General features: G+C 64.0%; 56 protein-coding genes (1 of these 56 cut by a window edge). 28 read left to right on the top strand and 28 right to left on the bottom strand.

The genetic code is table 11. The features are described 5' to 3' along the window. The 12 genes from AAG793_RS05400 to AAG793_RS05345 form a co-directional block, all read left to right on the top strand. Positions 1–1888, top strand: the final stretch of a protein-coding gene (locus tag AAG793_RS05400; RefSeq protein ID WP_341905072.1) for a magnesium chelatase subunit H. 1901 nt of this gene lie to the left of the window's left edge; the window shows 1888 of its 3789 coding nt (coding positions 1902–3789); its start codon lies off the left edge, out of view; the stop codon is at positions 1886–1888. Next, positions 1888–2805 carry a ferredoxin:protochlorophyllide reductase (ATP-dependent) iron-sulfur ATP-binding protein gene (bchL, locus tag AAG793_RS05395; RefSeq protein ID WP_341905433.1) on the top strand — a complete coding sequence of 306 codons (918 nt, stop codon included), beginning with the start codon at positions 1888–1890 and terminating at the stop codon, positions 2803–2805. The genes AAG793_RS05400 and bchL overlap by 1 nt, the downstream gene beginning before the upstream one ends. Next, on the top strand, positions 2805–3518 hold the full coding sequence (gene bchM, locus AAG793_RS05390; protein ID WP_341905069.1) for a magnesium protoporphyrin IX methyltransferase: 714 nt from the start codon (positions 2805–2807) through the stop codon (positions 3516–3518). The genes bchL and bchM overlap by 1 nt, the downstream gene beginning before the upstream one ends. A 50-nt stretch (positions 3519–3568) precedes the next feature. Beyond that, positions 3569–4951 (top strand): BCD family MFS transporter, encoded by a 1383-nt coding sequence (locus AAG793_RS05385; protein WP_341905066.1) that lies wholly within the window; start codon positions 3569–3571, stop codon positions 4949–4951. A gap of 36 nt (positions 4952–4987) precedes the next feature. Next, a complete protein-coding gene (gene puhA, locus AAG793_RS05380; RefSeq protein WP_341905063.1) occupies positions 4988–5749 on the top strand; it encodes a photosynthetic reaction center subunit H in 762 nt (253 codons plus the stop codon). After that, positions 5746–6432 (top strand): photosynthetic complex putative assembly protein PuhB, encoded by a 687-nt coding sequence (gene puhB / locus AAG793_RS05375; RefSeq protein WP_341905061.1) that lies wholly within the window; start codon positions 5746–5748, stop codon positions 6430–6432. Before puhA ends, puhB begins: the two co-directional genes overlap by 4 nt. Positions 6433–6461: 29 nt before the next feature. Next, positions 6462–6956, top strand: a complete 495-nt coding sequence (gene puhC / locus AAG793_RS05370) for a photosynthetic complex assembly protein PuhC (protein WP_341905059.1) — start codon at positions 6462–6464, stop codon at positions 6954–6956. Further along, positions 6953–8074, top strand: coding sequence for a magnesium-protoporphyrin IX monomethyl ester (oxidative) cyclase (acsF, locus tag AAG793_RS05365; protein ID WP_341905056.1), 1122 nt, complete (start codon positions 6953–6955; stop codon positions 8072–8074). Before puhC ends, acsF begins: the two co-directional genes overlap by 4 nt. Before the next feature lie 56 nt (positions 8075–8130). Continuing rightward, positions 8131–8976: a putative photosynthetic complex assembly protein PuhE gene (gene puhE, locus AAG793_RS05360; RefSeq protein ID WP_341905053.1), complete on the top strand. Its 846-nt coding sequence runs from the start codon at positions 8131–8133 to the stop codon at positions 8974–8976. Then, positions 8973–10523, top strand: a complete 1551-nt coding sequence (locus tag AAG793_RS05355; protein ID WP_341905050.1) for a phytoene desaturase — start codon at positions 8973–8975, stop codon at positions 10521–10523. Before puhE ends, AAG793_RS05355 begins: the two co-directional genes overlap by 4 nt. A gap of 51 nt (positions 10524–10574) precedes the next feature. Then, a complete protein-coding gene (locus tag AAG793_RS05350) occupies positions 10575–11714 on the top strand; it encodes a phytoene/squalene synthase family protein (protein WP_341905048.1) in 1140 nt (379 codons plus the stop codon). 66 nt (positions 11715–11780) lie between these two features. Further along, positions 11781–12614: a formylglycine-generating enzyme family protein gene (locus AAG793_RS05345; protein ID WP_341905046.1), complete on the top strand. Its 834-nt coding sequence runs from the start codon at positions 11781–11783 to the stop codon at positions 12612–12614. Between the two features lie 10 nt (positions 12615–12624). On the opposite strand, the gene AAG793_RS05340 is transcribed toward AAG793_RS05345, so the two are convergent. From AAG793_RS05340 to pufL, 6 genes are all read right to left on the bottom strand, one after another. Further along, the gene (locus AAG793_RS05340; RefSeq protein WP_341905043.1) at positions 12625–13479 is read right to left on the bottom strand and encodes a carotenoid 1,2-hydratase; all 855 of its coding nucleotides are present in this window, start codon (positions 13477–13479) and stop codon (positions 12625–12627) included. Between the two features lie 47 nt (positions 13480–13526). Further along, positions 13527–15062 (bottom strand): 1-hydroxycarotenoid 3,4-desaturase CrtD, encoded by a 1536-nt coding sequence (gene crtD, locus AAG793_RS05335; protein ID WP_341905040.1) that lies wholly within the window; start codon positions 15060–15062, stop codon positions 13527–13529. Further along, entirely contained in the window at positions 15055–15795 is a 741-nt protein-coding gene (locus tag AAG793_RS05330) for a hypothetical protein (RefSeq protein WP_341905038.1), read from the bottom strand. The genes crtD and AAG793_RS05330 overlap by 8 nt, the downstream gene beginning before the upstream one ends. A gap of 66 nt (positions 15796–15861) precedes the next feature. Next, entirely contained in the window at positions 15862–16977 is a 1116-nt protein-coding gene (gene pufC / locus AAG793_RS05325) for a photosynthetic reaction center cytochrome PufC (RefSeq protein WP_341905036.1), read from the bottom strand. Continuing rightward, the gene (gene pufM, locus AAG793_RS05320; protein WP_341905033.1) at positions 16974–17954 is read right to left on the bottom strand and encodes a photosynthetic reaction center subunit M; all 981 of its coding nucleotides are present in this window, start codon (positions 17952–17954) and stop codon (positions 16974–16976) included. The genes pufC and pufM overlap by 4 nt, the downstream gene beginning before the upstream one ends. A 55-nt stretch (positions 17955–18009) precedes the next feature. Then, positions 18010–18834 carry a photosynthetic reaction center subunit L gene (gene pufL, locus AAG793_RS05315; RefSeq protein WP_341905029.1) on the bottom strand — a complete coding sequence of 275 codons (825 nt, stop codon included), beginning with the start codon at positions 18832–18834 and terminating at the stop codon, positions 18010–18012. Between pufL and AAG793_RS05310 the strand changes: the two genes are divergently transcribed. Beyond that, the gene (locus AAG793_RS05310; RefSeq protein ID WP_341905461.1) at positions 18833–19075 is read left to right on the top strand and encodes a hypothetical protein; all 243 of its coding nucleotides are present in this window, start codon (positions 18833–18835) and stop codon (positions 19073–19075) included. The genes pufL and AAG793_RS05310 overlap by 2 nt on opposite strands. Here the strand turns inward: AAG793_RS05310 and pufA are convergent. From pufA to AAG793_RS05265, 9 genes are all read right to left on the bottom strand, one after another. Then, the gene (gene pufA / locus AAG793_RS05305) at positions 18987–19187 is read right to left on the bottom strand and encodes a light-harvesting antenna LH1, alpha subunit (RefSeq protein ID WP_341905026.1); all 201 of its coding nucleotides are present in this window, start codon (positions 19185–19187) and stop codon (positions 18987–18989) included. The genes AAG793_RS05310 and pufA overlap by 89 nt on opposite strands. A gap of 270 nt (positions 19188–19457) precedes the next feature. Beyond that, entirely contained in the window at positions 19458–19601 is a 144-nt protein-coding gene (gene pufB, locus AAG793_RS05300) for a light-harvesting antenna LH1, beta subunit (protein ID WP_341905023.1), read from the bottom strand. Between the two features lie 154 nt (positions 19602–19755). Beyond that, positions 19756–21240 carry a chlorophyllide a reductase subunit Z gene (bchZ, locus tag AAG793_RS05295; protein WP_341905021.1) on the bottom strand — a complete coding sequence of 495 codons (1485 nt, stop codon included), beginning with the start codon at positions 21238–21240 and terminating at the stop codon, positions 19756–19758. Beyond that, the gene (gene bchY, locus AAG793_RS05290; RefSeq protein WP_341905018.1) at positions 21240–22784 is read right to left on the bottom strand and encodes a chlorophyllide a reductase subunit Y; all 1545 of its coding nucleotides are present in this window, start codon (positions 22782–22784) and stop codon (positions 21240–21242) included. The genes bchZ and bchY overlap by 1 nt, the downstream gene beginning before the upstream one ends. Positions 22785–22790: 6 nt before the next feature. Beyond that, positions 22791–23777, bottom strand: a complete 987-nt coding sequence (locus tag AAG793_RS05285; protein WP_341905015.1) for a chlorophyllide a reductase iron protein subunit X — start codon at positions 23775–23777, stop codon at positions 22791–22793. Positions 23778–23799: 22 nt separating this feature from the next. Then, positions 23800–24747 carry a chlorophyll synthesis pathway protein BchC gene (bchC, locus tag AAG793_RS05280; RefSeq protein ID WP_341905012.1) on the bottom strand — a complete coding sequence of 316 codons (948 nt, stop codon included), beginning with the start codon at positions 24745–24747 and terminating at the stop codon, positions 23800–23802. A gap of 94 nt (positions 24748–24841) precedes the next feature. Further along, positions 24842–26062, bottom strand: coding sequence for a methyltransferase (locus AAG793_RS05275; RefSeq protein ID WP_341905011.1), 1221 nt, complete (start codon positions 26060–26062; stop codon positions 24842–24844). A 61-nt stretch (positions 26063–26123) separates the two neighbouring features. Then, positions 26124–27026: a polyprenyl synthetase family protein gene (locus AAG793_RS05270; protein WP_341905008.1), complete on the bottom strand. Its 903-nt coding sequence runs from the start codon at positions 27024–27026 to the stop codon at positions 26124–26126. Positions 27027–27211: 185 nt separating this feature from the next. Then, positions 27212–28495 carry a Coenzyme F420 hydrogenase/dehydrogenase, beta subunit C-terminal domain gene (locus AAG793_RS05265; protein ID WP_341905005.1) on the bottom strand — a complete coding sequence of 428 codons (1284 nt, stop codon included), beginning with the start codon at positions 28493–28495 and terminating at the stop codon, positions 27212–27214. A 220-nt stretch (positions 28496–28715) separates the two neighbouring features. Here AAG793_RS05265 and ccmA point away from each other — a divergent pair, with 220 nt between their 5' ends. The 9 genes from ccmA to ccmI all read left to right on the top strand — a co-directional run bounded on the left by ccmA (position 28716) and on the right by ccmI (position 35944). Next, positions 28716–29339, top strand: coding sequence for a cytochrome c biogenesis heme-transporting ATPase CcmA (ccmA, locus tag AAG793_RS05260; RefSeq protein WP_341905002.1), 624 nt, complete (start codon positions 28716–28718; stop codon positions 29337–29339). A gap of 68 nt (positions 29340–29407) precedes the next feature. After that, on the top strand, positions 29408–30055 hold the full coding sequence (gene ccmB, locus AAG793_RS05255; protein WP_341905432.1) for a heme exporter protein CcmB: 648 nt from the start codon (positions 29408–29410) through the stop codon (positions 30053–30055). A 4-nt stretch (positions 30056–30059) separates the two neighbouring features. Further along, positions 30060–30845: a heme ABC transporter permease gene (locus AAG793_RS05250; RefSeq protein WP_341904998.1), complete on the top strand. Its 786-nt coding sequence runs from the start codon at positions 30060–30062 to the stop codon at positions 30843–30845. Continuing rightward, positions 30842–31039 (top strand): heme exporter protein CcmD, encoded by a 198-nt coding sequence (gene ccmD, locus AAG793_RS05245; protein WP_341904995.1) that lies wholly within the window; start codon positions 30842–30844, stop codon positions 31037–31039. The genes AAG793_RS05250 and ccmD overlap by 4 nt, the downstream gene beginning before the upstream one ends. Beyond that, positions 31036–31524 (top strand): cytochrome c maturation protein CcmE, encoded by a 489-nt coding sequence (gene ccmE / locus AAG793_RS05240; RefSeq protein WP_341904992.1) that lies wholly within the window; start codon positions 31036–31038, stop codon positions 31522–31524. The genes ccmD and ccmE overlap by 4 nt, the downstream gene beginning before the upstream one ends. Next, positions 31521–33515: a heme lyase CcmF/NrfE family subunit gene (locus tag AAG793_RS05235; protein WP_341904989.1), complete on the top strand. Its 1995-nt coding sequence runs from the start codon at positions 31521–31523 to the stop codon at positions 33513–33515. Before ccmE ends, AAG793_RS05235 begins: the two co-directional genes overlap by 4 nt. Positions 33516–33589: 74 nt before the next feature. After that, complete coding sequence (locus AAG793_RS05230; protein WP_341905430.1) at positions 33590–34108, top strand: DsbE family thiol:disulfide interchange protein; 519 nt, start codon at positions 33590–33592, stop codon at positions 34106–34108. 58 nt (positions 34109–34166) lie between these two features. Further along, positions 34167–34604: a cytochrome c-type biogenesis protein gene (locus AAG793_RS05225; RefSeq protein WP_341905429.1), complete on the top strand. Its 438-nt coding sequence runs from the start codon at positions 34167–34169 to the stop codon at positions 34602–34604. Further along, positions 34604–35944, top strand: a complete 1341-nt coding sequence (gene ccmI / locus AAG793_RS05220) for a c-type cytochrome biogenesis protein CcmI (RefSeq protein ID WP_341904986.1) — start codon at positions 34604–34606, stop codon at positions 35942–35944. The genes AAG793_RS05225 and ccmI overlap by 1 nt, the downstream gene beginning before the upstream one ends. 21 nt (positions 35945–35965) lie before the next feature. Here ccmI and bchO read toward each other — a convergent pair whose 3' ends face one another. The 4 genes from bchO to AAG793_RS05200 form a co-directional block, all read right to left on the bottom strand. Then, a complete protein-coding gene (gene bchO / locus AAG793_RS05215; protein ID WP_341904983.1) occupies positions 35966–36877 on the bottom strand; it encodes an alpha/beta fold hydrolase BchO in 912 nt (303 codons plus the stop codon). A gap of 4 nt (positions 36878–36881) precedes the next feature. After that, entirely contained in the window at positions 36882–38753 is a 1872-nt protein-coding gene (locus tag AAG793_RS05210; protein ID WP_341904982.1) for a magnesium chelatase subunit D, read from the bottom strand. Beyond that, complete coding sequence (gene bchI, locus AAG793_RS05205; protein ID WP_341904980.1) at positions 38750–39778, bottom strand: magnesium chelatase ATPase subunit I; 1029 nt, start codon at positions 39776–39778, stop codon at positions 38750–38752. The genes AAG793_RS05210 and bchI overlap by 4 nt, the downstream gene beginning before the upstream one ends. Before the next feature lie 111 nt (positions 39779–39889). After that, positions 39890–40048 (bottom strand): hypothetical protein, encoded by a 159-nt coding sequence (locus AAG793_RS05200; protein WP_341904977.1) that lies wholly within the window; start codon positions 40046–40048, stop codon positions 39890–39892. A gap of 209 nt (positions 40049–40257) precedes the next feature. On the opposite strand from AAG793_RS05200, the gene AAG793_RS05195 reads away from it, so the two are divergent. Beyond that, complete coding sequence (locus tag AAG793_RS05195; RefSeq protein WP_341904975.1) at positions 40258–41616, top strand: DUF3422 domain-containing protein; 1359 nt, start codon at positions 40258–40260, stop codon at positions 41614–41616. Between the two features lie 37 nt (positions 41617–41653). On the opposite strand, the gene AAG793_RS05190 is transcribed toward AAG793_RS05195, so the two are convergent. Next, positions 41654–42628, bottom strand: coding sequence for an NADPH:quinone oxidoreductase family protein (locus AAG793_RS05190; protein ID WP_341904971.1), 975 nt, complete (start codon positions 42626–42628; stop codon positions 41654–41656). Between the two features lie 116 nt (positions 42629–42744). On the opposite strand from AAG793_RS05190, the gene surE reads away from it, so the two are divergent. From surE to rlmD, 4 genes are all read left to right on the top strand, one after another. Next, positions 42745–43533 carry a 5'/3'-nucleotidase SurE gene (gene surE, locus AAG793_RS05185; RefSeq protein ID WP_341904968.1) on the top strand — a complete coding sequence of 263 codons (789 nt, stop codon included), beginning with the start codon at positions 42745–42747 and terminating at the stop codon, positions 43531–43533. A gap of 11 nt (positions 43534–43544) precedes the next feature. After that, a complete protein-coding gene (locus AAG793_RS05180) occupies positions 43545–44405 on the top strand; it encodes a protein-L-isoaspartate(D-aspartate) O-methyltransferase (RefSeq protein WP_341904966.1) in 861 nt (286 codons plus the stop codon). 112 nt (positions 44406–44517) lie between these two features. Next, a complete protein-coding gene (locus tag AAG793_RS05175) occupies positions 44518–45429 on the top strand; it encodes a peptidoglycan DD-metalloendopeptidase family protein (protein ID WP_341904964.1) in 912 nt (303 codons plus the stop codon). Positions 45430–45493: 64 nt separating this feature from the next. Then, positions 45494–46975 (top strand): 23S rRNA (uracil(1939)-C(5))-methyltransferase RlmD, encoded by a 1482-nt coding sequence (gene rlmD / locus AAG793_RS05170; RefSeq protein WP_341904962.1) that lies wholly within the window; start codon positions 45494–45496, stop codon positions 46973–46975. A gap of 85 nt (positions 46976–47060) precedes the next feature. Here rlmD and AAG793_RS05165 read toward each other — a convergent pair whose 3' ends face one another. Continuing rightward, positions 47061–47759, bottom strand: a complete 699-nt coding sequence (locus tag AAG793_RS05165; RefSeq protein ID WP_341904959.1) for a Bax inhibitor-1/YccA family protein — start codon at positions 47757–47759, stop codon at positions 47061–47063. Between the two features lie 215 nt (positions 47760–47974). Here AAG793_RS05165 and AAG793_RS05160 point away from each other — a divergent pair, with 215 nt between their 5' ends. Next, positions 47975–48382 carry a heme-binding protein gene (locus AAG793_RS05160; RefSeq protein ID WP_341904956.1) on the top strand — a complete coding sequence of 136 codons (408 nt, stop codon included), beginning with the start codon at positions 47975–47977 and terminating at the stop codon, positions 48380–48382. A gap of 116 nt (positions 48383–48498) precedes the next feature. Here AAG793_RS05160 and AAG793_RS05155 read toward each other — a convergent pair whose 3' ends face one another. The 7 genes from AAG793_RS05155 to ahpF all read right to left on the bottom strand — a co-directional run bounded on the left by AAG793_RS05155 (position 48499) and on the right by ahpF (position 55954). Continuing rightward, positions 48499–48705, bottom strand: coding sequence for a hemin uptake protein HemP (locus AAG793_RS05155; protein ID WP_341905427.1), 207 nt, complete (start codon positions 48703–48705; stop codon positions 48499–48501). 125 nt (positions 48706–48830) lie between these two features. Further along, positions 48831–49241, bottom strand: coding sequence for a biopolymer transporter ExbD (locus tag AAG793_RS05150; protein ID WP_341904954.1), 411 nt, complete (start codon positions 49239–49241; stop codon positions 48831–48833). A 26-nt stretch (positions 49242–49267) separates the two neighbouring features. Then, entirely contained in the window at positions 49268–49999 is a 732-nt protein-coding gene (locus tag AAG793_RS05145; protein WP_341904952.1) for a MotA/TolQ/ExbB proton channel family protein, read from the bottom strand. A gap of 66 nt (positions 50000–50065) precedes the next feature. Next, positions 50066–50803 carry an energy transducer TonB gene (locus tag AAG793_RS05140; protein WP_341904949.1) on the bottom strand — a complete coding sequence of 246 codons (738 nt, stop codon included), beginning with the start codon at positions 50801–50803 and terminating at the stop codon, positions 50066–50068. Positions 50804–51080: 277 nt separating this feature from the next. Further along, positions 51081–51800, bottom strand: a complete 720-nt coding sequence (locus AAG793_RS05135) for a Fe2+-dependent dioxygenase (protein WP_341904946.1) — start codon at positions 51798–51800, stop codon at positions 51081–51083. A gap of 10 nt (positions 51801–51810) precedes the next feature. Continuing rightward, entirely contained in the window at positions 51811–53940 is a 2130-nt protein-coding gene (locus AAG793_RS05130) for a TonB-dependent siderophore receptor (RefSeq protein WP_341904943.1), read from the bottom strand. A gap of 409 nt (positions 53941–54349) precedes the next feature. Further along, positions 54350–55954 carry an alkyl hydroperoxide reductase subunit F gene (ahpF, locus tag AAG793_RS05125; RefSeq protein ID WP_341904941.1) on the bottom strand — a complete coding sequence of 535 codons (1605 nt, stop codon included), beginning with the start codon at positions 55952–55954 and terminating at the stop codon, positions 54350–54352. Between the last annotated feature and the right edge of the window lie 66 nt (positions 55955–56020).

Below are 56020 nucleotides of genomic sequence, written 5' to 3'. Positions count from 1 at the left end.
GCCGGACCGCCTGATTGGTGATCTGCCGAACATCTATCTCTATGCCTCCAACAATCCCTCGGAAGGCGCGATCGCCAAACGCCGTTCCGGCGCCACGCTGATCAGTTACCTCACGCCACCAGTGTCGGAGGCCGGTCTGTACAAAGGCCTGGTGGACCTGAAAGCCTCCATCGAACGCTGGCGCGGCATGGACCCGGACGCCCGGGAGCGCGCTGACTTCGCGGTGTTGCTCCAGTCGCAGGCTGCCGCACTGAACCTGACGCCGGCCGAGCCCCTGTGGGATGCGGCTGTGGGCGGCGATGCCGACCATCAGGTGGCGCTGCTTTCAACGCAGGTGCTGGAACTCGAATACACGCTGATCCCTTGCGGCCTGCACGTCACTGGTCGCCCGCCGAGTGTGGCCGAGCGCGTCGACATGCTGCTGGCCATGACCGAAGCCTGGGCTGGTCAGCGCCCGCCGCGCGAGACCGTACGGGCGCTGGTGGATGGTCACACCGTCGATCAGGCCATGAAGATCGGTCACATGCACGGCGATGTCGAGCTGGTGACGGCGATGACCCAACTGGGCGAGGCCAACACGCTTCTGTCCAAAGATTCTGAAGTCGAGGCGATTCTTCGCGCCCTGGATGGCCAGTACATCCGCCCTGCCCCTGGTGGTGACATCCTGCGCACCCCGGCCGTGCTGCCCACCGGCCGCAACCTGCACGGTTTTGATCCCTTCCGCATTCCGAGTGCCTTTGCTGTGAAAGACGGTGCCGAGCAGGCCAAGCGCCTGCTGGAGCGCCACATGCGCGAAACCCACCAGTTGCCCGAATCGATTGCGATGGTGCTGTGGGGCAGCGACAACCTCAAGAACGAAGGCGCACCGATTGCGCAGGTGCTGGCCCTGATGGGCGCCTTGCCGCGCTTTGACAGCTACGGCCGCATCGCCGGCGCCACGCTGGTGCCGCTGTCTGAACTGGGCCGCCCGCGCATTGATGTGGTGATCACGCTGTCTGGCATCTTCCGTGACCTGATGCCGCTGCAGATTCGCATGCTGGCTGAAGCCGCCTATCTGGCCGCATCGGCCGATGAGCCACTGGAAGAAAACTGGATTCGCAAACATGCGCTGGCCTACCAGGCTGAGCATGGCTGCACACTGGAAACCGCATCACTGCGCGTGTACGGCAACGCCGAAGGCGCCTACGGTTCCAACGTCAACAACCTGGTGGAAAGCAGCCGCTGGTCTGATGAGAACGAGCTGGCCGAGACCTATTCGCGCCGCAAGGGATTTGCCTACGGACGCACTGGCCTTGCGGTGCAGCAGACCGCCTTGCTGCAAAGCGCGCTGGCCGATGTGCAGCTGACCTACCAGAACCTGGATTCAGTTGAACTGGGCGTGACCACGGTGGACAACTATTTCGACACGCTGGGTGGCATCACCCAGGCCGTGAAGCGCGCCCGTGGCGGCGTGACGCCACCGGTTTACATCGGTGACCAGACCAAGGGCGATGGCGCCGTGCGCACACTGCATGAGCAGGTGGCACTCGAAACCCGCACCCGCATGCTCAACCCCAAGTGGTTCGAAGGCATGCTCGAAAGCGGCTACGAAGGCGTGCGTCAGATTGAGGTGCATGTCACCAACACCATGGGCTGGTCTGCCACCACCGGCCAGGTACAGCCCTGGGTGTATCAGGAATTGAGCGAGACATTCATGCTCGACCCCAAGATGCGCAACCGGCTGGCCAAGCTCAACCCCACGGCATCTGCGCGTGTGGCGAGCCGCCTGCTTGAAGCGTCAGACCGCCAATATTGGCAACCCGATCCGGAAGTTCTCGCGGCGCTCAGACAGGCCAGCGAAGAACTTGAAGACCGGCTCGAAGGTGTTTTTGAAGGAGCTACCGCATGATGGAAACCAGCGTTCCCCTGACCGACCTGAGGCGTGCCTCGGGGAAGTCCCACCGCGAAGACGGCGAGGGCAGCCTGCAGGTCCAGCTGGATCCTTCGCTGAAGATCGGCAATGCCAAAGTCTTTGCCATTTACGGTAAGGGCGGTATCGGCAAGAGCACCACCAGCAGCAACCTGTCGGCGGCGTTCTCACACCTCGGCAAGCGCGTGCTGCAAATCGGCTGCGATCCCAAGCATGACAGTACCTTCACGTTGACCAAGAAGATGCTGCCCACCGTCATCGACGTGCTGGAAACGGTCGACTTCCATGCCGAAGAGCTGCGTGTCGAAGACTTCGTGTTCCCGGGCTACAACGGCGTGATGTGCGTCGAAGCCGGTGGCCCGCCTGCCGGTACCGGTTGCGGCGGTTACGTCGTCGGACAAACGGTGAAGCTGCTGAAAGAGCACCACCTGCTGGAAGACACCGATGTGGTGATTTTCGATGTGCTGGGCGACGTGGTGTGCGGTGGTTTTGCCGCGCCACTGCAGCACGCCGACCGCGCGCTCATCGTGACGGCCAACGACTTCGATTCGATCTTTGCGATGAACCGCATCGTGCAGGCCATCGGCGCCAAAGCCAAGAACTACAACGTGCGTCTGGGTGGTGTGATTGCCAACCGCAGCGCAGCCACCGACCAGATCGACAAATACAACAACCAGATTGGCCTGAAGCTGGCCGCGCACTTCCCGGACCTGGATGTGATTCGTCGCAGCCGTCTGAAGAAGTCCACGCTGTTCGAGATGGAAACCTCGCCCGAGCTGGAAGCCGTCAAAAAGGAATACATGCGACTCGCTGCTTCCTTGTGGCTGGGCGTGGAGCCGTTGGCCGCCGTGCCCATGAAAGACCGCGACATCTTTGACCTGCTGGGATTTGATTGATGAACACTACCAACGCCAACTACCTTGAGCGCCGGCTCGAAATCGAAACCTATTTCGACCGCACGGCAGCCAAGGCGTGGGAACGCCTGACCTCTACCGCTCCGGTGGGCCGGATTCGTGCCACGGTAAGGGCAGGGCGTGACCAGATGCGGAGCACGCTGCTGTCATGGCTGCCGCAGGACATGCGTGGCCTGCGTCTGCTCGATGCCGGTTGCGGCACTGGCGCGCTGGCCATGGAGGCCATGCAGCGCGGCGCTGAGGTGGTGGCGATTGACCTGTCGCCGACGCTGGTGCAACTGGCACGCGACCGCGCAGCCCCCTTGCCGGCCAACGACATGGGCGGCAGTGTGGAGTTTCTCTCGGGCGACATGCTCGACGAGGCGCTGGGTCGCTTCGACCACGTGGTGGCGATGGACTCGGTGATTCATTACGACACCCCCGATATTTCACGCGCTGTGCAGCGGCTCGCTGCCCGCACCAGCGGCAGCGTGCTCTTCACGATTGCGCCCAGCAGCCCGCTGCTGACCGTGGCGCACAGTGTCGGGCGGCTCTTTCCGAGCAGCGACCGTTCGCCCGCACTGACGCCAGTGTCACAAGCCCTGCTGCGCAAGTCGCTGCAACAGGCTTTTGCAGGTACCGGCTGGATGGAAGGCCGCAGTCAGCGGGTTTCCAGCGGCTTTTACACCTCACAGGCGTGGGAGTGGGCACGGTGAATCTCCAGCGCTTTCTGTCGCCCTCCTGGGCGCTGAATCTCAGCAAACAGATGACTGAGCGCTATGCGCCGTTTGCTGACGCTGCATCGACCGAATTACCCCTGGGGCGCCTGTTGCGCCTCTCCTTGTTCCAGTTGTCTGTTGGCATCACGACAGCACTGCTGGTGGGCACGCTCAATCGCGTGATGATTGTGGAGCTGGGCGTTCCCGCCTGGTGGGTGGCGCTGTCTGTCGCGCTGCCGCTGGTGTTTGCGCCGTTGCGTGCGCTGATCGGCTACCGCAGCGACACGCACCCTTCGCCGCTGGGCCTCAAGCGCATGCCTTACATGTGGGTGGGCACCTTGCTGATGTTTGGAGGTCTCTCCATCATGCCTTTTGCCTTGTTGCTCTTGTCTGCACCCGACACCGCTGGCGTCTGGGCGGGCCGCATCGGCGGCGCGCTGGCCTTCCTGCTGGTGGGTGCCGGCATGCAGATCACCCAGACCGCCGGCATGGCACTGGCCAGCGATTTGGCCCCTGAGGCCAAGCGCCCCCGCGTGGTGGCCTTGCTTTACAGCATGTTGCTGCTGGGGCTGATCCTCGGCAGCGGCTTGCTCGGTTTGTTGCTGATTGATTTCAGCCCCACGCGCCTGGTGCAGGTGGTGCAGGGTGCCGCAGTGATGGTGGCGGTGCTCAATGTCATCTCGCTGTGGAAACAGGAGCCGCGTCAGGCCCGCCGTGGCAAACGAGAAGAGCAGGGCTTTTCGCGCAGCTGGCAAAAGCTGATGGCGATTCCGAAGATCCGCCGTTTTCTCTGGACTGTCGGCCTTGGTACTGCCGCCTTCAGCATGCAGGACATCGTGCTGGAGCCTTTCGGCGGCGAGGTGCTGGGCCTGAATGTGAGCCTGACCAGCACCTTGACAGCCATGAGTGCCGGTGGCGCCTTGCTGGCTTTCGTCCTGTCAGCCCGTTTCATGTCCAAGGGTCTGGACACCATTCGCCTCGCGGCCATCGGCGCGTTGCTGGGTCTACCCGCATTTGCCTGTGTGATCTTCTCGGCACCGCTGGAATCGGCGATGCTGTTCCAGTTTGGCGCCGCGCTGATCGGCTTTTCCGGCGGACTGTTCTCTGTGAGCATGCTGCTGACGGCCATGGAGCTGCCCGAGCGCGAGCTCACTGGTCTGGTGCTCGGCGCTTGGGGCGCGGTGCAGGCTACTGCGGCTGGCCTGTCGATGGCCTTTGGCGGTGTGCTGCGCGATGTGGTGTCGGGTCTGGCCACATCGGGCTGGCTGGGCAGTGCACTCAATTCGCCCGTCACCGGCTACAGCTTTGTGTTCCACCTTGAAATTTACATGCTCTTCGTGGTGCTGATTGCACTGGGACCGCTGGTCCGCCGCAGCGCCGCCACAAAACACACAAGTCACCCGATCGGACTGGCCGAATTGCCAGGATAAGTCACCCCCGCCCGCTGTCATTGAAGGAGAACCACCATGGAAACAGGCGCTATCACGCAGTATGTCGACGTCGCACAGCTTGTGCTGTATGCCTTTTGGGCATTTTTCGCAGGACTGATTTACTACCTGCTGCGGGAAAACCACCGCGAAGGCTACCCGATGGATCCAGGTCGTGAAAACGGTCCGAAGGTGGAGGGCTGGCCCGCCGTACCTGAACCCAAGGTTTACAAACTGGCCGATGGTCGCGAGATGCTGAGCCCGGACCCCAACCGTGCCGATGGCGACTACAGCGCGCAGGCCCGGCATGGCTGGAATGGCTCGCCACTGGAGCCTGTGGGCAATCCCCTGCTGGCGGGTGTGGGTGCAGGCGCATGGGCCAATCGCGCTGACATCCCTGACCACATGTTTGACGGCACGGTGAAGATCGTTCCGCTGCGCGTGGCGCATGAGCATGGCGTTGCGGCCCAGGACACCGATCCACGTGGCCTGCCCGTGCTGGGCGCCGACGGTGAACGCGCCGGTACGGTCTCCGACATGTGGATTGACCAGGCCGAGATCCTGTTCCGCTACATCGAGGTCTCGCTGACCGGTGGTGGCCAGGTGCTGCTGCCGATGAACTTCGCTTATGTCAGCCGCGATGCGGTTCGCGTCAAGGCCATTCTGGCGTCGCAGTTTGCGCAGGTTCCTGCCTTGCGCAACCCGGAGCAGGTCACGCTGCTGGAAGAAGAGAAGATCATGGCCTATTACGGCGCCGGATCGCTCTACGCCACGCCTGAGCGCCAGGAGCCGCTGCTGTGAACACCAACCACGAACATGAGTTCGAGGCCGCCCTCGGCCTGCCCGAGGAGCTGCCAGCCGGTGAGCACATTCTCTGGCAGGGGGCGCCTGACTGGCGTGTGTTGGCGGTAGAGGCTTTCCATGTCCGCAAGCTGGCGATCTACTTCGCCGCCATGCTGGCCGTGCAGGCGATGTATCTGGCGGGTGAGCCCGGCGGTATGCCGGTGCGGCCACTGGCCACCAGCGTGGGCATGGCCCTGCTGGCACTGCTGCTGCTGAGCATCACGGCGTATTTCTCGGCCCGTACCACCATGTACACCCTGACCGACAAGCGTGTGGTGATGCGCGTCGGCATTGTGCTGACGCTGACCTTCAACCTGCCACTTAAGCAAATCGCGGGTGCCGCGTTGCGGCCAGAGGCCAAGGGTTTTGGCGACATCGCCCTGACCCTGAAAGGCTCAGACCGCATTGCGTACCTGAACCTGTGGCCGCATGCACGCCCCTGGGAGCTGAAGAATCCGCAGCCCAGCCTGCGCTGTCTGGCCAACGTGGCGGGCGTGGCCCAGACCATGCAGCAGGCATGGCGCAATGCGAATCCGGATGTGCAACTGATGGGCAGTGAGTCGGTCAGTGTGTCGGGCGCCGCGTCTGGCATCACTTCAGGATACGGGCAGGCTTCCGATCACCGCACAGCCGCAGTCTGAGACAACAGCCAATAAAAACAGGTCACATCATGGATGAAACCACTTCTTTCAAGGCGGAAGCACCGCTTGCCACTTCACGTCCATGGCCTGCCTGGCTTCTGGGTCTGGCCGTGGTCGGCACGCTGGCGGGCGTGACCTGGCAACGCAGCACGGGTGAGTCCATCTCGGAACCCCGTGCCGCCGTGCAGTGGCAGCGTTCGCTGAATTTTGAGGATCGCCCCAACGGCGACGTGGTGGTGGTGGACCCGATGAGCCGGCAGGAGATCGCGCGCTTCGAAGGGGAGCAGGGCTTTGTGCGCGGCACGCTCAGGGCGCTGGCCCGCGAGCGCAAGCGCGCATCTTTCGGGCCTGAGATTCCGTTTGAGCTGGTGGGTTATGCGGACGGGCGGTTATCGCTGCGTGACCAGGCCACTGGTGCAGACATCAGCCTCGAGTCGTTCGGGCCGGTGAATGCCGGCATCTTTGCGCGTCTGCAAACCGCATCGCCCACGGCCCATGTTTCGTTCAAAGGAGAGAAGTCATGAATACCTCAGGTTCTGCAGCCGTCCAGGACATGGACCATGTGGCCATGCTGATGGACCGGGTGGAAAGCTCGGAAGATGCGATTGCCAAGGCGGTGAGCAGCACCATGCTGTCGCCACGCTTTTACACCACCGACTTCAAGGCCATGGATGCGCTGGATGTCTCGCCGGTACGCGGCGAGTGGGACGCGATGATGAAGGAGTACGAGGGTGACAATAACCATGACCACTTCCAGCGCGATGCACGTTTCGCAGAAGAAGTGCGAACCCTCATGCCCCAGCTGTCGCCCGAAATGCGGCAGGAGTTTCTCGACTTCCTGATCAGCTCGCTGACCTCGGAATTTTCGGGTTGTATTCTCTACAACGAGATTCGCAAGAACGTCACTAACCCGGACATCAAGCAGTTGATGACTTACATGGCCCGCGACGAGTCGCGCCATGCCGGTTTCCTGAACCAGTCGCTCAAAGACTTCAACCTCGGCATCGACCTGGGCAGCTTGAAGCGCACCAAAAGCTACACCTACTTCAAGCCCAAGTACATTTTTTACGCGACCTATCTGTCGGAAAAGATCGGCTACGCGCGCTACATCACCATCTTCCGCCAGCTGGAGCGCCATCCCGACAAGCGTTTCCACCCGATCTTTCGCTGGTTCGAGCGCTGGTGCAATGACGAGTTTCGTCATGGCGAATCCTTCGCGCTGATCATGCGCGCGCAGCCCAAGCTGCTAAGCGGCGTGAACAAGCTCTGGATCCGCTTCTTTATCCTGGCTGTGTACGCCACCATGTATGTGCGGGACCACAGCCGCCCGATGTTGCACGAAGCGATGGGCCTGAAGTCCACCGAGTACGACTACACGGTGTTCCGCATCACATCAGAAATCTGCCGGCAGGTGTTTCCTGTCGAGGTGGATATTGACCATCCGGTCTTCCGCGCGTGCCTGGAGCGCCTGCTATCCCTGTCGCTGGCCCATGCCAAAGCCAAGGCGCGAGGCGGTGTCTGGGGCAAGTTGCAGGGTGCGGGTTACGCCGTCCAGGCGGCGCTGACCTTCGCCCGGTTGTTCATGGTGCCGGTGAAGTCCAACGTGCTGCCCGAGCAGATCCGCTTTCAGCCCGTCTGGTGAGCGGCCTGACCCGCTGTTCATGATGTTCCCCATTCGCAGGAAAGCAACCCGAACCCATGCCTGACTTTTTCTCATCCAACACGGCAGCGGTGCTTTTTGCCCTGCTGTGCTGGTGGTTTGGTACCGGGGTGATCCTGTGGCTGGTTCGCCTGCCTGTGGCCACATTCAAGTGGAGCCTGTGGGTCTTCACTGCGTTGCTCGGCGTTGGCTTATGGGCCAGCCATGTAAGCATGCAGTCGTCAGGTGTCAGCAATGCGTACCTGGGCTTTGCCAGTGTCATCCTGATGTGGAGCTGGCATGAGATGGCGTTTCTCACCGGATGGCTGACTGGCCCCCGCAAAATCCGTCTGGAGCCGGGCGCGGTCGGCATGCGCCGCTTCACGCAATCGGTGCAGGCCGTGCTTCACCATGAGCTGGCCTTGCTGGCCAATTTTGTGGTGCTGTGTGTATTGCAGATCGGTGAGCCGAATCATGTGGCGATTTGCACCTTTGCGCTGCTGTGGTGCATGCGCTTCACGGCCAAGATGAATCTTTTTCTTGGTGTGCCGCAGGTCGGTGAGCAGTACCTCGCGAGCCACCTCGCTTATCTGGGCAGCTACTTCAAGCGTGGCCCGGTGACCGTGTTTTTCTTTGTGACCATGGGTGTCGCTTGCGGAACCTGGCTCTGGCTGGTGTGGGAGGTGCAAAGCGGCGCCGTCGCAGCCACCACCGGGTCGGTGCTGTTGGCAGCTCTTCTGGGCCTGGCCATTGTTGAACATGTGCTGATGGTTTTTCCCGTGCCGCTTCAGCGGCTCTGGGGATGGGCCATGTCGCGCCAATCGTCAGCGGGCAGTGCGCTCCCGCTGGTTCCCACAGCCATTGCATCGGCGCATGTGCACACCACCAAGTCTGACCAGGCATGAACGCATTCTCCACGCTTGAACAACGACAACTGACACTTGAAAACGAAGCCAAACCGCATGCCGTGATCGTCGGCAGCGGCTTCGGCGGGCTGGGCGCCGCAGTCCGGCTCTCGGCACGCGGCTGGCGCGTGACGGTCCTCGAAAAGCTCGATGCGCCCGGTGGGCGAGCCTACGTGTACCGTAAGGATGGCCACGTCTTCGATGCGGGCCCCACCATCATCACCGTACCCTCGTTGTTCGAAGAACTCTGGGCGCTGGCCGGCCGGCGGTTTTCGGATGACATCGCGCTCAAGCAACTGGATCCGTTCTACCGCATCCGTTTCGCCGATGGCGACCACTTTGATTACAGCGGCGACCCCGACAAGATGCGCGCTGAGGTGCGCCGCGTCAGCCCGTCCGATTCGGCAGGCTATGAACGCTTCATGGCCGAAGCCGACCACTGCTACCGCCTCGGTTTTGAAGCGCTGGGCGCCAAGGCTTTCGACACGGTGGGCGACCTGCTCCGTGCATCGCCAGCCATTTTGCGCATGCGTGGTTGGCGCAGCCTGCACACCATGGTGGCGGCACACCTGAAGCACCCCAAGCTGCGCATGGCCATGAGCCTGCAAAGCCTGCTGATTGGTGGCAATCCGTTTTCAGTGACCTGTGTTTACAGCCTCATCAACGCACTGGAACGCATGTGGGGTGTGCATTGGGCCATGGGCGGCACCGGATCGCTGATCAACGGACTGGTGAGTCTGCTGCAAGGCATGGGCGGCACGCTGCGCTGCAATGCCGAGGTGCGCCGCATTGAAGTCAATGGTGGGCGTGCCACCGGGGTCACGCTGGCCAACGGCGAGCAGATCGCTGCAGACATCGTCATCTCCAATGCCGACACCGCCTGGACTTATCGCAACCTGATTGAGCCGCAGCACCGCCGCCACTGGACCGACAAGCGCGTCGAGAAGGGCCGCTACTCGATGAGCCTGTTTGTCTGGTACTTTGGCACCAACAAGCAGTACACCGACGTGCCGCACCACATGATGCTGCTGGGCAGCCGCTACAAGGAACTGCTCAAGGACATCTTCAAGCGCCACAAGCTGGCGAGTGACTTCAGTCTGTATCTGCACCGCCCGACGGCCACAGACCCAAGCATGGCACCGGCTGGTTCTGACACCTTTTACGTGCTGGCACCCGTGCCGCATCTGGACAGTGGCACTGACTGGCAGACCGAGGCCGAGCCTTACCGTCAGGCGATTGCCAAGGTACTGGATCAAACCGTGATGCCCGGCTTTGAGCAACACGTCACCACCTCGTTCATGACCACACCGCAGGACTTCCATGACCGGCTGCTGTCATTCAAGGGCGCTGCGTTTGGATTGGAGCCGCTGCTGCTGCAAAGCGCGTGGTTCAGGCCGCATAACCGCAGCGAAGACATCGACGGCCTCTACATGGTGGGTGCCAGCACCCATCCAGGGGCTGGTGTGCCGGGCGTGCTGATGTCGGCCAAGGCGCTGGATTCCGTGGTTCCGCATGGCGAAGCATTTGTCGCTGCCTGCAGCCCCTGACAACATCAACATGACTATGCACGTGTTTTATTCCTCCCCTCGAGGTGGTTCATGACGCAGCGTTCCTACTTTTCGCCTGACCTGTCTTCGGCCCACCACCAGCGTGACCTTGATGCCTGCGTACGCATGATGCGCACCGGCTCGCGCACTTTCTTTACAGCCAGTCGCCTGCTGCCCCCGCGCATGCGTTCCGCCAGCATTGCGCTCTATGCGTTTTGCCGTGTCGCCGATGATCTGGTCGACGAGGGCGTATCGCCGTCCGACAGCCTGGCCCAGCTCTCGAAGCGGCTCGACGATATCTACGCTGACCGCCCGCAGCCACTGGTGGAAGACCGGGCGCTGAGCGCAGTGGTTCATCAGTACCAGTTGCCGAGGCCGCTGCTCGATGCCCTGCTGGAGGGCTTCACCTGGGATGCACAGGCCCGGCGCTACGAGACGATTGAAGAAGTGCATGCCTATGCCGCCCGCGTGGCAGGCAGCGTGGGCGCCATGATGTGCTGGCTGATGGGGGTGCGCAGCGCGCATGCCATGGCCCGCGCCTGCGAACTGGGCCTGGCGATGCAACTGACCAACATCGCCCGTGATGTGGGTGATGACGCCCGAAACGACCGCCTGTACTTGCCGCGGCAGTGGTTGCACGAAGCCGGAATTGATGCCGATGCCTGGCTGCAGGCCCCGGTGTGTTCTCCCGCCCTTGAAAGCGTGGTGGAGCGTCTGCTCGCTGAAGCTGACCGCCTGTACCAACAGTCCACCCAAGGCATTGCCGAATTGCCGCGCGATTGCCGCTCGGCCATCATGGCAGCGCGCCTGATTTACGCCGAGATCGGCGTGCAGCTGCGGCGCGAAGGCATGAACCCGGTGCAGCGCCGGGCGGTGGTGGCGTCTTCGCGCAAGCTCACGCTGCTGGCTTCGGCCTGGCTGCAGTCCGCATGGATGAGCCCGACCGACGCGGCCACGGCAGCGGCTGAGCCGGTGGATGCGATCCGTTATTTGGTGCAGCACTGCACCGAGGCCAGTGAGCGCCTGCAGCATCAAGCGGCCCAGCAGCCCACCCATGCAGGCATTCCACACCGCTCGCTCGGCCAGCGTGCTGAGTGGATGCTGGAGCTGTTCGAGCGGCAAGCGGCTTTGCGCCAGGGCCGCGCCAATGTGCGCAGCGCCTACTTCCCGGCCCAACCCGGCCTGCATTGACTGCCCCGCAGCAGGTGTAAATCCCTGCTGAATCGACGGATTTTTCAGCCTCGGCATGATGTCGTGATGAAACCAACACGCCTTGTCATCTGCCCTGAAATTGCCCTCGCCATCTCGCCGCCCACTCAAGTAGTGCGCCACGCATTGACTGCTGCCTTTTTCTTTCTGTGGCTGGCAGCGATCACCCAAAGCGGGGCCGCACGTGCGCAGGCTGTGCCTGAAGGCATGCAGTCCATCAGCGGATTCGCCATCGACCGCACCGAGGTCAGCATTGGCGCGTTCCGCCGGTTTGTGCAGGCCACCGGATCGGTGACGCAAGCCGAGCGCAGCGGCGGTGGCAGCACCTACGAAGCGGGCTGGGAACAGCGCGCCGGTTGGGTCTGGCATTCACCGTATGGCAAACCGGGGCGCGATGGCGAGCCTGCGGCGCATGTGACTCACGGCGAGGCCGAGGCCTTTTGCCGCTGGGCGGGCAAACGACTGCCGACCGATGCAGAGTGGGGCCTCGCCGCCTACAAGGAGCACCGCGATGCACCGCCCGCCGGCTTCAGCAAGGGCCAGACCTACCGTTACCCGACCGGCGACAGCCCCATGGGCGCTAACTGCCTGGGCGATTGCGGCAGCGTGGCCACCGTGCCCGAGGCGGTGACCTCACGCGGACGCGGCCATGCGGTGGCGGGCAGCACGCGGGTCGGGGTCAACGGTCTGCATGACATGGGCGCCAATCTCTGGGAGTGGGTCGACAGCGGCCCCGGCACCGAAAAGCGCACCCGGGGTGGCTCCTGGTGGTACGGCGCGGCCAGCATGCAGGACAACCACGTACAGACCAAGCCAGCCAACACGGCCGTGGTTTACATCGGCTTTCGCTGCGCGGTGAGCTTGCCGGCGGCCAGCCGGTAATAAGCGTGCCCTAGCCGCGCCGCGGCATGCGCCAGGGCAGCATGGCCTGAACCACCGGTGACACGAGGCGTGGCACGTTCAGGGTTTCGTGAAAGCTCGACACGGTTTCACCGAGCAGGGTACTTTGCAGCACTGCGCGCTGGTAGAAAGGCGTGTCTTCCAGTTGCTGGCTGACCTCCACCGGGCCGTCGCTGCGCATGCGGCGGTTGATGCCCCACAAGGTGCGGCGCAGGTGTTGCGTGGGCGGCGGCTCAAAGGGGGTGACCTCGCCGTTCGGCTGAAAGCGCAAGGCCAGCACCTTGCCTGCGCTGGCCGGGCTTGAAGCCTGTCCGCGCTGGGCGGGCGTCTCGGGCTCGACGTCGTAAAGCACTGCGGTGCTGCCGTCTTTCATCTGGCTGCGTGACCAGTCCCATTCGGTGAAAGCGTTGGCAATCGGCTCGTCCCCTTCGTTGGAGTCAAGGTAGGCGTGGCCTTTCCAGCGCTGGGCGGGGTGCTGGAGATCGACATCAATCCGCGCATGCGGCGCGAGTGGTCCCCAGCGATGCTTTCCGGCGCCATCCAGCGGCGTGCTGAAGTTGAACAGCTGGCGCGGCTCCAGCCGGATCCGGCCCTTGATGCGGTACGGAATCGGCATGCAGACTTCATCGATGTGGATGATGAGCGAGCGACCATCCCACTGCAACTGGCTGGGTCCGATGTTGAACTCCACGGCGCTGCGGCTGCAGTGGCGCTGGCCGCGCTCCGTCATGGCCCAGCGCTTGGCCTGGCGGCTGTAGAGCGCGACATTCAGTGCGCAGTGGTTGTCTGCTGCGGGCTGCGCGGCATTGCCACCACGCCGTGCCCAGGCGTAGTAGGGCGAGAACACGCTGCCCACAAAGGCGATGATCGACAGGCCCCACTGGCCGTCGTCGCTCAGCGCATCGACATACCACCAGAGATAGCCACCGGAGGGGACCGCCTGGTCAAAGCGAGGCTGGCCATCACGGCCGCGGCCGCCTGCTGGCCGGACATCGCTGCCATCGGCACGCCGGGCCCCGGATGCACGCTCCCACCGGCCAGGAACAGGCCCTTGATCGGCGTTGGCGCTCCCGGCCGCGCGAATGCCGACATCCACCCGTGAGTGGCCTGGCCATACAGCGCTCCGCCCGTCGCCGGGAACAGCCGGTGAAAGTCCACTGGCGTGGTGCGCTGTGTCGGGCTGTCTGGCTGGATGTTCAGGCCGCAGCGCTGCAGCAGGGAAAAGCTGGTGGTTTGACATGCGTCGAGTGCCTCCGGAGTGATGGTGTGGCCGTCGCCGTGGGCCGGTGCGTTGACGAGGCACAGCAGGCGTTCTGCAGCCTGCGGGGCAGGTGACTCGCCGGCGCCGCGGTCCTGCGCGCAGACATAGACCGTGGGTTCTTGGGGCAGTCGACCTGCGCCGAAGATGTCGTTGAACTCACTGGCGTAGTCGTGCCTGAAGAAAACGTTGTGGCGGTCCAGTGCCAGGCCCGATGTGACTGCATTCATTGACCAAGTCACTGCCGACAGCGAGCGTGGCGCAGCCTTCGCAGGCACTGCCGGTCGAACTGCAGCGCCCAGCAATCCGGTGCGCAGTGCAGCGATGTCGCCGTTGAACACCACGCGGTCGGCCTGCAGTTCTTCCCCGTTCGCGAGGCGCACGCCGCACACCCGGCCATCCTTCAGCAGAATCTGCTGACAGGCTGTGCCGTAACGGAATCCTGCACCTTGCGCCTTGGCCAGCCGTGCCAGGCTCCGGGCCAGCGCGTGCATGCCGCCTTGAACCGCCCACACGCCGTCGAGCTCGACCTGCGCGATCAGCATCAGCGTGGCTGGCGCCTCCCACGGAGACGATCCGCAGTAAGTGGCATAGCGTGCAAACAGTTGCCGCATGCGCGGGTCCTTGAAGTGGCGGCCCAGCGCATGCCAGAGGCTGCGCATGGGGCCTAGGTCCATCAGCGCGCCCAGCCCGCCCACACCCAGCCGTGCCGGCATCTGCAGTAGCGTAGGCGCCGATGAGCGGATGAACGGACCTTCAAGCGCCTGATAGGTCTTGCGTGCCGCTTCACAGAAGTCTTCAAAGCGCTGCGCCTCGGCCGGGCCTGCAAAGTCCGCTACTGCTGCGAGGGAACGCGCGGGGTCGGCAAACAGGTCGAGCGACGAGCCGTCTTCCCAGAAGTGGCGGGCCAGTACCGGCAGGGGCGTGATCTTCAATTCGGCTTCAAGTGTGGTGCCGACCGACTGGAAGATCTGGTCGAAGATCCAGCGCATGGTGAACACGGTGGGGCCGCTGTCAATCAGCGCGCCGCCCACGTTCAACTGGCGCACCTTGCCGCCCGGCCCATCGGTCGCCTCGACTACGGTGACCGCCAGGCCCTGCCTGGCCAGTTGCAGGGCGCTCACCAGTCCGCCCATGCCGGCGCCGATGACGATGACGTGATGTTCAGCCATGGCTTGCCTCATGATTTTTCCACTGTCCCTGCTGGTGCAGCACACGCATGCGCATGAACAGCGACTCCGAAAAGAAGCCGTGTTTGTAGGCTGCCTCGATGGCTGTTTGATGGGCGCCGCCATGTGCGTAGCCGAGCATCGAGGGGGTGTCGCGCCACAGGCTGAAGGTGCATTGCCTCACCAATGGGGCTTCACCGAGGCCCATGGCCAGTATGCAGCCGGGCGCGGTTTGCAGATCGGCCTGCGCCGCAGGGGCAAAGCGCCAGAAGGCCATTGCTTTTGCGGGTCGAATGCTGGCGCGGGTCAACACGGCCAGTGCTGGCTCAGCATCGCCCGCGATTTCGCTGTCGTTTGCAGCATGCGGCGTGCTGGTGAATACCTGCCCGTCCCACTCACCACGCGCAGAATCGATGGCGAGAATCGCAGACCACCACTCTCGCGAGCGTTCGCGGCCGGCGGTGACGTATGGCCCGGTGAGGAAATCCTCTGCCTGGGCACGTTGCTCAAAGACGGTGATCAGCCCCTGATGAGAGGCACTGGGCCGCAGGCTGAAGCCGCCCCCATGGCCGCTGCCCATGACCTTGGCAAACCGCAGACCGGGTAAATCCTTGATGGCGCCTGTGCCCTGGGCCAGACGCATCCAGCCCCATGCCTGGTGCGGACGAAGGTAATCCGCCAGGACCACCGCCATAAAGCCCGACACCGCGATGACATCCGGTGAGGGGGCTTGCATGGGGTGGGCCGGCGGACCCGTCAGTTGGGCCGCACCCTTGCGGGTGACGGCGTCGTTGACGACTCGCTACGGCTTGGCCTGTGCGGGTGCCGGCGCGACGGCTGCGGCGGCAGTCGCTACGTTGGCTGGCGTCAGGGGTGCTGCGGCGGCAGGGGCTGCCGCAGCGGGGAGGCTTCCCAGCTCGGGGTGGTCCTTGAGCATCGAGGCACCGTTCAGTGGCTTGTAGGCACCCTGGTGGCAAGTGGCGCAGTTGAGCTTGGCCACATCACCGGTTTCGCCCTTGCGATTGGCCGGGAAGGTGTCGGTCAGCGGCTCCATGTAGTCCTTGTTCAGGTCACGTGCCATGCGGATGCCGTGCCATGCCGTCACGCGTTGTGGCGGGCCGCCTTCCCAGCTCGAGAATGAGCGGGTGTTGTGGCAGTAGGTGCAGTTCACGCCCAGAGACGAGGACATGTGCTCCATCAGCCCGTAGGTCCATTCCGCCTGCTTGATCGACTGGCGGTTGCCAGAGGGCAGGGCGGTGGTGCCATTGACGCGAATCTCCTTGCTTTCGAGCAGGAAGGGCGTGAACGGGTCGTTGGGGAGGGATGCCAGACCGACGCTGTCTGCCGGTGAGTTCTGGCCAGCCTTGTCGCCGATGAAGTTGCTGCCGTACGGCTGGGGGTCTGACTTGAACCAGACCGCCTTCGGCACGGGCTCGCCGCGGTGGCAGGTGTAGCAGGTCACGCCAGTGGCAGCCACGTGCTGCTTCCAGTCGGCATTGATGTGCTGCGTCATCTGCACCATGCGCCGGGCCACGGTCTTGGTGTACTTGCTGTCTTCGGCAAAGTTGGCCGGATTGTGGCAATAAGTGCAACCTTCCGCAGGCGAGACCCAGTTGGTCATGGCCACCATGAGACGGTTGAACTCGCCAACGCTGAGGTCGCCCAGCACCTTGACGTTCTGGTAAACCTGACCGGCTTTCGGGCCTTCAGCAGAAGCCGCATCCAGCGCTTTGGGCACCTGGTTTTCTGCGGTTTTTTCTTCCAGCAGGCGCGGGTTGTACACCTGCACCATGCCGGTTCCGCGGTAGCCGTGCTGCACGCTGTCAATCGGCGGGCGCTCGCAGGCACTCAGCAAAAGCAGGGAGGACAAACCTAGCAGCTGCAAGCCGCGTGTGATGGGTGAGGTGTTTCGCATCATGGTTTGACTCCTGGGCTAAGGGCTGGGTCCATCACGGCCGGGAAGATTTCCGGATAAGGGGGCACGACACCGTGTTTCATGGACCACAGGTACCAGTTGTCCACCACCGTGCCGGTGAGCAGGATGCCGATGCCGCCAGTCAGCGGGCACAGCACGGCGAACCACCAGGCCCAGCGGTGAATGGATTCCATGGTGGCATTGAAGCCCATGGTCCAGCGCCAGAAGAGGGCTGCACGCTCAGAGGCCGTGCCGCGGTCCACGATCTGCTCGATCTCGCGTTCACCGCCGAACTGGCTCACCGCCAGGATGGTGGCGCCGTGCATGGCGAACAGCAGGGTGGCGCCGTACAGGAAGGCAATCGACAGCGCATGGAACGGGTTGTAGAACAGGTTGCCGTAGCGAAGCGAGAAGGCAGCCGTCCAGTCAAGGTGCGGGAAGATGCCGAACGGTACCGCCTCGCCCCAGCTGCCCATCAGCACCGGACGGAAGAGACCAAGCACCAGGAAAAGCCAGATGGCTGCAGCAAACGCCCAGGGGACATGGGTGCCCATGCCCAGCGCTCGGGCCCGTCGGTAGGTTCGCGCCCACCAGAGCAGTACGGAGATCGTCAGGAAGAGGCCGGTGATCTGCCACCAGCCACCCTGGTTCAGCGGAGCCAGACCCAGGCCGTTGCCCGGTGCCGGTGGCTCCAGTGCCAGCCAGAAGAGTTGCCGGATGAACTGGATCGGATCCCAGTTGACCGAGGCCAGCATGTTCAGGCCGATGATGTTGAACGCGAGCGTTCCGAAGATCAGCGAAGCCACACCCATGCCGCCGAGGTACACCGGTCCGATCTGGGCGTTGCCGATGCGTCCCAGCCAGTAAGAGATGGCAGGGGTGTCGCCAAAGCGTTTGTCGTTGCCGGGGCCGAGCGGGATGCCGTGGTGCAGCGGCCCTGTCGCCTGCACAGCAGTGAAGAGGTTTTCGTATTGAGCCATGAGAGTCTCCTTAGCCTATGCGTAGATGATGCTTAGACGGTGCGTTGTGGTCTGATCAATTCCAGATAGGCATATTGAGCCACCAGCCCCACCATTCAGGCCATCCGCGACTCCAGAAGGGACCACTGATGACGATGCAAAGTGCGCTGAACAACACCGCAGCCAGTGCCAGGAACAGGCCCAGGCGGTGAATGCCCAGTGTTCCGACCGAGTAGCCGATGATGTCGCGGAAGAAGGTGTCTTCATGCTCGGGCGTCTTCACGACCTCACCCTTTTTCGGGTTGGTGGCTGAGAGGACCAGCGCGCCGTGCAGCGAGAGCGCCAGCACGGTGGCAAAGAAGAAGCTCACGGCGATCATGTGCGCCGGGTTGTAATGAAAGTGCAGGTACTGGTAGCCCACGTTGGACACCCAGTCAAGGTGGCTGAAGATGCCGTAGGGGAAGCCGTGTCCCCAGGCGCCCAGCAGGATGGGCCGGATCACCACCAGCGTCACATACGCGAAGATGGCCACGCCGAACGCTGCTGGCACGTGGTAACCCATGCCGAGCTTGCGGCAGATTTCCACCTCCCGCATCATCCATGAGACGAACGCGCCAATCGCACAAACGGTGATCAGCTGCCACAGGCCGCCTTCCATCAGCGGCGCAAAGCGCAGGCCGTAGGAAAGGTCAGGGGGGGCAATACTGATCTGCCAGAGATTCCAGGTCGGCCCTTGCGAGGCACCCCAGAGAATCATGGCGGTGCCGAGCAACGCGAAGAACGCGGTCGTCACGCCAAAGAAACCAACATAAAAAGGGCCCATCCAGAAGTCGAACAGGTCACCGCCGACCAGGGTGCCACCCCTTACCCGGTATTTTTTTTCAAAGTTAAGCATGGCCATGGTGAAACTCTCCTGTCGCTTGAGTGATGAACACTTGCTGCAAACTGCTTTTCTAACTTGTCAAATCAATCGTCTTTTCCGGAGGGAACCGGAAAAAGAGCAGATGCTGCGCCGGCCAAGGCGCAGTGCAGCATCTGCACTTCGCCTGAAGGTCAGGACTTCGCCGCGGGAGTCGCTGCAGGCATTGGTGCGTTTTGCGCAGCCGTTGCCGTTGCTTTCTTCGGGCCGTCGAGCCAGTTGAACTTGTTTGTGCTCAGCAAGATGAGGTGAATCATCGCTGCCAGTGCAAACAGAAAAACACCTTGAACTACCATCGCCCGAAGCGGGTCGTAAAGTCGCCAAATTCTCCACATGATCTTTTCTCCTTAAATAATATGAGACATGAGTGTGTACACCGCAGCATGGACGCCCGAGAAGATGCTGCTCTTGTGCTCAGCGCCTGGTAGCCACGTCTGCCAGTGCATTCCGACCAGTTGGCCGAGAACAGCAAGGGACAGCAGCAGTACAAAGCACGGGGCAAAGATCAGGACAAGCGTGAGCCTGTCAACCCGGTGGGATGGCTTAGTCGAGGAATAAGACACGTCGTTCATGGCAGTTTCTCCATTCATGCAAGGGAACCGAACTTAGAGCCAGGGTCTCCACATCCACACCAGGATATGAGCCACCACAGCAATCGCCGTGAAGCCCAGGAAACCCTGGATGTAGTACGTGTGAAACTCCTGAGCTTCCTCGTCCGTCAGGCCGGAAATTGAGGTCCGAGTTGACATACGAATGCTCCTTTTCAAAAGGCCAAAAGGCCTGTGCTGCGCGCAGCCCGCGCAGCCTGGGCGTCCGTAGCAAATTGCCACGAAATGGGGTAGGACTGGCGGGTCAGCGCCAGAACAAAATTCGGTGTGGTCTGTAGACCCTGCGTGTGTGCGTTCATGCCGGCTCTCCCAGGGCCATGCCCATGGTTTTGCCAGCCTCGGTCACGTGCGTTTCCGTCACGACCGGGTCTTTGGCTTCGCGCGCCTGCTGCTCCGCCTGGTCGCGCAGCCGCTTGGCCGCTGAAATCTGCACCAGCACGGGTTGCTGTGACACCAGGGCATGCAGCCGCACTTGTGCCTTGTCTTCCCATGGAGTGGCCGCTTCGCCCTGGATGCGTGATAGGGTCGGCTCGACCTTGTCCATGTCGGTGCCCAGCGGCAGGATGTGGAACAGGGCATCAAACAGCGCGTTGCAGACTTCCTGAATCAGGTAAGTGGCGCCGCTGTAACCCATGAACGGTGTGCCGATGTGGCGGCGGATGATGGCGCCCGGGAACGAGGCCGGAATGAAGGCCGCACGCATCGGGCCGGTGCTGCCGGCTTCTGCCAGGTACATGCGCTCGTTGTAGCTGCCAAAGAGGATCAGCGGGGTCTTGGTTTGCACCATCTCGCGCACTGCCGCGTTGTCGGTCTTGCCACCTGGAATGCGTGACACGGCGAAGCGGCAGGGTAGACCCATTTCGGTTTCGAGGAAGTTCTGCAGGCCGCGTGTGTAGGTTTCATTGGCGACCACCGCAAAGCTGGCAGTGGCGAAGAAATCCTGGGTGACCGAGCGCCACAGATCCCACACCGGTTTGATGGTGGTGTGCTTCTCGCGTTCGATGAAGGGTTCCGGATCCAGGCCCAGCAGCTCGCCCAGCTTGCGCAGGAATTTCGTGGTGCTGTGCAGGCCAATCGGGGCCTGCAGGTAGGGGCGGTCCAGCGCCTCGCAGAGCATGCGGCCGAACTCGCGGTACATGCAGATGTTCACATCGGCTTCCACCAGCCGCGACACTTCGGACACATGGCTGCCCAGCGGGAAGACCATGTTGATCTCGGCGCCGATGCCTTGCACCAGACGGCGGATTTCCGCGAGGTCGCTCGGGCTGTTGAAGGTGCCGTAGCAGGGGCCAATGATGTTGACGCGGGGTTTCTCGCCCGGTGCGCGTTCGCTCATGGGCTTGCGCGCCGGCACTTTCTTCATGCCGTACTCGCTCCAGAGCCAGAACATCGCGCGGTTGGCGCACTGCCACTGGTCTTCGTCGATGGTGCGCGGCAAAAAGCGCATCAGGTTCGTGCCCTCAGGGGTCACGCCGCCACCGATCATTTCGGCGATGGAGCCTGTGACCACCACAGCAGGGAGTTCAGGGTCGAGCACGGCGTGTGCCCGTTTCATCGAGCCTTCGGTGCCTTCACGGCCGAGCTGCTCTTCAGCCAGACCAGTCACCACAATCGGCAACTCATGGGGTGGCAGGGCGTCGGTGTAGTGCAGCACGCTGGTCACTGGCAGGTTCTCGCAACCCACCGGGCCGTCAATGACCACTTGCAGGCCCTTGATGGCTGTGAACACATACACGGCACCCCAGTAGCCGCCAGCGCGATCGTGGTCGAGGACTAGCATCAGCCCATTTCCTCCGCTTTGCGTTTCTTGGCCTGCTTCTCGTTCTGCCGCTTCATTTCCTTGCGGAAGTCCGGGAAGGCTTGGGGAACCTCTTCCCACACGCCGGCCTTGTCGCCCTGACCAACGCCGCCGAAGAAGGCGTTCATGGTGTCAAAGCGCGCCTGGTTGCCCATCGCGGCGTTGATCACCTGCACCAGCGAGCCGGCGCCAGCCACACCCATCAGCGGACGGGCGGAAATCAGGTTGGTGAAATAGAGCGCTGGCACGCAGGCCTCTTTGGCAGCCTGTACCACCGGTGTGGTGCCGATGGCCAGCTGCGGCTTGTATTCGTGCAGTGCGTTGAGGTCGTCTTCCAGCGAAGCACGGAACTGCACCTGCACGCCTTTGGACTTGAGCCATGCGGCGTCGTGCGCGTTCCACGGGGTGGCGGGACAGGCGGAACCGACGTAGCGCAGATCGGCGCCACACTCGACCAGCAGGCGACCCACCAGGAGTTCAGAGCCTTCGTAGCCACTGAGGGTGATACGACCCTTGATTTTCTGTTGCGACAGTACGCCGCGGATGGCGCCCAGCGACTGGTTGCGCGCTGCGTCAATCAGGGCCTGTGAGATGCCCATGGTCTGGCCCACCGCGCCAAGCCAGTCGTGCGTGCCATCGACGCCGACGGGAGCCGAGCCGACGATGGGGCGACCAGCCGCCTCAAACTCACGGATGCTGGCAGTGTAGAAGGGGTGAATGGCTGCGACGGCAGCGCCATCGAGCGCGGCATAGAGTTCGCGCCATTCGCGGGTCGGGGCGACTGTGCCCACAGCAATGCCCATGGGCGCAATCATTTGCGCAATGATCATCGGATCGGCCGGGAACATTTCACCGAGCAGCGTGATAGTGGGCTTGTCCGAGCGCGCCTGGCGGGGTGCAGGCACCGGACCGGCCATGACTTCATGGCGGGCGTACTTCAGCATGGCGCCAGTCAATACATCTTTGGCTTCTGCATGGGTCGGCACGCCAAAGCCTGGTACATCGATGCCGATGATGCGAACACCGTTGATCTCTTTGGGCAGGATCTGCAGCGGCACACCACTGGCGGTCGGCACACACAGGTTGATGATGACGATGGCATCGAGCTTGGCCGGATCTGCCTGGGCATGCACTGCTTCGCGGATGTCTTCAAAGAGCTTGCCGGTCACCAGTGATTCGCTGTTGAAGGGCACATAACCCACGCTGCGGCGGGCGCCGTAGAAGTGGCTGGTGAAGGTGAGGCCATACACGCAGCAGGCCGAGCCGCTGAGGATGGTGGCGGTGCGGCGCATGCGCAGACCAACGCGCAGTGAACCGAAGGCCGGGCACATGCTCTGCGGCTGGTCGTGCGGGCCGGCGTTCTCGCGCTTCGGGTAGTCGGCGGCGTACTGTGCCAGCACTTCGCTTTTGCCAGTCGATTTGGCGGCGGCCAGCAGTGTTTCACCGCCGGCGTGGCAACCCATGCCATCGCCTTCAATGGCGGTGGTGGCCTTGACGGGGATGATGGGAATGGTGCCGGTGTTCATGGTGAATCAGACTTCGTCGTAAACCACTTCGAGGGTCGGCTTGATGTTTTCGGTCTTGCCGCACATGTCGAACTGCGTGGCAGGCTCCAGCACCACATCGCGGCCGACAGCCGAGGCGGAGAACAGACCGAGCAGTTCGTCTTGCGTCATCGGCTTGGGTCGCATCGGCGTGGAGTTGCCCACGTTCTCGGCGAGCTGGGCGAACATCGGACCCCAGACGGATTCAGGGCGGCCAATGATTTCGTAGCTGGCGCTCTTGCGGCGGATGTCGTCGTCGGCCGGGATGACTGACAGGACCGGGATGCCAACTGCTTCAGCGAAGTTCATCGCCTCACCGGTGCCGTCGTCGCGGTTGATCACCATGCCGGCCACGCCGACGTTGCCGCCGAGTTTGCGGAAGTATTCGACGGCGCTGCAGACGTTGTTGGCGACGTAGAGCGATTGCAGATCGTTGGAAGCGACCACGATGACCTTCTGGCACATGTCGCGGGCAATCGGCAGGCCGAAGCCGCCGCACACCACGTCGCCCAGGAAGTCGAGCAGCACGTAGTCAAAGCCCCACTCATGAAAGCCCAGTTTTTCAAGCAGCTCGAAGCCGTGGATGATGCCGCGCCCGCCGCAGCCGCGACCGACCTCAGGGCCGCCGAGTTCCATGGCGTAGACGCCGTCGCGCTTGAAGCAGACATCGCCAATCGCGACCGCTTCACCGGCGAGTTTTTTCTTGCTGCTGGTTTCAATGATGGTGGGGCAGGCGCGGCCACCGAAGAGCAGGCTGGTGGTGTCGCTCTTGGGATCACAACCAATCAGCAGCACTTTTTTGCCCTGCTGCGCCATCATGTAAGAGAGGTTGGCGAGCGTGAAGCTCTTGCCGATGCCGCCCTTGCCGTAGATGGCAATGATCTGCGTTTCCTTGGTGGCCTCGCCGGTGTGGACGGGCGTGGGCTCCTGGGATGCTTCGCGCCGCAGTTGCTCCACAAATTTAACGGTTTGCATGCTGCCGCTCGAAGTTGTCATTTCAGTGTCTCCAGTCCAGAACCATCTTGAGGCACTCCGGGTCGCCAAAGGCCACCTCGTAAGCTTGGTGTGCATGCCCGGGTTGTTGGGTATGCGTGATCAATCCATCCAGTGACAACCGGCCGGCGTGCACCAGCTCGGTGACTGCCAGCAGGTCGGCCCGTTTCCACTCGGCGGCCACACGGATCTGCGCTTCGCGCATGAAGGCCGGTGGGTAGGCGAAGGAAATGTTTTGTTTGTAGAAGCCGGCCAGCACCACCTCGCCTCCAGGAGCCAGGCGGGGAATGACGCGATCAAGGATGCCGGCGTCGCCGCTCACGTCATAGATCGCTGCGTAGTCCTTGCGGGTGTCTTCGTCCGGATGGATCACGCTGTAGCCTTCAGCGCCTTCGCGGCGTGCGGCAGTGGTGTCCCAGACGGTCGGGGCAGGCATGCCGGCAGCAACGGTCAGGCGGGCCAGCAGGCGCCCCATGACGCCGTGACCGATGATGAGGTCGGGTGCTGCAGCCGGTGCGCGGGTACCGCCCAGTGCGACGCTGTGATAAGCAGTGGCGGCCAGCGCGAGCAGGGCGGCATCGGCGCCGAGTTCGGCGTTCACACGGACCACGCGGTTGTGTGGAACCACCAGGTGGGAGCCACTGCCACCGAAGAGGTTGTGCACGCCTTCAAAACTTTTGGAGCCAGGGACGAAGACGGTGTCGCCCACCTGGATGTCGCAGTCGGCATGAACCCGGGTGACGACCCCGACGGTTTCGTAGCCGGGAACCAGCGGATAGCCCATGCCGGGGAAGGCTGGCATGCTACCGTCCCACAGCAGACGCTCGGTTCCGGTGCTGATGCCGCTGAAGCTGACCTGGACTTCCAGATCGCCTGCCACTGCGCTGTGCATTTCCAATTGCTGCACCGTCAGGGTGCAAGGATTTTGGAAGACTATCGCAGAAGCTTTCATGAGTTGTATTCTTTAGTTGACATTGATAAGTGTCAAATCAAATTGACGCTTTTATCGAAAATAGGGTGACTTTCAAGGGTAAACACCTAGAAAACTAACTTTTTTGACCGATTAAGAGGCCAGCGTGAAGGGGCATGGGGTTGGCAATGGCGCGAATTCCAGTAAATCCGGCTTCCGACATCAGGCTGCTGAGCTCCTTTGCGGTGCGCAGACGACCTGAACCCATGGCGAGCAGGTAAAAGTGAAAATAAGGGTCGCTGACCGCGGGTTTACCCGGTGAGTCGGCATCGGATTGCGCCATCGGCTCGGCAAGCAGCAGCGAGCCGCCAGATGGCAAAGCCATATAGATGGCCTTTAAAACGGTGCGTACAACGTCATCCGGATGGTCGTGGGCCACCCGCAGCAGCGTGACCAGATCGGCGCCTGCAGGCAGCGCATCCTGCGTGAAGCTGCCGCCGTACACGGTGATGCGATCGGCCAGCGCATGCTGTGCGATGCGTTCCCGTGCAATCGCGGCCACACCTGGCAGGTCAAACAGCATCAGCTCCAGTGAGGGCTCGCGCCGGGCCAGTTCCATCACCCAGCCGCCCTGACCACCGCCCACGTCCAGCACGCGGCGATGGCGTGAGAACGGGTAGGAGGCGAGCAGCTCTTCAATCACGAAACGCTGTGAGCTCGACATCAATTCGGAGTAGCGCGCCACCTGATCCGAGGGGTGTGCTGCTGCACTGCCTGGCCCTGCTGCGCCCGGCTGGCCGGGTGCAGCGGCCGTATCAGCCGCATAGGGCCAGTAGGCATGCATGCTGGCCTGCTCGGGCTGCCGCATCAGTGCCAGCGGGTCGCGCAGGTCTTCGTAGAGCAGCGCGTTGTGTTCGATCATGGCGCGCAGGCCGGCATGGGTCACCACTGGTGCGCCCAGCGCCCCCAGGCCATAGCGACCACCGGTGCGGCGGTCCAGCAGGCGCAGCGCAACAGCAGAGTCCAGCAGGCGCTGCAGTGCCTCGGCCTGAAGGCCCGTGTGGGTTGCCAGTGCGTCCAGCGTGGCAGGTGCTGCCATGACTTTTTCCAGCAGGCCGAGTCGCACGCAGGCCAGCAGGACCTGGCTGTGCACAAAGCCCGCCATCACTTCGAACAGCGCATCGGCGCGGCGACGTGTGATCCAGCGCCCGACCGGGTTGCCCAGCGCCCAGCGGTAGAGCGAGGGGCTGGTCATCCATTGATCGATGCGGGTATCGAGGCGCTCCCGCCATGAGGCGGGAGTTGCTGCCGGCGGCGTGAACGCGGCAGCGGGCGTGTGCTTGGTCGAGGTATTCACTGAGGCTTCAGCGGGGCGCACTGGGTCAGGTGATCAATGGTGGCGTGGTGGGCTGAGTGCTTCAGGCCACGGCACGGCGCTGACTGGCGGCGTGCTGCACGGCGATCTGGTCGCACGCGCTTTGCGGCAGCAGGCGCTCTGATTCATGCAGCACCAGCTGCTGCATGGCTTCGCGGCTGGCACACGCGGGAACCGACTGCACGGCGCTCTGGATCAGCTTGCGGAAGTAGTCCACCGCACCCAGCAGGCCGAGATCTGCTGCGGTGCTGGGGCGGCCGTGCTGAGCGTCCTGGCCCACAGGCTTGCCCAATTGATCGGCGCCCATCACATCGCGAATATCGTCAGCCACCTGATAGGCCTCACCCAGGGCATCGCCCAGACGGCGCCACGGTTCTGGATCGGTGCCAGCGGCCTGCGCACCGGCGCAGGTGGAGGCGACAAACAGCGCGCCTGTCTTGGCCCGCTGGTAGCGGCCCAGCTGTACGCGTGGCTCGCATTCCCAGGCTTGTCCGGCCACGATGCCGTCGGGTGTGCCGGTGCCTTCGCAGACGGTCATCAGGAGGCGCGCCAGGCGATGCGGGTGACGTGCACCAGCGCGCGCCAGTGTCTGGTAGGCCAGTACGATCAGCGCATCGCCGGTCAGCAGAGCCAGTGGCTCGCCAAATTGCTTGTGCACGGTGGTTTGGCCGCGGCGCGTGTCGGCGTCGTCGAAGCAGGGCATGTCGTCATGCACCAGCGAGGCGCAGTGCAGCAGCTCGATGCTGGCGGCCGCTGCGTTGGTGAGGTCGGGTGCGTCTTCGCCGCAGGCCTTGGCCACCGCAATGCACAGCTGGGGGCGGATGCGCGCGCCACCGGGGAACACCGCATGCCGCATGGCGGCCATCAATCGGGGTGGGGCGGTAGCGCTGTCAGCCACCATGAAAGGTTGTGAGAGCGCCTGCTCAATGCGTGTCATCATGCTCATGAAGCCCCCGCCAAAGTGGGGTGACTGTCTGCAACATGGGACAATCACTGGTGTCAATTTAACATGACACTTTAGTTTGTCAATTTAGTTTGACAATTAAATTTTCAGGGGTTGCGGCGCTTGTGTTCGATTCTCGGGCGACTTGCCTCTGAACCTAGGGTTTACTCGCGGGCCCGTTTCAGGGTCTATTTCGGTGTGGTGCTTGCCTCGGGCTTCAAGCCATACGGCCGCACCAAGTGAATCACATGCTCAGGCACCATGGTCTTGATGCGCGCGGGTTCTTCACGCTGCAGGTGCACCATGGTTTCCAGTGCCTTCATCTCGACACGGGCACGGGCAAACTCCAGCCCGCGCGGGCCGATGCGGGGCATCAGCCAGCTCACCAACGGGCGCAGCCAGTTCGGCATGCGCCGTAGCGGCAAACCACCTGCGGCACGTTCGACGTTCTTTAGAAAGCCCTTCACCGCGCCAGCGCGGCTGCCAGCGCTGCCAGGCGCTTTCACCACCACCTCATCGCCCAGTGTTTCCAGCAGATGCTGGCCGCGCGCATTGCGCACCAGCAGCCACTGCTGGCCTTGCCCGCCCATGTAGCCAATGGTGATGTCCGACAGCGTGTTGGTGTAGTCCACGCAGGTCCGGCAGGTCATCGGAAAGAAGTCGGGCGGCAGCTGCGACAGCGGCAGGCTGAGAAAGGGCAGGGCCTTGACTTCGCCGCTGCGCATGCGGATTTCGACGTGGTAGTCCGCGCGGAATTCCAGGTAGGTGATGTCCTCGGGGTGCGGGGAAATCAGCGCGAGGAACTCGTGAAAGCGCTCGGTGGTGGTGTTGTCGGAGCAGGGCGTGCCGATGACAAACAGCTTTTCAAGGCCGTGTTCGCGCTCCAGCTCGGGTTGCAGCGCGCGCAGCGCGTAAATCTGGCAGGGGATGCCAATCACGGCGAGGCGCTTGTAGCCTTGCTGCAGCGCCGGCTCGACCAGTGCGATCAGCGGCGCGTAACCCATGCGCATGCCGCGGCAGCGGGCCATGTCTTCGGCCCGCGTCACCACCACTGGCATCGGCCGCCACGGGTCGTCCGGGTGGGGCGCCATGGCCAGCACGGCATCGACTTCACCGTTTTGCAGCAGCTTTTCAGCGATGCGGGTTGTGATGCCGGTCCACTGGGCGCCGGGCAGCGGCCTGGCCAGCGCGGCCTGCAACATGCGCTCGTGCGGCCCGAAGAACAGTTCGTCCGTGCTGTGTTCTGCGGGAGCATCCACGGATTGCCCGGGCAGGCGCCGTGTGCGGCCATGCACCGCCGTTTCAAGCACCGGGTAGTCCGGCTGGATGAACTGGCAGGCCTGCCCGCAGCGCTTGGGCTGGGCTGTGCGGGAGACACCGCAGTCGGTGCAGAAGTGGCGGGGCGGGGCCGGTGGCAGGGTCGGCTGAATGAACCCGGCGGCGGTGCTGTCAGGAGGCAAGAGAGGGGGCATTCAGGGTTTTTTGGGTTTTGGCTGCGCGATTCTGATGATATAAGTGTCACATAAAGTTGACAGTATGTGTGGGCCAGTTGACCTCAACGCCCGGCACGCCTTGTTGATCTGTGCAACGTGTCAGTGTCCATTCAGGGCGATTGCCCGCATAGCCTGTGCTTTCTTGCTTCTCCGATTTTTGTGTTCGCGTGACGAGGTTCTGCCCCCCGGCGGTACCCGCATGACCGCCGAACTCGCGCTCAACGGTGTGAGTTGCGTGCGCGGCGGCAGGGTCCTGTTTGGCCGCCTCAATCTCCGCGTTCCTGCGGGGCAGCTGCTGCGGGTGCAGGGCGCGAACGGGGCGGGCAAAACCAGCTTGTTGCGCATGCTCTGCGGCCTGTTGCCGCCAACCGATGGCCAGGTGCTCTGGCGCGGCCAGCCGGTGGGCGAGCTGCGCGAGGAGTTTGGTCGGGAGCTTATTTACCTGGGCCACGCTGCGGCCCTGAAAGACGACCTCAGCCCGCTCGAAAACCTTGAAACCGCCTGCGCGCTGGGCGGCACTGCAGCCGGGCGCGAGGAGTCGCTCGCCGCGCTTCAGGCGGCGGGGCTGCGCGGTTTTGAGCATGGCCCGGCCCGGCGGCTCTCGCAGGGACAGCGGCGCCGCGCGGCGCTGGCACGGCTGGCGATGGGGGTGCAGCGGCCGCTGTGGATTCTCGATGAGCCCTTCAACGCACTCGATGCGGTTGCCACCACCTGGCTGGAGGGGCTGATGTCAGACCATCTCGCGCGCTCGGGCACGGTGGTGCTGACCAGCCACCAGGGCACCCCCCTGCCGGGCGTGCCGACACAGGTGCTGGCGCTGTGATGATCTCGTTTGCCCCGGTGATGCCGGCCGCGCCCGGCGCCGTGGGCTGGCTGGCGGGTGCGCGCTGCATGTTCATGCGCGACTTTCGCATTGCCATGCGCCGCCGCGCCGACACCCTGGCGTCGCTGTTTTTCTTCGTGATGGTTTCCAGTCTGTTTCCGCTGGGTGTGGGGCCTGAGCCTGAACTGCTGCGGCGCATGGCGCCGGGCGTGCTGTGGGTGGCGGCCTTGCTGGCGCTGTTGTTGGCGCTGCCGCGCCTGTTTGCCGACGACCATCAGGACGGCACGCTGGAGCAACTGCTGTTGTCGGCGCAGCCGCTGTCGCTGCTGGTGCTGGGCAAGATTGCCGCGCAGTGGGTCACGGCCTGTCTGCCGCTGATCCTGATGACGCCCCTGCTCGCGCTGCAGTTCGGTTTGTCGGCCGGGGCGGGGATGGTGCTGACGCTGTCGCTGCTGGTCGGCACGCCGGTGCTGTGTCTGGTGGGCGCGGTGACGGCGGCACTCACAGTGGGCTTGCGCGGCGCAGGGCTGTTGATTGCCTTGCTGACCCTGCCGCTCTACATTCCTGTGTTGATCTTTGGTGCCGGCGCGGTGGAGTCTTACAACGCTGGTTTGGGCGTGGCCGGGCACTTTTCTCTTTTGGGCGCCATGCTCGTGCTCAGTCTGGCGGGCGCCCCGGCAGCGGTTGCAGCGGCGCTGCGTATTTCGGTGGAGTGATGTTTTGAATTTTCCGCAACCCTCCGAGACGCCCCGCGCGGACCGGCGCATTCAGTGGTTCGCCTTTGCGGCACCACACCGTTTTTATCCACTGGCTGGCAAGCTGGTGCCCTGGTTCACCGCCGCCGCTGTGCTGCTGGGCGTCATGGGTCTGTACATCGGTCTGTGGGTGGCACCCACCGACGCACAGCAGGGCGAGGCCTACCGCATCATCTTCGTGCATGTGCCAGCCGCGTGGATGTCGATGGTGATTTACCTGGCCATGGCCGGGTGGGCGGGGGTCGGGCTGGTGCTCAATTCGCGGCTGTCGTCCATGATGGCCTGTGCGCTGGCGCCTACTGGTGCCCTGATGACTTTTCTGGCCCTGTGGACGGGCGCCCTGTGGGGCAAGCCCACCTGGGGCACCTGGTGGGTGTGGGATGCGCGGCTCACATCCGAGCTGGTGCTGCTGTTTCTCTACATCGGCTTCATGGCGCTGCACGGCGCGATTGAAGACGAGCGCCGGGCCGACCGTGCGGCCGGGCTTCTGGCGCTGGTGGGCGTGGTGAACGTGCCCATCATTTATTTCTCGGTCAAGTGGTGGAACACGCTGCATCAGGGGGCTTCGGTCAGCCTGACCAAGGCGCCCAGCATGGCCACGCCGATGCTGCTGGGCATGCTGGTGATGGCATTGGCCTTCTGGATGTATTGCATTGCCGTGGCGCTGGCGCGGGTGCGGGTCATCATCCGCGAACGCGAGCGCCACGCCGCTTGGACGCGGCAAACCCACAGCCTGTCGGAGGCCGCATGAATGAATCGTTAGGCAGTTTTCTGGCCATGGGTGGCTATGGGCTGTATGTGTGGGGCTCGCTCGGCATGTGCGCGGTGACGATGGGGCTGGAGGTGTTTCTGCTGCGCTCAAGGCGCCACGCGCTGGACCAGCAGGCCCTGCAGTCGTCCGGCCCATCCGCTGCCGATCAACAACCCACCGGAAGCAATGCATGAAGGCCAGACATAAACGACTCGCGGCCATCGTCTGCGGACTGGCCTCGCTGGGCATTGCCAGCGCACTGGTGCTCAATGCCTTCCAGAGCAACATGGTGTTCTTTTTCAGTCCGTCCCAGATCGCCGCGAAGGAAGCGCCGCGCGAACGCAGCTTCCGGGTGGGTGGCATGGTCCAAGTGGGCAGTGTGGTGCGTGACCCGCAGGGGCTGACCATCCGTTTTGTCGTGACCGACATGGTGCACACCGTGCCAGTGACCTATACCGGGCTGATGCCTGACCTCTTCAGCGAAGGCAAGGGCGTGGTGGCGCAGGGCCGGCTTGACAGCAGCGGCGTATTCCGCGCCGATCAGGTGCTGGCCAAGCACGATGAAAACTACATGCCGCCTGAAGCCGCCGCCGCGCTGGAGCAGGCGAAATCCTCCGCTGCAACCCCAGCCGCAGCCTCAACTTCAGTTACTTCCGGCACGCCCGGAGCCAAACCATGATTTATGAACTGGGTCATTTCTCGCTGATGCTGGCGCTGGCGGTCGCCCTGGTGCTGGGCGTATTGCCCTTGTGGGGTGCCCATCGCGGTCATGCGCCGTGGATGGCCATGGCACGCCCGGCGGCGCTGGGCCAGTTCCTGCTGATTGCGCTGTCGTATGCGGTTCTCACGCATGCTTTCATCACCGATGATTTTTCGGTGCTGCTGGCGGCCCAGCATTCGCACACAGCGCTGCCGCTGATTTACCGCTTCTCCGCCGTCTGGGGCAACCATGAGGGCTCCATCCTGTTGTGGTCGCTGATTCTGGCTGGCTGGACGCTGGCGGTGGCGCTGTTTTCGCGGCGTCTGGAGTTGCCACTCGTCTCGCGCGTGCTCGGCGTGATGGGCCTCATCAACTGCGGTTTTCTGCTGTTCACGCTGTTCACCTCCAACCCGTTCGAGCGAATCCTGCCTGCACCGATGGACGGCAAGGACCTCAATCCCCTGTTGCAGGACCCGGGCATGGCGATTCATCCGCCCATGCTGTACATGGGCTATGTCGGACTGGTGGTGCCGTTTGCATTTGCCGTGGCGGTGCTGCTGTCCGGCAAGCTCGATGCAGCGTGGGCCCGCTGGTCGCGCCCTTGGACCACTGCCGCCTGGTGCTTTCTCACCTGCGGCATTGCGCTGGGCAGCTTCTGGGCGTATTACGAGCTGGGCTGGGGCGGCTGGTGGTTCTGGGACCCGGTGGAGAACGCCTCCTTCATGCCGTGGCTGGTCGCCACCGCGCTGATTCATTCGCTGGCCGTCACTGAAAAGCGCGGCAGCTTCAAGATGTGGACAGCCCTGCTGGCGATTCTGGCGTTTTCGCTGTCGCTGCTCGGCACCTTCATCGTGCGCTCTGGCGTGCTGAGCTCGGTCCATGCGTTTGCGACTGACCCGGCGCGCGGCGTTTTCATTCTGCTGTTTCTCGTGCTGGTCATCGGCAGCTCGCTGGCTCTTTTTGCGTGGCGCGCGCCGCGCGTGGGCATGGGCGGGCAGTTCGAGATGGTCTCGCGCGAATCCATGCTGTTGGTCAACAACGTCCTGCTGCTGGTGGCCACGGCCGCCGTGCTGCTCGGCACGCTGTATCCGCTGCTGATTGACGCGCTGGGCATGGGCAAGCTCTCGGTGGGGCCGCCGTACTTCACCGCCGTTTTTGTGCCACTGATGACACCGGCGCTGTTCCTGATGGGCGTGGGTCCGATGGCGCGGTGGCGGCAGGCCGAAGTGGGTGACCTCGCCCGCCGCTTGCGCTGGGCCTTTGGTTTGAGTGTGGTGGCCGCAGTGATTGCGATGGTGTGGGTGCAGCAGTGGTCGCCCATGACGGGCCTGGGCTTGTGGCTGGCCGTGTGGATTGCCTGCAGCACCCTGGGTCAGCTGGTGGAGCGGATTCGCGCCGGTTCATCGACGGGCCTGGTGCAAAGACTGCGCTCCCAGTCGGGCAGTTACTACGGCATGCTGCTGGCGCATCTGGGTGTGGCGGTGTTTGTGGCCGGTGTCACGGTGGTCAGCAGTTTCCAGAGCGAGAGCGATGTGCGCATGGAAGTCGGCGACACGGCCGATGCGGGTGGCTACACCGTCCGTCTGGAAGGCGTGCAGCTGATCCAGGGCCCTAACTACAGCGCCGCGCGTGCGCGCCTGCTGGTGACAAAAGGTGATTCGGTTATCGGCATGCTCGAGCCAGAGCGGCGCATCTATCTGGTCAGCCGCATGCCCTTGACCGAGGTGGCCATTGACCGCGGCATCTGGCGCGATGTGTATGTGGCCATGGGCGAGCCTGTCAGCGCCACGGCGTGGAGCATGCGCATCCACCACAAACCGATGGTGAACTGGATCTGGGGCGGTTGCCTCTTGATGGCGCTGGGCGGCCTGCTGGCCGTGCTTGACAGGCGTTACCGCGCGCGCCGGGCTGTGAGCCCTGCACATGCTGGCAACCCTCTGCAAGCGGCCACAGCGGGAGCGGCCGCATGAGCGAAACCTCGCCAGTCGCCAAACCCGAGGTGCCTGTGGAGCCGTCCGGAGCCGCTCGCAACACCGCCAGCCCGATGCGCTGGCTGCCACTGGGAATTTTCGTGGTGCTGATCGGTTTTCTGGCCGCAGGCCTCGGCCTCAAGCCGAAAGAGGTGCCCTCGCCGCTGATCAATCAGCCGCTGCCGGCGTTCAATCTGCCCACACTGGCACAACCCTCTCGCAGCCTGTCGCCGCAAGACTTGCGCGGGCAGGTGTGGGTGCTCAATGTCTGGGCTTCCTGGTGTGTGGCATGCCAGTCTGAACACCCGGTGCTGGTGGATTTTGCAAAGCGGAATTCTGTGCCGCTGATCGGCCTCAACTACAAGGACCGCCGCGACGACGCGCTGCGCTGGCTCGGCAAGTACGGTGACCCCTACCGCACTTCGCTGTCTGACACCGATGGCCGCGTCGGCATCGAGCTGGGTGTGTATGGCGTGCCCGAGACCTTTGTGATTGATCGTGACGGCGTGATCCGCTACAAGCAGATTGGTGAAGTTACGCCGCAGGTCTTGCGCGACACCATCCTGCCGCTGCTGGAGAAGCTCGGTGCCTGATCGCGTGCTCAATCGATTTTTCCGCAAGCTGTACGCCCATCTGTCGGTTGTTTGTGTAGTGGCGTTTTGCGCGGCTGGCGGTGCACTCGCGAATACGGCCGTGCCCAGCGCTGCCGACCCGGCACTGGAAGCGCGGGTGATGGTGATTGCCGAAGAGCTGCGTTGCCTGGTCTGCCAGAACGAAACCATTGCGGCTTCTCAAGCCGATCTGGCCGTTGATCTGCGCCAGCAGATCCGTGAGCAGCTGAAGCAGGGCCGCACCCAGCCGCAGATTCTGGAATTCATGGCCAAGCGCTATGGCGATTTCGTGCTTTACCGGCCACCTCTGAAGGCCACGACGGTGCTGTTGTGGGTGGGGCCGTTTGTGTTGTTGCTAATCGGTGGCTGGGCGCTGGTGCGACGCATCCGTCGCCAGCGGCCGGGCGAGGCGCCGGCCTTGAGCAGCGCAGAGCTGGCGCGTGCGCAAAAGATGCTGCAAGGCAGCGGGGACTCCTGATGATCTGGTTTGTGTTGTGTGGCCTGCTGCTGGTTGCTGTTGTTCTGGCCTTGTTGTTGCCGCCCTTGCTGCGCCGCCCGGCTGATGCGACGGTGAACGGGTCTTCGGCGGCCTTGCCTTCCGGCGCGGGCTTGACCATCCTGAGGGAGCAGTCGGCGCAACTGGAGACGGACCGCGCGCAGGGGCTGGTATCGGCAGAGCAGTATGCAGTAGCCCGCGAGGAACTGGCACGCCGCGCGCTGGAAGAGGCGGGCGACGTCGCCTCTTCACCGCCTGCTGCAGGCCGGGCAGCGACCGACTCGAAGCGCTGGCCTACCGTGGCGGCCGTGTCGCTGCTGGTGCCTTTGCTGGCGGTCGTTCTGTACGGACAACTGGGCGCGCCCGAGGCACTGCAGCCTGCCCCGGTGGCGGCGGCCACGGGTGAAGAGCCTGTGACGCAAGCGCAGGTCGAAGCCATGGTCACGGCCATGGCCGCGCGGCTGGAGAGCCTGCCACCCGGACAGGCCGACCCCGAGGGCTGGGCCCTGCTGGCGCGCGCCATGGCCGCGCTGCAGCGTTATCCGGACGCCGACCGCGCCTTTGCGCGGGCCATCGAGATGTCCCCGCGTGACGCCCAGTTGCTGGCCGACCGTGCCGATCTTCTGGCCCTGATGCAAGGCGGCAAAAGCGCGGGTGAACCAACCCGGCTGGTCGACAAGGCACTGGCGCTGGACCCGAAAAATCTCAAGGCACTGGCACTGGCGGGCAGCGCCGCGTTTGAGCGCGCTGATTTCGCTGCTGCCACTGGCTTCTGGCAGCGCGCCCGCGAGCTGGTACCGCCCGGCAGTGAGTTCGCCAACGGTCTGGACCGCAGTCTGGAAGCCGCGCGCAGCAGCGCCGGGCAGGTGGCGACCGCGCCCGTCAGCCCATCTTCACCATCGGTACCCGCGGCACCAACGCCAAAAGGTGCCATAGCCGAAGCCAGTGATCGCGCCACACCGCCCAAGGGCGATCCCGCATCGGCCGTCAGCGGCACGGTACGGCTGGCCCCTGCACTGGCGTCGCGCGTCGGCCCGGGCGACACGCTGTTTGTGTTCGCTCGTGCCGCACAAGGCCCGCGCATGCCGTTGGCTATTTTGCGACTCAAGGCCAGCGAGCTGCCGGCCCGCTTCACGCTCGATGATCAGCTCGCGATGTCGCCCGATTTGCGCCTGTCGCGGTTCCCCGAGGTGGTGGTGTCGGCCCGCATTTCCCGATCGGGTGAGGCCCTGCCGCAGTCCGGCGATCTGGTGGGACAGAGCACCCCGCTCAAGCTCGGTGCACGCGGCATCGAGTTGACCATCGATCAGGTGCAGCCCTAGTCTGCAACCGTCGGGCCGCGTTCAGCTGAAGTAACGCTGGCGCACCAGCTCAGCCACCTGCTGCGGTTGCTCTTCATGCGCCAGATGCCCAAGCCCCGGCAACATGGTGAGGCTGGAGCGCAGACCTGAGGGTAAGCGCGCGAGCACCCTATCGGCTTGCGATGGCGGCACGGTGCGGTCGTTGGTGCCCACCACCAGATCCAGCGGCGTCTGCAGCCGCGGCAAGCGCTCTGCCAGCGTGTCGAGATCCCAGTTGGCCATCATGCCGAGCGCACCCGCTGCGTGCCCCGGGCTGGCCACCAGACGCCCGTAGAGCGCCATGCCTTCGGCATCGAGCGTGGAGCCGGTGCTGTCAATCAGGCGCTTCACGACCGACGGCTGCGTGGCCCTCGAAGCAAAGTAACGCGGCACGAAACTGGTTCCGGCCATCAACTTGGCTACCGGGGAAAACAGCTGACCAGCGAGGCCACTGAGCGGCAGCAGCGCAGCATTGAGCCCGACGATGCCGCGCGGTGCGATCAGGCCGTCAAGCGCCATGCGCACGGCGACCGCAGCGCCGGCGGAATGCCCGATCACCAGCGTGGGCGACACCTGCAGCGCACCCAGCAAGGTCGAAACAGCCTGTGCCATGCCGGGCAATGACAGCTGCGGCGACGCCGCGCCATCGGCGGGCATGCCGGTGAAGCCATGCCCCGGCAGATCCAGCGACAGCACATCAGCGTGCCGCGTCAGCAGCGGTGCCAGGCCACGCCAGGAATGGGTGGACGACCCGGTGCCGTGCAGCAGCAGGATCAGTGGCGCGGGTCCGTGCGCATCCACATCGCGCGCCCAGCGCTGCACATGCCAGCGCAACTGCGCCGCCTCGATGAACTGGCTGGCTTCGCGATGCGGCCAATCGTGCCCGTCGCGGTTCCAGTCGAGGCGCTCGTGCATGGTGTCAGCGCGCTGAAGGCGAGGAGCCCTGAATCGATTGGGCTGCCTGCACCGCGCGCGACAACTGCCGCTCGCCACCGTAAGGCATGGGCACATAGGTGGCGCCCATGGCCTCGGCCAGCGTCCGGGCGGTGGCGTGCGGCTGTGCCGAGGTGTCGATCAGCAGCGTGGTCAGGCCAGCGAGCTTGAACTCGCGCGCCGCCAGTAGGGCATCCTGCCCGGCCTGCTTGCGGCCAGGTGTGCCGTCGCGCGCAATGTTGGCGCGGCCATCGGTGAGCAGCACCACAACCGGCGTTTCGCCTTGCCGCCCGATCTGCTGCGCAAGCTCACGCGCCGCATCCATGCCAGCCGCCAGCGGGGTACCGCCACCCCCAGGGAGTGCGGCGAGGCTGCGCTTGGCCCGCGCGAGCGAGCGCGTGGGCGGCAGCAGCACCTCGGCGCCCTGGGCGCGAAAGGCGATCACGGCCACGCGGTCACGCCGCACATAGCAGTCGGCCAGCAGCAGTTCGACAGCGCCCTTGGCTTCGGCCAGCCGGTGCAGCGCCGCAGAGCCGGAGGCATCGACCACAAACAGCGTGGTGGTCGGGCGGTTCTGCCGGTAGCGCATGACATGGAAATCCTCACGGCGCACCTGAATACGGCGCATGGCTGGTGGCGTCGGAGGGGTTGGGGCTCCGGAGCCCGCCGGGGGCTGGCGCAACTTCTGCCACGGCGCTGCCGCACGCAGGGTGTCCAGCACATGCAGGCGGGCGCCGTTGCGCGGCTCGCCGCGCCGTGTGCCGATGGGTCGGCCGCGGCGCAGGTTTTTGTCTGCCGCCCCCGCGCCGCTGCCCTTGGCTGCGCTGGTGCGCACCTGCCCGGCCTTGAGGGCTGTCAGCAAGCCCGGCGGGATCGCAGCCAGCGCGGCCTGCACGGCCATTTCCTGCAGTGCTTCTTCCGGCGCAGGGGGGGGCTGATCTTCATCCTGCACGTCGTCTGGCTTGACGTCGAGGTCGGTCGGTGGTGTGGGGGCGTCTTCGGCGGTGGCGTTGTCCGGTGGTGGACTGTCGCGCGGCTCGGATGTGTCGGAGGCTTCGTCTGTGGTGTCGTCGGTTTCGTCTGCGGCGGCCGCGGGCAATCGCGTGGCGCGTGGGCCCAGCACCAGACGCGCAGCGAGCGCAGTGTGTTCTGCATCCACCTGCGTCGCACCGGTCAGCGCCGCGGCCGCCCTGGCCGCACGCAGCGCCAGCGAGGGCGCGCGCATGGAGGCAATGCCAAGCACCACCGCTGTGCTGCACAGCACCTCGATGGTGTCCGGCCCACACGTCACCGAGGGCAGCAGGGCGCGGGCGGCATCGATGTCGGCGCGCTGCCATTGGTCGTCGCCCACGGTACCGGCGCGTTCAAAGCGTTCATCCAGCACGCAGTGGAAAGCCAGCCGGTCCAGCAGTGCAGCAGAGACGGTTTCTTCATCGTTCAGCCCTTCGTCGAACGCGACAACGGCCAGCCGGGCAGGGCGGCGCTGTGTCAGTCCATCGCGCTCCAGCACCACTTCGCCATGGTCGAGCACCGCAGCCAGGTGCGCAGCTGTGCTGGCGGGTGCGCGCTCGGCCATGCTAAGTAGAACCACGCCGCCGTTGGCGCGGGCCAGCAGACCTTGTTGTGCGATGGCTCTACCAGCATGCAGCGTGGCGGCGAGGTCCAGTCCGCCGAGCAGTGCGGATTCAGTGGCGCTAAGGGGAATGCGTTGCACCGGTGCGCCGACGGGGAGCAGGGAGCGTAAGAGCTCCGTCCACTCTGTGCGCAGGTCGCTGGCGGGCCCGCGCAGGGCAGCGCCGCCAAGACCGGCAGGGTCTATGGCCAGCAGCGCTGCGACCAGCGCGGTGTCAGGGGTCATGAGCCCAGCAGTTCGGCCACGGCGCGTTCCACACGCACGGTGGAGCCGGCGTCGTCAAGCGGATTGCGGCGCAGGCGGTGGCGCAGGGCCGGGCCGGACACCTTGCGCAGGTGCGAGTCGTTCACGGCTGCGTCGCCCTGCAGGGCGGCCAGCGCACGGGCCGCGCGGATCAGCGTCATGTCGCCGCGCAGGCCGTCGGTACCCAATGCCATGCAGAGCTCCGAGGCCCGCTCGCGCGCCGCATCCGGAATCTTCACGTCGTCCAGGCGCTTGCGCGCCGACACCAGCTTGCGGCGAATGCGGTCACCTTCCTTCTTCCACGCTTCGGCAAAGCCGGCAGGGTCTTGTTCGAAGGCGTCGCGGCGCTTCACCACTTCAATGCGGCTGGCCAGATCGCCCGGCGTACGCACTTCAACCGACAGGCCAAAGCGGTCCAGCAGTTGCGGGCGCAGTTCGCCTTCTTCTGGGTTACCGCTGCCCACCAGCACGAAGCGGGCCGGGTGCCGCACGCTCAGGCCTTCGCGCTCCACCACGTTCTCGCCGGAGGCGGCCACGTCAATCAGCAGGTCCACCAGATGGTCTTCCAGCAGGTTCACTTCGTCGATGTACAGAAAGCCGCGGTTGGCGCGGGCCAGCAGCCCGGGCTCGAAAGCCTTCACGCCTTGCGACAGCGCACGTTCCAGATCAAGGGCGCCGACCACGCGATCTTCTGTGGCACCCAGGGGCAGGTCGACCACTGGCACGGGCACCAAGTGGGTCTTGACTGGTTTGCCGGAGGCTTTCAGCGCAGCGCACTCTTCGCAGCAGGGCTGCCCATCGGCCGGATCACAGCCATAACGGCAGCCGACCACAGCGCGCATCGGTGGTAGTAACGCCGCCAGTGCCCGCACGGCGGTGGACTTTCCCGTGCCGCGGTCTCCCAACACCAGAATGCCCCCGATGCGGGGGTCCACGGCGGCGATCAGGATCGCCAGTTTCATCTCATCCTGACCCACGATCGCCGAAAAAGGAAATGTATTTGCCATATCAATTTGAGTATTGCACAGGGCGGCGCGCCTTTTCAGCGGGATAGTACTGAAATACAGGGCGCAGGCTGCAAGGCTGGCGGCGCGCAGCCGCAGGCATGCGAAGGCGCTTCAGGGATGTGGCGAGTCGGACGCTTCAGGGGCCTTGTGCTTGCGGGCCTGGGCTTCATCGGCCAGCCGTTTGGCTTTGGCCTGCTTGACGTCGTGGAGCTGCCAGAAGCCCCAGGCGATCACAACGATGAAAATGCCCAGTTCAAGCCAAATACCCATGGTGGTGCTTTCTGAAATATGGTGCGCGAATACGGATCATGCTGGCCCGGGGGGAGAACTCCAGCGGCTGTGACACTCGCTATTTTGACTGGCAATTTCGGTATGCGTGCAGGCCTTCTGCAGGCAGGGCTGTCGTCGTCTCTCCAAAACCAGCAGCAGGGGTCTGATTGGGGGAGGCATTTTCAGGCCGAATCCCTCACAATCGTGTCATGACTTCTTCCAACACGCCCACGACCGGCCGTACCGATGCGCTGCCATCCTGCCTGCCGCCAGATGACATCGAGCGGCACACGCTGCACAACGAAGTACATGCCCGGCCCACCGCCCGGATTCACCTGCCTGCGCTGGTGGTGTACGTTGCGGTACTCAACGAGGGGGTCAGCCGTGAAGACGAATGCAGGCACCTGCGCCGCCTGCCCGGCCAAGAGGCGTTGACGACGGACGATCTCGCGCTGAATTTCCTGCGTTTGCGGCTTGACCACTACACGATGAAATGGGAGCGTCACACCGAGTTCACGCGTTATTCCATCGTGCAGCCCTTGCCCGAAGGTGCGATGCTGGGTGCCGTCAACCCCGACCTGCTGCAGGGCCTGCTGATCAATCTGCAGTGGCTGCGCGAGATTCCCGGGAAAACCATCGCGGCGATCCTGATGGGCATGGTGCCGGGTGATTTGCAAACCCCCGAGCAGACCCTGTCGGCGGCCCGCGCGTGGCTGGGCAACACCCCGTCTACTGCATCGGTGCTCGGGCGAAACGGTCATTCCTGGGCGGTGAGTGACTTCCTGCTGCGGCCCGACGGCTTTGAGCGCATTCTGGTGGTGGCACCGCCGGACACGTTGGACACCCGTGCGGGGCGCGTCTCGCAGCGCGTGCTGGAACTGGAAACCTATCGCCTGATGGCTTTGCGGGGCCTGCCGGTGGCCAAGCAACTCGGGCCCATGCTGTCGCAGTCCGAAAAGGCGCTGGCTGACATCATGGCCAACCTGGAGAACAAGGCTGCGTCCGACCAGGAACTGCTGGACACGCTGGTCTCACTGGCCGCCCGGGTGGAGCGCGCCACCGCCGAGCATGTCTACCGGTTTTCGGCCACGCGTGCGTACAACGAGCTGGTCTCGCAGCGCATCACGGAACTGCGCGAACGCGCGATTCCCGGCACGCAGACCATGGGCGAGTTCATGCAGCGCCGGCTGTCGCCCGCGATTGCCACGGTTGCGGCAACTGCGCAGCGCCTCACCTCGCTGTCGGAGCGTGTGGCGCGCACCAGTGCGCTGCTGCGCACACGGGTCGACATCGCCACTGAGGTGCAGAACCAGCAGCTGCTTGAAAAACTCACGCGTGGCCAGGAACTGCAACTCCAGCTGCAGACCACCGTGGAAGGTCTGTCGATCGCGGCCATCTCGTACTACGTAGTCAGCTTGCTGCTGTACGGTGGCAAGGCGCTGAATGCGGCCGGCTTTCCCATCAACCCTGAAATGGCTGCGGGCGCGTCAGTCCCGCTGGTGTTGTGGGTGGCTTGGACGGCGACCCGGCGCATTCACAAGCGCCTGCAACCGGTCAACCGCAAGTAATCAATTCCAGAGAGCCCAGAGCGGCTGATCTCAGTTCTCAGTTCACCATCACCAGCTTGCCCTTGACGCCGCGCGAGCCCATGTGGGCGTAGGCGGCCTTGAGCTCGGCCATTGGCATGGTCCGGTCAATCACCGGTTTGATCTTGCCCTGTGCATACCAGGTGGCCAGCTCGCGCATCATGGTTGCGTTGGCCTCTGGCTCGCGTTTGGCGAAGTCGCCCCAGAACACGCCCACGATGGATGCGCCCTTGAGCAATGGCAGGTTCAGCGGCAGGGCCGGGATCGGCCCCGATGCAAAGCCCACCACCAGATAGCGGCCGCGCCAGGCGATCGAGCGGAAGGCCGGTTCGGTGAAGTCGCCGCCCACCGGGTCGTAAATCACGTCAGGCCCATTGCCGCCGGTGAGCGCCTTGATCTCGTCGCGCAGGTTGCTGCGGCTGTAGTTGATGGTGGCGTCTGCACCAATCGATTGGCACAGCGCGCATTTCTCGTCGGTCGAGGCCGCCGCGATGACGCGGGCGCCCGCCGCCTTGGCGATCTGGATGGCGGCGGTGCCCACGCCGCCGGCAGCGCCAAGCACCAGCACGGTTTCGCCCGCCCTGAGCTGGGCGCGGTCCATCAGCGCATGCCAGGAGGTCGCGTAAATCATGATGAAGGCCGCCGCGTCCACAGGCGGGAACCCGGGCGGCAGCGGCATGCACAGGGCTGCCGGTGCCAGGGTGTGGGTACCAAAGCCGCCGGTCCCTGAAAGACAGGCTACGCCCTGGCCGACCTTCAGATGCTTCACGCCTTCACCCACCGCCTGCACTACACCCGCGTATTCGGAGCCGGGTACAAAGGGCAGCGGCGGCTTCATCTGGTATTTGTTCTGCACGATCAGCAGATCGGGGAAGTTCAGGCTCGCAGCCTGGATCTGCACCAGCACTTCGCCGGCCTTGGGCTCGGGCGTGGGCATTTCTTTCCAGGTCAGGGCATTAACGCCGGTCGGGTTGTCACAAATCCAGGCATGCATGGGGTGTCTCCGTGGTCTCAAACTTCAGGGTTCGCTTCACATCATAGGCAGGGCAACGCGTCAATCGCTTGCCCTTGCAGGGAAGTCTGTCGCGGCGGCGACCGTAAAATGGGGCGATGAAAATTCTCATCTGCAACGACGACGGTTACCAAGCCAGCGGCATCATTGCCCTCTATGAAGCACTCAAGACCCTCGCCGATGTGGAAGTGGTGGCCCCCGAGCAGAACAACAGCGCCAAATCGAATGCGCTGACGCTGCATTCGCCGATGTATGTGCACACCGCCGCCAACGGCTTTCGCTACATCAATGGCACGCCGGCCGACTGCGTGCACATTGCGCTGACCGGGCTGCTGGGTTACCGGCCTGATCTGGTGGTGTCCGGCATCAACAATGGCGCCAACATGGGCGACGACACGATTTACTCTGGCACCGTGGGCGCGGCCATGGAGGGTTATCTGTTCGGCATTCCAGCGATTGCGTTCTCGCAGACGGAAAAGGGCTGGGCCCACATCGACGTCGCGGCGCAAAGGGCCCGCGAGCTGGTGCAGCAACTGATGCCCTCGCTGGAAGCCGTGGCCCATGGCGCACAACCGACGCTGGCGCCCTGGCTGCTGAACGTCAACATTCCCAACCTGCCGGATGACCAGATCAAGGGTGTGAAGGTGGCGCGGCTTGGCCGTCGACATGCGGCAGAACGCGTGATCACCCAGACCAGCCCGCGCGGCGAGACCATGTACTGGATCGGCGGCGCCGGCCCTGCCAAGGAGGCCGGTGACGGGACCGATTTCCACGCCACGTCGCAGGGCTTTGTGTCCATCACGCCGCTGCATGTGGACCTAACCGATCACGAGCGTCTGCCGTACTGGACCGAGACGGCGGCACGGCTCACATCGGCGCACGCCTGAACCGCGCCCCGATGAAACCTGTTTCCAAACCGCCTGCTGTGCCCGCCCCTGTGAAGACCACCGGGACCAATCGCCCCGGATTCCCGGTGCGGCTGAACCCCTCGGCGGGCATGCCATCAGCGACAAAACCGGTGGCGGGAAGGGCGCAGGTGGCGCCGGTGGTCGCAGCCAAGCCTCTGAACAAGCCTTCTCTCCCGGTGACGCCCGGCGGCGTAGGGCTGGATTCCCAGGCCGTGCGGGCACGTATGGTGCAGAAACTGGCGGCGCAGGGCGTGGCCGATGCCCGCGTGCTGGCCGCAATGGGTGCGGTTGAGCGCCATCGGTTTGTCGACACCGCACTGGTTAACCAGGCCTATGAAGACACCAGCCTGCCCATCGGGCTGGGCCAGACCATCTCCAAGCCCAATGTGGTGGCCCGCATGCTGGAGCTGTTGCGTGCCGGCCTGCCGGCGGGGGGCTCGGGCAAGCTCGGGCGCGTGCTGGAAATCGGCACGGGGTGTGGCTACCAGGCGGCTGTGCTGAGCCACCTGGCCAGTGAGGTCTACAGCATCGAACGGCTGCGCGGCCTGCACGACAAGGCGCGCGAAAACCTGCGCACATTGAGGCTTCCGAATGTGCATCTTCTGTTTGGTGATGGCATGGTGGGCTACGCCAAGGGTGCGCCTTATGCGGCCATCATCGCTGCGGCCGGTGGCGAGGCCATTCCGCCGGCCTGGATTGAGCAACTCGCCATCGGCGGGCGTCTGGTGGCCCCGCTTCAGGCGGCCACCGGCAAGCAGGCCCTGGTGGTGGTTGACAAGACACCCGAGGGCATTCGCCAGACCTTGCTGGAGGCTGTTCACTTTGTGCCCTTAAAATCGGGCATCAGCTGAGTTGGTCCCTGCTGCAGCGCGTGTTCGCCCTGCGCCACCCCAAGGAGACGACTGCAGCGCCCGTGTTTTTGCGGGCTTTTCCCCACCACCCAGATGGAAGTCGAAAGCACCCATGAATCAAACGGTACTGCCTTGCAGCTTCTCCCCTGTTTTCCATGCGCGCCAGTCTGCGGGCGGTGAACGCGCGACATATTCCAGCCTCAACCGCTGGAGTGGTTTCGGCGCGGCCTTGCTCGCTGCAGCGCTGCTGGCTGGATGTGGGGCGCGTGGCAGCATGGCACCCGTGGAAGACCGTGGCACAGGCATGCCCCGGCAGGGTGCGGGCGCGGTGGACACCGGCAATGTGAAGCAGCTCCCTGGTTTCGAGAATGCAGGCAAGCCCGGCTACTACGCCGTGCGACCCGGCGACACTCTGATCCGCATCGGTCTGGACAACGGCCAGAACTGGCGTGACATCGTCCGCTGGAACAACCTCGAAAATCCGAACATCATTGAGGTCGGGCAGGTTCTGCGGGTGGTGCCCCCGAACGAGAATACCGCCGTGGTGACCCGTCCGGTGACGTCTGGCACGGTCAACAGCACCAACCAGGCGCCCGCGCAGGCGGCACCAGCCAGCAACCCGCCGCCAGCACAGCCTGCCGCGCCCTCTGGCGATGAGGACCTGGCATGGATCTGGCCGGCGCAGGGCACCTTGCTGGCCGGCTTTGACGAGGCCAAGAACAAGGGCTTTGACATCAGCGGCAAGGCCGGTGACCCAGTGGTCGCCTCTGCCGATGGCCGCGTGGTCTATGCCGGTGCCGGCCTGCGCGGCTATGGCAACCTGATCATCCTGAAGCACAACAACACCTTTCTGACGGCCTACGCGCACAACCAGACGCTGCTGGTCAAGGAAGACCAGTCGGTCAAGCGTGGCCAGAAAATTGCCGAGATGGGCAACAGCGACACCGACCGCGTGAAGCTGCACTTTGAAATCCGCCGCCAGGGCAAGCCGGTGGATCCGGCCAAATACCTGCCTGCCAAATAAGCGGGGCTGTACGCCAGGGCTTGCAGGCCCATTTCAGGGTTGTTGGACCTGAGACAATTCGGGCATGACAGAAGAACAAGCTGGCGCGCAAGGCGCCACGACTGAATACGCGCCTGACATCCTGCAGGTGGAGTCCCTGGACATTGAAGCGCAGGGCATTGCGCACCGGGCTGACGGCAAGGTGGTGTTCATCGAAGGGGCGCTGCCCTTCGAGCGGGTCACTGCCAACGTCTACCGCAAGAAAAGCAGTTTTGAAAAAGCTGTGGTGATGGCGATTCACCGCGAATCGTCGCAGCGCGTGGTGCCGGCGTGTCCACATTTTGGCCTGCACACCGGGGCCTGCGGTGGCTGCAAGATGCAGCATCTGCATGCCGGGGCGCAGGTGGCTGTGAAGCAGCGTGTGCTCGAAGACAACCTGCAGCACATCGGCAAGGTCAAGGCCGACAACCTGCTGCGGCCCATCGAGGGGCCGGCCTGGGGCTACCGCTACCGGGCACGCCTGTCGGTGCGCTTTGTGCGCAAGAAAAATGCGGTGCTGGTCGGCTTTCATGAGCGCAAGAGCAGTTATGTGGCCGACATGCAGCAGTGCCCGGTGTTGCCCGTCCATGTCAGTGCCATGCTGCTGCCGCTGCGTGCACTGATCGGTGCGATGGATGCGCGCGAGACCGTGCCGCAGATCGAACTGGCCTGCGGCGACCACGTGACCGCACTGGTGCTGCGCCATATGGCGCCCCTGAGTGAGGCCGACAAGCAGCGCCTGCGGGACTTTGCGGCGCAACATGCGGGCCTGCAGTGGTGGGTGCAGCCCGGCGGGCTCGACACCGTGGCCTTGCTCGACCCGGCCACTGACAGTTCAGCAGACCTCAGCTACGGCCTGCCAGAGTTCGGCATCACCATGCCGTTTCGCCCCACCGATTTCACTCAGGTCAATCCGCACATCAATCAGGTGCTGGTGTCGCGTGCGCTGCGCTTGCTGGCCGTGCAGTCGCACGAGCGGGTGATCGACTGGTTTTGTGGACTGGGCAATTTCACGCTGCCGCTGGCCACGCGAGCCCGCGAAGTGCTGGGCATCGAGGGCAGTGAGGCGCTGGTGGCGCGCTCGCGGGAGAACTTTGCGAGGAACCGTACAGCCTCGACCGCGCGGGGGGCGCTGGCCCCCACGGCGTTTGTGGCCCGCAACCTGTTCGAGATGACGCCGGCCATGCTGGTGAAGGACGGCCGTGCGGACAAATGGCTGGTCGACCCGCCCCGGGAAGGTGCTTTCGAGCTGTTCAAGGCGCTCGCCGCGCTGCAGCGGCAGATGAGCACCGGCGTGCCCTGTGATGACGGTGACCAGCAGCAGAGCTTGGCATTGGGCGACTGGGCGCCGCCGCAGCGCATCGTGTACGTGAGCTGTAACCCGGCCACGCTGGCACGCGATGCGGGCGTGCTGGTGGAAACCGGGGCCTGGCGCTGCTCGGCTGCGGGTGTGGTGAACATGTTTCCGCACACGGCGCATGTGGAAAGCATTGCCGTGTTCGACCGCATAGAGTCACCGACCGCCTGAGTCTTCTGCGTCAAGCCGCCAAAGAGAGCGGCCAAAGAAAAAGGGCCCGAAGGCCCTTTTTTGATGGGTGCGATGCGCTGACCGTTTATTCGCGGTCGCCGCCGGCAATACCGAGCAGGGCCAGCAGGGCCTGGAACACGTTGAAGATGTCCAGATACAGGGCCAGCGTGGCGCTGATGTAGTTGGTCTCGCCGCCGTCCAGGATGCGCTTCAGGTCATACAGCATGTAGGCGCTGAAAATGCCGATCACGGCCACCGAGATGGCCATCATGCCGGCCGTGGAGCCCACGAACACGTTGATGATGCTGCCGACCATGACCACCATGGCGCCAACAAACAGCCACTTGCCCATGCCGGACAGGTCGCGCTTGATGACCGTCGAGAGGGAAGCCATCACGAAAAACACACCAGCCGTACCGCCCATGGCGGTCATGATGAGTTCGGAGCCATTCTTGAAGCCCAGGATCATGCCGATCATGCGCGAGAGCATGAGACCCATGAAGAAGGTGAAGGCCAGCAGCACGGGCACACCCGCTGCCGAGTTCTTGGTTTTCTCGATGGCAAACATGAAGCCGAATGCGCCGCCAAGGAAAACGATCAGTCCGAGGCCGCCAGACAGCGAACTCGTGATGCCGGTGGCCACACCGATCCAGGCGCCCAGTACGGTGGGCAGCAGGCTCAGTGCCAGCAGCCAGTACGTGTTGCGCAACACCCGATTGCGTTGTTCCGCCGAGACAGCAGAACCGTAGCCAGCCGGGTCGAGGGTTTGAATGTTGTCGCTCATGAACATGATCTCCAGATAGCCTGCATATGCGGGCAATCGGATTTTAGGGTGCAGACCCCTGATTTCAAGTAATCACCCCATGACACCCCCTACTTTTTGTAAGGGTTCCATAAGCCGCATTGCACCCAATGAAACCGGTAGGGGTGCCGGAATATGCGTATGCTCAAGGGTTTGTCGCAATTCCCTGCAGCAATTTCTTACTTCTATTTATCACCATGAAATCCAAAGCATTTCTCGAATCCGCAGACGTGAAAACCATCGTGGCCGCCGCCGAAGCGGAAGCCCTGAAGAACAACTGGGCGGTCACCATCGCCGTGGTGGACGACGGCGGCCACCTGCTGCACCTGCACCGCCTGGACGGCGCACCCGCCATTTCCGCGCATATCGCCCCGGCAAAAGCCCACACCGCAGCCATGGGCCGGCGTGAAAGCAAGATTTACGAAGACACCATCAACGGTGGCCGGACGTCCTTCCTCTCGGCACCGCTGCTCAGCGGCATGCTCGAAGGCGGTGTTCCCGTCATGAAGGATGGCCACTGCATCGGCGCCGTCGGCGTGAGCGGTGTGAAGTCGACCGAAGACGTGCAGATCGCGCGGGCCGGTCTGGCGGCCATCGGCCTCTGAGCGCCTCAGCGGGAGGCTACTGACGCGATCCGACGCTGTTGGTATTGGTTCCCCATGAAAAAAGCCGGCTTTCAGGCCGGCTTTTTCGTGGGCGGTGCAATCGCGTTGTGACGGGCTCACTTGGTCAGGATCAGCTTGCCCAGCCGCGTGGTTTGCAGGCGGTACAGCGCGCCGTTGTGGCTGATGTCCACCGCTTTTTGGCCTCGCAGGATGTCTGTGCTGTCCACAGCCGCCGGCGCCTGTCCAGGTGCCGGGCGGCCGTTCGGGGGCTGCACGGGGGCGTTGGCAGCTTGCGGGATCAGCAGTGAAGGGGCGAGGGACATGGGCATGGTTGATGGGAAGGTGTGTGACAGCAGATGTATTTTTGTACGGTTATTAAATGATAACCATTCGCATTTAAAAGTCAAGCAAACTGAAGCAAACGCGGTCAGTCAAGGGATTGCCGTCCTCAGGGAGCCGGTTCTGTGATGAAGCCGATTTTTCGCAGGCCCGCCCGCTGGGCCGCCGCCATGGCCTGGGCCACACGCTCGTAGCGCACCGCCTTGTCGCCGCGGATGTGCAGGTCGGGCTGCGGGTTTTGCGCTGCGGCGGCTTGCAGTCGGGCTGGCAGGGCGTCATCGGCCACCGGCGTGTCGTTGAGGAAGTAGCTGCCTGAGGCATCGACGCTCAGGCGCAGCGTGTCGGGCTGGATGTTTTGCGCCGCGCTGCTGGCGCGGGGCAGGTCAATGTTGACAGAGTCCTTCATCACCGGAATCGTGATGATGAAGATGATGAGCAGCACCAGCATGATGTCCACCATGGGTGTCATATTGATTTCGTTCATCACCTCGTCGGTGTCGTCCTGGGTGCCAAAGGCCATGGTGTGCTCCTGCGTGGCGCTTGAGGTCAGGCGGACTTGATGGGGACGATCTGGGCAGAACCCCCCGATCCACTGGATCCGTTTGAGCCCACGCGGGCGCCGGTCACGAAGTAGGCATGCAGATCATGCGCAAAGCGGCTGAGCTTTTGCAGCACGCCCTTGTTGCCGCGCACCAGCGCGTTGTAGCCCAGCACAGCAGGAATCGCCACTGCCAGGCCCAGTGCCGTCATGATCAGCGACTCGCCAATCGGCCCAGCGACCTTGTCGATGGTGGCCTGGCCTGCCGCGCCGATGGCGAGCAGCGCATGGTAGATGCCCCACACCGTACCGAACAAGCCGACGAAAGGCGCGGTGGAGCCCACCGAGGCGAGGATGGCCAGCCCGGACTGCAGCTTGCCGGTGAACTCGTCGATCACATTGCGCAGGGTGCGCGTGACCCAGTCGCTCACATCCAGCGTATCGTGCAACTGCGCCTTGGTCTGGCGATGGTGCAGCGTGGCCTCACGGCCCTGCTGGGCGAGTTGGCGAAAGGGGTTGGCGGGGTCATTGCCCAGTGCGGCCAGGCCGGCGGCAAAGTCTTCGCTGTGCCAGAAGGCCTCTGCGGCCTGGGACACCTTTTTGTAGCGCAGCAGGTCCAGCGTCTTGATGATGATGACCATCCAGGAGGCCAGCGACATCGCCAGCAGCAGCAGGGCCACGCCACGGGTGACCATGTCGCCCTGGCTCCAGACGTTGGCAAGGCCAAATTGTGAGTTCATGAATCGTTGCTCCAAAGTTCAAATATCGGTGTGGTTCAGTTCGGCGGGTGCTGGAAGGTGGCCCGCTCAGGGGCTGCTTCGCAGTTGCCAGCGGATCGGGACATTGAAGGCCATCGCCTCCGGCACGCCATTGCGTTTGCCCGGCACATAGCGCCAGCGCATCACGGTGTCGTAAGCGGCCTTGTCGAGCCGGGCGAAACCGCTGGAGCTGACCAGTTCGGCACGCTGCGCCCGGCCATCGGTGCCTATCCAGACCTTGTAGATCACGTTGCCCTGTTCGCCCAGCCGCTCGCTCAGGGGCGGGTAGGGGGGCTTGGGGTTTTGCAGGTAGTCGGCATCACTGGAAGGCAGTTGCACCACGGCCGCCGTGGCTGCGGCACTGGCACTGCCAGTGGTTGCAGCCGGTGGCGCCGTGACGGCAGGCGCTGCGGCGGTGCTGCCCGGATTGGATGGCTCCGCAGTGGCAGGAACGGGGGCAGGTGCTGGATCGGTGGCGGCCAGGGGCTGCGGCGACGTGGAGGGTCGGGCCACCGGGACGGCTGGCTTGCGTTTTTCCGTCACGGGTGCAGCCGGCGCGGCGGCGGGCTGTGGCGGCGCCGGGGTGGCCGCAGGCGGCGTCACCCATTGCCCGATCAGCGCCACCGGCACCACCCGCTCTGACGTGCGCATCAACAGACCGTTCTGCAGTGCCCACAGCACGCCGACATGCAGGCCGACCACCGCCAGCGCGATCGTGCCATTGCGCCCCACGGGCCATGTGCGGCCTGCGGGCGGTTGGGGTCGGTGCGAGGGAGCAGAGTTCATTGATGCAGGGGTCCATCGATCCATGGGTTCAAGGCGAGTGGGCTGCGTTCAGCGCTGCAGGATCCAGAATGTGGCGCCCACCACCAGCACCAGGCTCATCATCAGCGCGTCCATCAGCAGGCCGCCTGCAGGCGTTGCACGACGCGGCGGACGGCTTGGCTTCGGCCATTATCTTGCAGGGCGTGGTGGCGGGAAATGGGGCACGGGACAGGCATAGTCAGCTCCTTGGTGGGTAAAAAAGTGAAATGGCGTTGGTACCGGGGTGTCAGCATGCGGCTTACACCGTGGCCCACATCCGCAGCAGGTTGTGATAGCAGCCGGTGAGCCGGACCACTTCGGGGCTTTCGCCCGGCCCACTGGCAGTGTCTGCAGCGGCGGTCTGCAGTTCCTTGCGGCGCAGGGCCGTGATGGCCATGTCCATGTCGTAGAGCAGGCGGCGCTGGGCGTCGTGGCGCACCATGCTCTCGACCCAGAAAAAACAGGCCAGGCGCTCGCCGCGTGTCACCGGCTCCACCCGATGCACCGAGGTGCCGGGGTACATGACCAGGTCCCCCGCGTCGAACTTGATGCGCTGCTCGCCATAGGTGTCCTGCACCACCAGCTCGCCGCCGTCGTAGCTGGCCGGGTCGCTGAGGAACAGAGTGCACGAGATGTCGGTGCGCACATGCCGGGCCGTGGCGGCATGGGTGCGCACCGCGTTGTCGATGTGGTCGCCGAAATGATTGGCGGCCCCGCTGTAGCGGTTAAAGAGCGGCGGGTACACCGACCGGGGCAGCGCGCCGGTCACGAACATCGGGTGGCGGGCCAGCGCCACCGACACCAGATGCCGTGCCTGCTGCGCCGCCGGCAGGTCTTCCGGCACTTGCTGGTTGTTCTTCACCGCGCCGCTCTGGCTGCCTGCGGTGAGGCGGCCATCGGCCCAGTCGGCGCCGAGCACGAGCTCGCGCACTTGCGCCAGTTCGTCGGTGGTCAGGACCTGATGGATTCGCAGCAGCATGGTGGTGGTCTCAGAATCGGCTGGTGAGCGTCACGCGCACGCTGCGCTCGGGGCCGGGGGCGGCAAAGCCGCGGTAGAGCGTGTTGTAGTAGACCTTGTTGAACAGGTTGTCGATGTTCAGCTTCACCGTGTTGGCGGCATTGACGCGGTACTCGACCAGCGCGTCGGCTTTCACGTAACCCGGCGCACGGTTGGTGGAGGTCACGCTGTTGGCGGGTTTGTTCTGGCTGACGGCGGTGAAGCCGCCGCCAATTCGCCAGCGCTCGTCGATGCGCCAGGTGGTGAACAGCGTGGCTTGGCGGCTGGGGCTGAGGCCGGGGTTCTGGCCTACCTCGGCCTGCCCGGCCGCATTGGAGCCGGCCTGGTCAATCACTGCACGAAGAAAGCCAATGCCTGCAAACACATCCCAGCTGGGCGTGATGCGGCCAGCGACTTCAAACTCCAGCGCATCGGTGTGGCGTCGGCCGGACAGCAGGTAGGAGTTGTTGGCCGTGTCGATGTCGGTGTTGCGCTCGTTGTACTTGTCGGTGCGGGTGAGGGAGGTGCGCAGTGACAGGTCGCCTTCATACAGCTCCCACTTGGCGCCGATCTCGATGTTGCGGCTGCTCTCTGGTGGCGTGTTGGCCGATTGCGGATCGAACTGGTAGAGGTCGCCCGAGGTATTGAACGACGTTCCCCAGGCCACGTAGTAGCTGCTCTCGGTGTCGGGCTGGTACATCAGGCCCAGGCGCTTGCTGAGCAGTGTGTCGGAGCGCGACAGTGGGGTGTTGTTGGGCGCCGCATTGCCGCTGCGGTTGAAGTCACCGCGGAAGTTATCCAGCCGCACGCCAGCCACCAGTTTCCAGGTGGCGCTGAGGTCTATGGTGTCCTGCGCATACAGGCCCAGTGTGGCGGCGCGGAACTCGGTGGCCACGCGCTCCGTCAGGTTGCCGGCGACGCCAGCGCTGCTCGGGTTGCCGACGGTGGTGGACGGCTTGTTTGCCGCGAGGAAGGGGTAGGTGGAGCGGCTGGAGTTTTCAATCGCGTATTCGGCGCCCAGCAGGATCTGGTTGCGGCGGCCAAACCACTGCGTTTGTGTGAGGTAGTCGGTCTGCAAAAAGGTGTGGTGCTCATTGCCCGACTTGGCGTTGGTGCGGCGGTTGACGACGGTGTTCGCACTCAGGTTGGACGACGTGGTACCAGTGGCAAAGCTCGATTGGGTGGCCCACATGGCACGCGAGTAGTAACCATCGCGCAGCGTGGTCTTCAGACTGCTGCCGTCGGTCCAGCGGTGGGTGTGTGACAGCGTCAGCACGTCGGCGCTGTCGTTCTGGAAGTCCAAATCAAGGCCGTACCAGTATCGGTTGGTGGGCGACGGCGCGGGGCGGCCGTTGAGCCAGGCAAAGCCCCAATCCGGCTTGTCGTTGTAGTGCAGGTGGTAGTAGCTGATCTGGAACTCGTTGGCCGTGCCGATGCCGAAGCGATAGTCCAGCGCCAGCCCGCGGCGGTGGGTGGCTGCACCGGTGTTGTCGCCGCGGCCGTTGGCGTCTGTGGCCATGGCATTGAGCCGCAGGGCCGCGTTGTCTTCCAGCCGGAAATTGAAGTCGCCTTGGTAGCGCTGGTAGCCGTCAGTGCCGACGGTGGCATTGAGTTCGTGACCGGTCACCACGCCGGGCTGCTTGCTGACCTGGTTGATGATGCCGCCGGTGGAGCCGCGGCCAAACAGCATGGAAGCCGCGCCGCGCAGCACCTCGATGCGTTCGACGTTGAATGTGTCGCGGTTGTACTGGGCAATGTCGCGCATGCCGTCGAGGTAGATGTCGCCCGCCGCGCTGAAGCCGCGCAGACGGATGTTGTCGCCGACGCGGCCGCCTTCACCGGCCTCGAAGGTGATGCCCACCACGTTTTCCAGCGCGCTTTTCATGCTGTCCTTGCCCTGGTCGTGGATCAGCTTGTCGTTGACCACGGTGAGGGACTGAGGAATGTCCTTGGCGGGTACAGGCATCTTGCCCACGCTGGTGATGCCGCTCTGGTAGGTGGCACTGCGCCCTGCGGGCTCCTGTGTGCCGGTGATGGTGACTGGCGCGAGGGTTTTGCCTTCGAGCAGAGCGGCTTCATTACCGGTGGGCCCCACACCCTGCGCCCAATTGGAGGCAGACATGGCGAGCATCAGTGCGCCAAGCGGGAGTGGGTAGTGAATGGGGTGTTGAAGTGGATGTGCCGTCGGATGCGGCAGGGAATGTGTGTCGGAAGTGCGTGCAGAAATACGGGCAGCCATGTGAGCCATATGAACCATGTAGAACCATCTGGGCCGGGGTAGGCTTCCAGGCGGGCCGTTGCCAGTTGGCGAGGGCCCGGGTGATTGGGGAATGGCTTGGCTGGTTTGCGCTGACGCCGGTCGGGGTCAGGAGCGCAAGTGGGCTGGCTGCGAATGAATCAGGCTCAAGTATAACTCAAATGAGAATCATTCTCAAATAAGAATCAAAACAATGAAGGCTTTTTGAATCAGAGGCGCGAAGAAACGACAAAGCCCGCCGAAGCGGGCGTTGCAGTGCGGGGCGCAGGCTCGATCAGTGCGCCGCTGCCGCCGCCTTCTCTGCGGCCGTTGCACCTGCTGCTGGCGTGCGAATGAGGTAGTCAAACGCACCCAGCGCTGCCTTGGCACCATCGCCAGCGGCAATGATGATCTGCTTGAACGGCACCGTGGTCGCGTCGCCGGCAGCGAAAACACCTGGCACCGAGGTCTGGCCACGTGCATCCACAATGATCTCGCCGTGTTTGGACAGTTCAACCACGCCCTTGAGCCAGTCGGTGTTGGGCACCAGACCGATCTGGATGAACACGCCTTCGAGCGCCACGGTTTTCAACTCGCCGCTGGCGCGGTCCTTGTAAACCAGGCCAGTGACTTTCTGGTCGCCGGTGATCTCGGTGGTCTGCGCGTTGGTGATGACTTCGACGTTGGCCAGACTCATCAGCTTGCGCTGCAGCACCGCATCGGCGCGCAGGGCGGTGTCGAACTCGATCAGCGTCACATGGCCGACGATGCCAGCGAGGTCAATCGCCGCCTCGACGCCCGAGTTGCCGCCGCCAATCACCGCCACGCGCTTGCCCTTGAACAGCGGTCCGTCGCAGTGCGGGCAGTAGGCCACGCCCTTGTTCTTGAACTCATGCTCACCGGGCACGTTGATGTTGCGCCAGCGCGCGCCAGTGGAAATGATGACCGACTTGCTTTTCAGCGAAGCGCCGCTCTCCAGCTGGATCTCGATCAGGTCCTTGCCGTCGCCGCTGTTCGGCAGCAGGGCCTTGGCACGCTGCAGATTCATGATGTCCACGTCGTAGTTGCGCACATGCTCTTCCAGCGCGTGGGCAAACTTGGGGCCTTCGGTCTCCTTGATCGAGATGAAGTTCTCGATGCCCAGGGTGTCCAGCACCTGGCCGCCAAAGCGCTCCGACGCCACGCCAGTGCGGATGCCCTTACGTGCGGCATACACCGCTGCAGCTGCACCGGCCGGGCCACCGCCGACGATCAGCACGTCGAAGGGGTCCTTGGCATCAATCTTCTTGGCCTCGCGCTCGACGCCGCTGGTGTCGATCTTGGCGAGGATTTCTTCCAGGCTCATGCGGCCGTTGCCGAACATGGTGCCGTTGAGGAATACGGTGGGCACGCCCATGATCTCGCGCTCCTTCACCTCATCCTGGAAGGTGCCGCCTTCAATCATGGTGGTCTTGATGCGCGGGTTCTGCACCGCCATCAGGTTCAGCGCCTGAACCACGTCGGGGCAGTTGTGGCAGGTCAGCGAGACATACACCTCGAACTCAAGGTCGCGGTCCAGCGCCTTGATCTGCTCCAGCACTTCCTGCTCGACCTTGGGTGGGTAGCCGCCAATCTGCAGCAACGCCAGGATCAGCGAGGTGAACTCATGGCCCATCGGCAGACCGGCAAAACGCGGGCCGTGGTTTTCGCCGGGGCGGTTGATCGAGAACGAGGGTTTGCGGTGCGGGTCATCGCGGCTCTCGGTCAGCTTGACCAGTGGCGAGGAGTCGGCCACGTCCTTCAGCAGCGACAGCACTTCGCCCGAGGCATCGCTGTTGTCAAGCGAAGCCACGATCTCGATCGGCTGCGTCGCGCGCTCAAGATAGGATTTCAGTTGGGCTTTGGTGTCTGCGTCAAGCATGGCGAACTCGCTTTCGATGGCTGTATCGTGTCAAAAAGGAAAAATGAGGAACAAAAAAGCCCGGGG

This window comes from Polaromonas sp. YR568, assembly GCF_943372955.1.
Taxonomy (GTDB): domain Bacteria; phylum Pseudomonadota; class Gammaproteobacteria; order Burkholderiales; family Burkholderiaceae_C; genus Polaromonas.
This window is presented reverse-complemented; position numbering and strand designations above follow the sequence as displayed.

Coding starts and splice junctions, on each gene's coding strand:
- ccmD (WP_341904995.1), top strand. CDS start 30,842: ATGAATGAATCGTTAGGCAGTTTTCTGGCCATGGGTGGCTATGGGCTG.
- AAG793_RS05385 (WP_341905066.1), top strand. CDS start 3,569: ATGACTGAGCGCTATGCGCCGTTTGCTGACGCTGCATCGACCGAATTA.
- AAG793_RS05350 (WP_341905048.1), top strand. CDS start 10,575: ATGACGCAGCGTTCCTACTTTTCGCCTGACCTGTCTTCGGCCCACCAC.
- bchI (WP_341904980.1), bottom strand. CDS start 39,778: ATGGCAAATACATTTCCTTTTTCGGCGATCGTGGGTCAGGATGAGATG.
- acsF (WP_341905056.1), top strand. CDS start 6,953: ATGAATACCTCAGGTTCTGCAGCCGTCCAGGACATGGACCATGTGGCC.
- pufA (WP_341905026.1), bottom strand. CDS start 19,187: ATGTGGAGAATTTGGCGACTTTACGACCCGCTTCGGGCGATGGTAGTT.
- AAG793_RS05270 (WP_341905008.1), bottom strand. CDS start 27,026: ATGAGCATGATGACACGCATTGAGCAGGCGCTCTCACAACCTTTCATG.
- bchC (WP_341905012.1), bottom strand. CDS start 24,747: ATGAAAGCTTCTGCGATAGTCTTCCAAAATCCTTGCACCCTGACGGTG.
- AAG793_RS05200 (WP_341904977.1), bottom strand. CDS start 40,048: ATGGGTATTTGGCTTGAACTGGGCATTTTCATCGTTGTGATCGCCTGG.
- AAG793_RS05145 (WP_341904952.1), bottom strand. CDS start 49,999: ATGAACTCACAATTTGGCCTTGCCAACGTCTGGAGCCAGGGCGACATG.
- AAG793_RS05190 (WP_341904971.1), bottom strand. CDS start 42,628: ATGCATGCCTGGATTTGTGACAACCCGACCGGCGTTAATGCCCTGACC.
- bchO (WP_341904983.1), bottom strand. CDS start 36,877: ATGCACGAGCGCCTCGACTGGAACCGCGACGGGCACGATTGGCCGCAT.
- AAG793_RS05330 (WP_341905038.1), bottom strand. CDS start 15,795: ATGCAAGCCCCCTCACCGGATGTCATCGCGGTGTCGGGCTTTATGGCG.
- ccmI (WP_341904986.1), top strand. CDS start 34,604: ATGATCTGGTTTGTGTTGTGTGGCCTGCTGCTGGTTGCTGTTGTTCTG.
- AAG793_RS05165 (WP_341904959.1), bottom strand. CDS start 47,759: ATGAGCGACAACATTCAAACCCTCGACCCGGCTGGCTACGGTTCTGCT.
- rlmD (WP_341904962.1), top strand. CDS start 45,494: ATGACAGAAGAACAAGCTGGCGCGCAAGGCGCCACGACTGAATACGCG.
- AAG793_RS05285 (WP_341905015.1), bottom strand. CDS start 23,777: ATGCAAACCGTTAAATTTGTGGAGCAACTGCGGCGCGAAGCATCCCAG.
- AAG793_RS05310 (WP_341905461.1), top strand. CDS start 18,833: ATGGTGAAACTCTCCTGTCGCTTGAGTGATGAACACTTGCTGCAAACT.
- pufM (WP_341905033.1), bottom strand. CDS start 17,954: ATGGCTCAATACGAAAACCTCTTCACTGCTGTGCAGGCGACAGGGCCG.
- AAG793_RS05265 (WP_341905005.1), bottom strand. CDS start 28,495: ATGCCCCCTCTCTTGCCTCCTGACAGCACCGCCGCCGGGTTCATTCAG.
- AAG793_RS05355 (WP_341905050.1), top strand. CDS start 8,973: ATGAACGCATTCTCCACGCTTGAACAACGACAACTGACACTTGAAAAC.
- bchY (WP_341905018.1), bottom strand. CDS start 22,784: ATGAACACCGGCACCATTCCCATCATCCCCGTCAAGGCCACCACCGCC.
- bchM (WP_341905069.1), top strand. CDS start 2,805: ATGAACACTACCAACGCCAACTACCTTGAGCGCCGGCTCGAAATCGAA.
- bchZ (WP_341905021.1), bottom strand. CDS start 21,240: ATGCTAGTCCTCGACCACGATCGCGCTGGCGGCTACTGGGGTGCCGTG.
- ahpF (WP_341904941.1), bottom strand. CDS start 55,954: ATGCTTGACGCAGACACCAAAGCCCAACTGAAATCCTATCTTGAGCGC.
- surE (WP_341904968.1), top strand. CDS start 42,745: ATGAAAATTCTCATCTGCAACGACGACGGTTACCAAGCCAGCGGCATC.
- AAG793_RS05130 (WP_341904943.1), bottom strand. CDS start 53,940: ATGTCTGCCTCCAATTGGGCGCAGGGTGTGGGGCCCACCGGTAATGAA.
- ccmB (WP_341905432.1), top strand. CDS start 29,408: ATGTTCATGCGCGACTTTCGCATTGCCATGCGCCGCCGCGCCGACACC.
- AAG793_RS05210 (WP_341904982.1), bottom strand. CDS start 38,753: ATGACCCCTGACACCGCGCTGGTCGCAGCGCTGCTGGCCATAGACCCT.
- AAG793_RS05155 (WP_341905427.1), bottom strand. CDS start 48,705: ATGTCCCTCGCCCCTTCACTGCTGATCCCGCAAGCTGCCAACGCCCCC.
- puhE (WP_341905053.1), top strand. CDS start 8,131: ATGCCTGACTTTTTCTCATCCAACACGGCAGCGGTGCTTTTTGCCCTG.
- AAG793_RS05135 (WP_341904946.1), bottom strand. CDS start 51,800: ATGCTGCTGCGAATCCATCAGGTCCTGACCACCGACGAACTGGCGCAA.
- ccmE (WP_341904992.1), top strand. CDS start 31,036: ATGAAGGCCAGACATAAACGACTCGCGGCCATCGTCTGCGGACTGGCC.
- crtD (WP_341905040.1), bottom strand. CDS start 15,062: ATGGCTGAACATCACGTCATCGTCATCGGCGCCGGCATGGGCGGACTG.
- AAG793_RS05345 (WP_341905046.1), top strand. CDS start 11,781: ATGAAACCAACACGCCTTGTCATCTGCCCTGAAATTGCCCTCGCCATC.
- AAG793_RS05235 (WP_341904989.1), top strand. CDS start 31,521: ATGATTTATGAACTGGGTCATTTCTCGCTGATGCTGGCGCTGGCGGTC.
- AAG793_RS05140 (WP_341904949.1), bottom strand. CDS start 50,803: ATGAACTCTGCTCCCTCGCACCGACCCCAACCGCCCGCAGGCCGCACA.
- pufL (WP_341905029.1), bottom strand. CDS start 18,834: ATGGCCATGCTTAACTTTGAAAAAAAATACCGGGTAAGGGGTGGCACC.
- AAG793_RS05175 (WP_341904964.1), top strand. CDS start 44,518: ATGAATCAAACGGTACTGCCTTGCAGCTTCTCCCCTGTTTTCCATGCG.
- puhC (WP_341905059.1), top strand. CDS start 6,462: ATGGATGAAACCACTTCTTTCAAGGCGGAAGCACCGCTTGCCACTTCA.
- AAG793_RS05150 (WP_341904954.1), bottom strand. CDS start 49,241: ATGGCCTTTGGCACCCAGGACGACACCGACGAGGTGATGAACGAAATC.
- puhA (WP_341905063.1), top strand. CDS start 4,988: ATGGAAACAGGCGCTATCACGCAGTATGTCGACGTCGCACAGCTTGTG.
- AAG793_RS05230 (WP_341905430.1), top strand. CDS start 33,590: ATGCGCTGGCTGCCACTGGGAATTTTCGTGGTGCTGATCGGTTTTCTG.
- pufB (WP_341905023.1), bottom strand. CDS start 19,601: ATGTCAACTCGGACCTCAATTTCCGGCCTGACGGACGAGGAAGCTCAG.
- AAG793_RS05180 (WP_341904966.1), top strand. CDS start 43,545: ATGAAACCTGTTTCCAAACCGCCTGCTGTGCCCGCCCCTGTGAAGACC.
- ccmA (WP_341905002.1), top strand. CDS start 28,716: ATGACCGCCGAACTCGCGCTCAACGGTGTGAGTTGCGTGCGCGGCGGC.
- AAG793_RS05160 (WP_341904956.1), top strand. CDS start 47,975: ATGAAATCCAAAGCATTTCTCGAATCCGCAGACGTGAAAACCATCGTG.
- AAG793_RS05195 (WP_341904975.1), top strand. CDS start 40,258: ATGACTTCTTCCAACACGCCCACGACCGGCCGTACCGATGCGCTGCCA.
- pufC (WP_341905036.1), bottom strand. CDS start 16,977: ATGATGCGAAACACCTCACCCATCACACGCGGCTTGCAGCTGCTAGGT.
- bchL (WP_341905433.1), top strand. CDS start 1,888: ATGGAAACCAGCGTTCCCCTGACCGACCTGAGGCGTGCCTCGGGGAAG.